The following is a 57,671-nucleotide window of genomic DNA, read 5'->3' as shown; positions in this document are numbered from 1 at the left end:
CGTACTTCCCGGCGCTCGCGCTGGGCCCGCTCGCCGAAGGGCTGGCGTCATGACGGCCCCCGTAACGAAGCAAGAGGACCCGATGTCCACAGCCGCCCCCACCCGGGCGCCGCACCAGGACGCGCCGACCGGTCGCAAGGACCAGGGCCGTGTCGCTGCGGGCCTGTTCGACCCCGAGCAGCTCGTCAAGGCGCTCCCGGAAGCGTTCCGCAAGCTCGATCCGCGGGTGATGGTCAAGTCGCCCGTGATGTTCGTGGTGTGGATCGGCTCCCTGCTCACCACCGTCTTCTCCGTCAAGGACCCGGGCGACTGGTTCGGCTGGACCATCAGCGCCTGGCTGTGGCTGACCGTGCTCTTCGCCAACCTGGCGGAGGCGGTCGCCGAGGGGCGTGGCAAGGCCCAGGCGGACACCCTGCGCAAGGCCAAGACCGACACGGTGGCCCGGCGAATCGCCGGGGAACGCGAGGAGCGCGTCCCGGGCACCGGGCTGAGGATCGGCGACCTCGTGGTGTGCGAGGCCGGCGACGTCGTCCCCGGTGACGGTGATGTCGTCGAGGGCGTGGCGAGCGTCGACGAGTCCGCGATCACCGGTGAGTCGGCGCCCGTCATCCGTGAGTCGGGCGGTGACCGGAGTGCCGTCACGGGCGGTACGAAGGTCCTCTCCGACCGGATCGTCATCAGGATCACGACGAAGCCGGGCGAGACCTTCATCGACCGCATGATCAACCTTGTCGAGGGCGCGGCCCGGCAGAAGACGCCGAACGAGATCGCGCTGAACATCCTGCTCGCCTCACTGACGATCGTGTTCCTGCTGGCGGTGGCGACGCTGCCGCCGTTCGCCGACTACGCGGGCACCCATCTCACGATGGTGGTGCTGGTGGCATTGCTGGTGTGCCTCATCCCCACCACGATCGGCGCACTGCTGTCGGCGATCGGCATCGCGGGGATGGACCGGCTGGTGCAGCGCAACGTACTGGCCATGTCGGGACGGGCCGTCGAGGCCGCCGGTGACGTGTCCACCCTGTTGCTGGACAAGACGGGCACGATCACGCTCGGCAACCGTCAGGCCGCCAAGTTCGTGCCGGTCAGCGGGGTCACCGAGGCCGAGATGGCGGACGCCGCGCAGTTGTCGTCGCTGGCCGACGAGACGCCCGAGGGCCGCTCCGTCGTCGTTCTCGCGAAGGAGAAGTACGGGCTGCGCGAGCGGCACGAGGGCGAACTGGCCGGCGCCGAGTGGATCGCCTTCACCGCCCGGACCCGGATGTCGGGCGTGGACGTCGGCGGACGCCGGATCCGCAAGGGCGCGGCCGGTTCCGTCACCGCCTGGGTGCGGGAACAGGGCGGCACGCCCGCCGGGGACGCCGACGCCGTGTCCGACCGGATCTCCGTGTCCGGAGGCACTCCGCTGCTGGTGGCGGTCGAGGACGCCGACGGGGCACGCGTGCTGGGAGTGATCCACCTGAAGGACGTCGTCAAGGACGGCATGCGCGAGCGGTTCGACGAGCTCCGCCGCATGGGCATCAGAACCGTCATGATCACGGGTGACAATCCGCTGACGGCCAGGGCGATCGCGGACGAGGCCGGGGTCGACGACTTCCTCGCGGAGGCGACACCCGAGGACAAGATGGCGCTCATCAAGCGCGAGCAGGCCGACGGCAAGCTCGTCGCGATGACGGGCGACGGCACCAACGACGCACCGGCCCTCGCCCAGGCGGACGTCGGTGTCGCGATGAACACGGGTACGTCGGCCGCGAAGGAGGCCGGCAACATGGTCGACCTCGACTCCGACCCGACGAAGCTGATCGAGATAGTCGAGATCGGCAAGCAACTCCTCATCACCAGGGGCGCGTTGACGACGTTCTCCATCGCCAACGACGTCGCGAAGTACTTCGCGATCATCCCGGCGCTGTTCGCGGCCGTCTACCCGGGCCTGGACAGGCTCAACGTCATGGGACTGTCCTCACCGGACTCCGCGATCCTGTCCGCGGTCGTCTTCAACGCCCTGATCATCATCGCGCTGGTCCCGCTCTCCCTCAGGGGCGTGCGGTACCGACCGGTCAGCGCGGACCGGATGCTCCGCCGCAACCTCACGGTCTACGGCGTCGGCGGCCTGATCGCCCCCTTCGTCGGCATCAAGCTCATCGACCTGCTCATCTCCCTCGTCCCCGGGCTGTAAGTCCCCGAAAGCGTGCTGATCCCCATGAACAACGCGGTTACGAACACCGCCCGGTTGCTCGCGGCCGGTCTGCGAGCGCTGCTCGTGCTGACCCTGGTGACGGGCGTGGCCTACCCGCTGGTCGTCACCGGTATCGCCCAGGCGCTGTTCAACAACCGGGCGAACGGCTCCGAGACCGAGTCGGACGGCAGGGTCGTCGGCTCCTCGCTCATCGGCCAGGCGTACGACCTGCCGCTGAGGAAGGGCCAGGAGACCCCGGAGCCCGACCTGAGGTGGTTCCAGGGCCGCCCGCAGAACGGCCTCGGCAGCAACAGCGTCAACGCCCGGTACCGACTGATCCTGTCCGGCGCCACCAACCGGTCCGCCGACGACGAGGACCTGATCGACTGGGTGACGGCCGCCCTGGCCGCCGTCGTCAAGGACAACTCGGTCAGCGGCTACACCGTCAAGCCCTCGGACGTGCCCGCCGACGCGGTCACGTCCTCCGGCTCGGGGCTGGACCCGGACATCTCCCCGCAGTACGCGGACATCCAGGTCCACCGTGTCGCCGGGAGGAACGGGCTGTCCGTGTCCCGGGTGGAGAAGCTGGTGGAGGACCACACCGACGGCCGCACCCTGGGCTTCATCGGCGAGCCCCGGGTCAACGTCCTGGCACTCAACGTCGCGCTCGAAGACCTTCTGGCGAAGCGCTGATGACGCGCCGCGGTCAGGAGAGCCAGTCGGTGCAGTGGGGCGGGGCGATGCGGGCGTCGCTCGGGGCGGTGCGGAAATCAGCTCGGTGGTGTCGGTTCTGTGCCGCTCCAGCGGAGGGTGACGTCGAGGTGGGCGCTGACGCCGGCGCTCGACAGGACCGCGCCGAGTTTGGCGTCCAGGACGACGCCGAAGGTGACCTCCACCTCGTCGGGCCGTTGGGCGACGCTGCGGAACTGGCCGATCACCTCGGAGGCGGCGGAGGTGATCGGCGCCAGTGCCTCGCGCAGGCTTGCTCCCGCGCTCTCCAGACGCGTCCCCAGCCCCACGGCTCCGGTGCCGGTGCGGGCGGGTGGGGCCACGAGAACGACGGTGCCGTCGTCGAGGGTGAACTGGACGGCGTCCGGCATGAAGACTCCTGGAGGGATCCGGGGTGGTTCGGGCGGTGGTGCAGGCGTGGTTCAGAGGTGGCTCAGGGGGTGCTGCAGAGCGGGGGTGCGGACTCGGGGCGTGGGTGTCCGAGTTCGTCCTGGACCTCGTCGAGTGCCTTCAGCAGCGGACCCTCCGCTTCGCCGTTCGCGTACTCCAGGACCGCCCGGTAGAAGGCGGCGGACACGTCGGGATCCATCGCGTCGGCGGCGCTGAAGCAGAGCGTGTATGCGGGGGAGCGGAGCATCTCGGCTATGCCGTCCTGGACGGCGTTGGCGTACTTCGTCACCTCGCGGTCGGCGGAGAGCGCGAAGCCGGGTTCGTTCACCCAGGCCTGCTGTGCCCGCGCACCCGCCAGATACGCGATGAACGTGTCAGCACTCTCGTTCCCGGTGAACTTTCCGACGAAGTCCGCCGAGACCTGCAGGGTCCTGCCGGCGGGCGGTACGTACATGTACCCGTCCCTCTCCTTCACCTGGGCCGCGTCGAAAGGCATCGCGGACAGGGCGCCGTGGCTCAGGGAACACTCCTTGGTGGTCATCTTCCTTGCGGCGTCGCGGAAGTTGGACGTGGCCGCGTGCTTGCGTGCGGCACCCACGAGATCCCCCCACGAGGTCCACGCGTCGTGGGCGGGTCCGTCGTCCCACTTCGCGTCCCCCGAGGCCCAGCGGGTGTACTTGTCGACGCCCACCTCGGCGAGCAGGATGTCCGCTATCCAGTCGGCGCCGGGCCAGCCGGAGGTCGGACCGGACTCCAGCCCCAGGCACCAGTCGGAGGAACCCGGCCGGAGATCGGACCCGTTCGCGGGACGGTCGGTGAGCCTGGCGTCGTACCAGACGAGGCTCTTGACGTCGGCCTTGACGGGGACGGCGTAGACGGCCCCCCTGTGCTCGCCGAGCCCGCGAAACGGCTGCACGTACGTGCCCGTGTCGACGTCCAGTTTCCGCAGCGCCCCCTCCTCCCGGTACTTGGCGATCGCTCCCACGCTGGGCAGCACCGCCAGATCGGGCTTCGCGTCCGCGGCCACCGCGGCGTCGAGCTGCTGGGTCAGGGCGCGGGTGACCTGTGGTTCGACGTCGATGCCGGGGTGCAGGCTCTCGAAGGCCTCGACGACCGCGTAGAACGCCTCGAACTCGGTGCCGGACCAGGGAACCATGATGGTCACCGTGTCCTTCTCCGGTCCGGCGCACGCGACCGGCGCCAGGAGCAGCCCGAGGACCAGGGCGCAGCGTACGAGGGGTGCCGCGAATCTTCTCATGAGCGAGGGAACCTGTATTCGGCGAGACGGGGACGATAGGCCAGGTACGCGAGCGCGCCGGCGGCGGCGAGCACGGGCAGCGCGATCGCCATGGTGAGCGCGGGGGTCACGCACATGAGGACGCTGATCGAGGCCGTGGCCAGCAGGGCCAGGACGAGGGCCGGACTGGGATACCGCCGGAAGCGTTGGACGACGATGCGGCCGGTCGCACCGACCAGCAGCAGCATGACCGCCGGCGGTCCCATGAACAGGGGCCACAGAAGCGCGCGGTCGCACCAGCCCGACGTGCGCTGGCCCTTCGCGGCCTCGTTCTCCAACTCCTCGAGATCCTTGAGCGATTGCTTGAGGCCGCAGGTGAAGGGGGCCTGGGCGTCGGCGCCGCACTTCGGGTCGTCCAGTGCGTCGCCGACCTTCTTCACGGCCGGGGCTCCGTCGAGAACCGCCGTGTTGGCCATCCGCACACTCGTGGCCAACTGGCCCTGGACGAACTGGATGTGGCTAAGCCCCTCCTCCCCGGCTCCGTTGCCCTCCGTCGCCGAGGTGAGGTGGGAGCTCACGCGGGCGGTGGCGTTGGCGAAGTCGGCACCGGTGCCGGTCAGGCTGATCGCCCCGGGTTCGTCGATCTCGGAGACGTCGTCGAGCGCGGCCTTCGCCTTCACGGCCTGGCCCTGTGCCTGCCGGATGTGGTCGATGGCCTCCAGCGTGCGTTCGGAGGCGGCGAGCTGGTCCCCGGCCCGGTTGGCCACCACCAGATACAGCAACGTGGTCACCGCCACCATGGCCAGCACGCCCGCCCTGAGCCGGCGCAGCACCACGATCGGATGGGAGACACCCCGTGCCCCGATCACAGCGCGTCCATCGGCTCATCGGCCACGCCCGCGTCCCCGAACCGGTGCCCGCACTCCTCGCAGAACTTGGCCGTGGGCGATGTCGACGTCGTGGCGCACCGTGGGCACACGCGCGGCAGTCCGGCGTCCCGGGGCGGAAGGTCGTGCTGGTCGACCGGTCGTCTCGCGGTCTTGGTCGAGTCGACGCCGATTCCGAGTATCTGCCCCCGGGAGACGTCCGGCCGCACCCGCAGCCGGCCGTCGGGGCCGCCGGACGCCACCGCGCGCAGCAGCCTCAGGCGCGTGGTGTCCCCGAGGGATTGCGCGAGGCCTATCGCGAGGCGCAGTTCGCGGTCCGCGCGGTCGAGGTCCCCGCGCAGATGGGCGTCGGCGCAGGCGCGCATGGCCATGCCGAGTTCGCGTTCGTTCTCGACGCGGGTGAGGTCGGGGGAGCGGGCGATGCCGAATCCGGGTGTCGAGCGGCGGCGTACGACCATGGCCGCGGTCTCGGAGCAGGGCCGGCGGGTTCCGTCGGGGAACTCGGCGTGCAGCGTGACGCGGGCGGCGCGCAGGGTCTCGTCGACGGTCAGGCTGTCGGGGTCGACGCGCAGGGAGATCTGGTACTGGCGGCTCTCCGGAGGCCAGGATCCGAGGGGGATGTGCGTCTCCCCGTCCCGCAGTTGACGTGCCGTCAGTTCCGCTTCGACGGGACGCGTCTGCCGTACGAAGGTGAGCTCGAAACGGCTGTTGAGGCGCAGGCCCAGATAGACCCGGGGTACGACGATCCGCTGCGCCTCACGCATCAGGCGGGTGAAGTCCTCGGTGAGGTCGGAGATGGTGACGACGGCCTCGGCGGCGCCGTGCAGGGCCTCGGTGACGCGGAGGACCTCGGTGTAGTGCCAGTCGTCGCCCAGGCCCCTCGCGTCGCAGATGAAGTGGTCGGTGCACGTCGTGAGGATCTCGCCGAGTTGTTCGGGTGTCTCGTGCTCGTCCTTGCCGTCCGTGTAGAGCACCGCGTGGCGCACCGTGGCGGGGGACTCCACCGAGGCGAAGAGGTGGCGGGCGCGCGCCAGCCACTGGCCGATCGCCGTGCCGCCCTCCGGGAGTTGGCCGAGCACCCGCAGCTTGGCGTCCGCGCGGGTGAAGGCGTCGACGCGGGCCAGGCCGCCCGTCGTCGGAAAGATCACCTCGGCCTTGTGGTTGCCCGCGACGATCCCCAGGAGGGTGCCGTCCCGCAGGGTGTCGATGGCCGCGCACATCGCGCGTTTCGCCTCGTCCAGCTTGTGGCCGGTCATGGACAGCGAGCGGTCCATGATGAGGATCTCGGCGTTCGGAGTCTGCGCGGCCGGGCCCGCGGCGGAGTCCGCCGTGACGGTGATCAGGGCGTCCGCGCGTACCTCGTCGTAGGGCAGATCCGAGGGCGCGTCCACTTCCAGGGCAAAGCTGAGCCCTAACGGATACCTGTCCCCCACCGGCACCATCCGATCGTGTCGCCGCGTGTTCCCCTACGGAGCGTGTACGCGTTCTCGACGGAACGTGTCAGGAGCTTAGCCTGCCGGGCGTCGCTCCGAAACGGGAATGACCCGTTCTGCCACGCTTGCCCGGCCGGCTCCATCTCAGCGCCGGACGCAGCCGGTTGGCCAGGTCCACCAGTGCGACGTACTCGCGCTCGGTCGGCGCGTGCGGACCGAGCGCGCGGATCGCGTCGGACAGCTTCAGCCGGTCATGGGTGCGCAGGAACTCCGCGTACTGGATCTCGGCGCGCAGCGCGGCCGCCCCCGCCTCGTCCACGTCGAGGCCGGGCAGGGCCGCCCTGGCTCGGGCCACGTCGTCCTCGGTCGGCGCAGGGTGGCCCGGCTGGGAGAGGACCATGACGCGCAGGCGGACGGCCGCCACGCGCGCCTCGCGCTCGTAGCGGAACTCCTCGGCCAGTTGTTCGGCGACGTCCACCGCCTTCGCGCGCTCACCGGCCAGCAGCAGGACACGGGCCAGGCCGAAGCCGGCCGCACCGAGCGCGGGCGTGGTGTCGAAGACCATGCCGTAGTGCGACCGCGCCACCGCGCGGTCCCCCCGGAGCTCCGCGCACAGGCCGAGGGCGAGGGGCGGTATCAGCTCACCGGGAAGCGCCCTGCGCACCTGACCGAGCACCACGGCGGCCCGCTTCGGGCCCCCGCCGGCCAGCGCGATCAGGCCGCAGTACCAGTCGGTCAGCCAGTGCCAGTCGGGCAGGCCCGCCGCCGCGAGCTGTCCCGCCGCCGACGCGGCGTCCTTTCTGCGCAGGGCGAGCCGGCTCTCGGCCAGCGCCCCGCCGGCCGAGCCCGTGACGGCCGGGTCGTCGGGATCGGACAGGGGGGCCGGGAGGGCGGCCGCGATGTCGCCGGGGTACGGCGAGGAGAACGGCGCGGGCATCCTCAGCAGCCCCTGCTCGTCCGGCTGCGCCTCGACCCAGTGGGCCAGGGGCCGGGCCGCGCCCAGCCCGCCGTGCAGCGACTCGGGCATCGAGCCGAACAGGGCCGAGGGGCGCGCCACCTGACGACACGTCGGCGGGGCCGCCACGACCTGCCGGATGACACCGCTGAGCTGCTCCGCGAACTGCCGTGCCGACACGAACCGCCACCACGGCCGCTCGGGGTCCGTGGCGCGGTCCAGCAGCAGACGGAGCGAGTCGACGCCCGGGGCCGAGCGGTCCGTCCAGCGGGCGCGGCAGACCTCGCGCAGGGTCATGCCCAGTCCGTAGAGGTCGAAGCCCGGCGTGGGGCGCACATGCTCCGGATCGCTCTCCGGCGGCGCGTACGCCCTCGTGTACGCCACGACCGGCCCGGTGTCCTTCGTGTGGCTGCGCACCGCGCCGAAGTCGATGAGCCGCACCCGGTCGAGCGCGCCCGCCGGGCTCTCCTCCCGGAAGCGGATGATGTTCAGCGGCTTGACGTCACAGTGCAACAGGCCCCGGGCATGCAGGTAGTCGAGCGCCTGGAGGACGCGGACCCCGTGCGCGAGGAGGGTCTCCAGGCGGTCGCCGGCACGGGCCGTGAGCGGTTCGCCCGGCACGTATTCGAGGACGAGGTGCGGCCCTTCGGGCTCGTAGCCCAGGATGCGGACGATGCTGTCGTGCCGGAGCCCGACCAGAACGTCCCGTTCGTGCCGGGCGGTCTTGGCGACCGACTTGTGCAGGGCCTTGAGGACGACGTCGGTCGCGAGATTACGGTCGTGGGCGAGGTAGGCGGCGCCGTACGCCCCGGAGCCGACGACCCGGGTGACGTCGTAGCGCCCGGCGATCGTGAGGCCGTTGGGCTGGCCGAAGTCGTAACGCGTGCGGCACAGCGGGCAGAAGCCGGCGATCCGGCCCGGCTCGCCGTCGTGGCCGCGGCCGACCGGCTCCCTGCAGACGGGGTTGGGACAGTGGCGGTGCTCCTCGGCGACCGGGCCCGACGAGATCAGCGGTACGTCCGGGGCCTGGTCGGAGTCGACCAGAGCGAGGCCGTACCAGGGGTCCGGGCGTACGTGCGCCACGCCGACGCTCGCGCCGCCCCGCGCGAGCGGCTCCGGTTCCGGGTCGCGCTCCGTCGACGCGGTGTCGTCCTGCGGCAGCGGCAACCGGTCGCACACCTCGCAGAAGCCCTGGTCGTCGATCGGGCCGCGACCGCAGTCGGAGCGGTTGCACATCTGGCGGCTCATTCCCGCGTGTCACCTTTCCTCTAACCGTCGGTTGACCTCGTCCACGTAGCGCCTGACCAGCGTGCGGGCGACCCCGAGGTCGATCGGCTCGGACTTCAGCGCGCGGAAGGCCGGGGCATGCCGGTCGGCGAGCCGTCGGTCCTCGACGCCGAAGTAGCGCGCGGCCCGCAGGCGGTGCAGTTCCAGGTGGGCGGTGAGGTCCTCGTGAGCCGCGATCATCCGGCGCAGGTCGTGATCGAACCGGGCCAGGGCGGCGCGGGCGTCGTCGGCCCGGTCGTGGATCGCGGCGAGTTCGGGACTGGGTTCCGTCGCCCGGGCCACGGCCAGCCGGACCCGCAACCGGGGCGCGGCGCGGGGCGGCAGCCGGGGCGCCGCGAAGAGCCGTATGCCCCACTCCTGTTCCAGCGAGGACGCGGTGTCCTCCTCCGCCGCGAGCTGTCCGACGACCGTGTGGACCTCGGCGGCGGTCACGGACCAGGTGGCGTCCCCGCGCAGCGGTTCGGGATCGAGGCAGACGTCGTGGGAGAGGTCGGCCGGTGGCACACCCTCGAAGCCGAGGACGAGGCGGATCCCGCGCGAGCGGGCGCGGGCGGCCAACTCCCCCAACAGCTCCCGGACGAGGGCCTCCGGGTCCCGGGCCCGGTCGACGCCGCCCACCACCAGGCAGGCGGGCGGCATGCGGCGCAGCAGTTGTCGCCGCACCTCGCGGGCGTCCCCGCCGGGGAGCCCGAACCGGCCCGTGAGGTAGCCGCCGACGTCGGCGACCGACCTGCCGCGCGCGTCGTAGGCCGCGTCGATGGTGCCGAGCCGGAGGACGGTGTCCCCGGGCGCACCGGTGAGCTCGGCGTCGGTGACGGTGGCCCGGGCCGCCGGATCGGCCGTCCGCACCAGCCGGACGAGCCAGGAGTCGCCCACGGCGGTCGTGCCGCCGGTGCCGACGACGACGGTGCCGGACCAGTCGCTGTCGAGCAGCCGGGTGAGCTCCTGCGTCAGCGCGAGCCGCAGCGGGTCGCCCAGCACGTCCCCCGGCAGCTCACCGTACGAGGGCCCCAGTTCGTCATTGCGGTCACCGCCGGTGAACTCCTCGATCCGGGGCAGGTACGTCAGGATCGTCTCGGTCGGCAGCATCCAGGCCGCCTTCGCGTCGCCGTTGACGTAGTCGGCCACCACGATGCCGATGACGCGGCCGTCGAACTGGCCGCCCACCGCCATCGCCCCGGCGCCCGAGTACCCCCGCTCGATCCACGGGTCGCCCTCGCGCATCCGCTTCAGCAGGCCCCACTCGCCCTGCCGGTGGCCGGATCCCGCCAGCTCCGCGTCCGCCCCCATGCCGAAGGGTTCGTCGTGGGGAAAGCCGTACACCTGGACCATGCCGCCGGAGATGGGCGCCTTCCACAGCGTGGTCCGGGTGCCGCAGTCGGCCGGCTCGTCGAGTTCGAGCAGCGCCACGTCACCGCGCTGCGTGCCGTGGTCGTGCACCCATGTGCCCGCGGCCACGTGCGCGGTGCGCGTCCACTCCGGGCGGCATGCCACACTGCTGATCCGCACCCGGGACGTGGTGCCCCCGGGCGCCGCTCCCGCGTACCGGACCACATGTGCGCAGGTGAGCACATGCCGGTCGTCGAGCAGCACTCCGGCGCCACAGGGCGTGCCTTCCTCGTCGTCCACCCTCACGCGCCACGGGCGGTCACTGTGGTGATGCAGCGCCATATGCCCAAGGTATGGCAACGAGCGTCACAATGCCCCGGGTTGGCGAGACGGGGTTCGCCGCGGCCGTCACCTCTGTACGCTCAGTTCGGCCAGTGCCGCCGTCCCACCGCGCACGCTCACCCGCACGTACCGGACCGCGTTCCCGTCCGCCCGGTGCCAGGCCCGGCCGTCCGCCGAGACCTCGACGGTGGACGACGTCGGCCGTTTCCGCCAGGTCGGCCGGACCGTGCGGATGTCCACCCCGTGTCCCAGGTCGACGGTGAGGGCGGCGCGCTCGGCGGCGGGGGACCAGACGGTGGCCGGGCTGCCGTCCACGGCCGCCTCCGGGTACAGCCCCGGCTCGGCCGAGGTCGCCGTCGCCGGTCGGCAGCGGGCCAGGTCGGGAGTGGGGGCGAGGTCGGGGCGGCGGGTCTTGAGGGTGACCGTGCCGGACAGCGTGTAGCGGCCCTCGGGGGTCTCCAGGGGCATCGGATCACCCGACCGCAGCCGGACCGTGGTGGTCTCCGGCCCGATCTCGACGTCGTACGCCCGTCCGCGCCACCGCAGTCCCGACAGGCGTACACCGTCCTTCAGTTGCGGCGGGAGCGTCGGGTCGAGGTGCAGGGCGTCGGCCCGCAGCCGCAGACCCGTCAGGCCGTGGGTGAAGACCTGCAGGAAACCGCCCTTGCCGGTGAGGAAGTCCTGCGCCGGGGAGCCCGCGAGCGGGTCGGCGGCGCCCGCCTTCTCACCGCGCGACTCCGAGAACAGCGCGAACGGGCCCCGCGCGAAGGGCTGGTAGGCCCGCCGCAGGAAGGTGTACGCGCCGCAGCCCGGCTCACCGATCGCGGCCGCGACGATCGCGTGCACCGAGTCGGTCATGGCCGGACCGTCCGGATCGGTGCGCGCGGTGTAGTGGTCGAGCGTGGCGGCCGCGGCGCCGTCCGGCATCGGCCACTCCAGCGGGTGGACGAGCAGCACGGTGTCGGCCTGCTTGATCGGGGAGCCGTCATAACCGTCGTACTGGAGGAACACCTTGCGCCGGGCGTCGTACGGGATGCGCAGCCGTTCCGCGATGCGCCGCCAGTCGGCGGGGGCGGGGTCGCCCAGCACACGGGCGGCGTCGGTCGCGGCGCGCAGCGCGGTCGCGGCGACGGCGTTGGTGTAGGCGCCGTCGGTGACACCGTTGCTGTACTCGTCGGGACCGGCGACTTCCCTGATGGAGTAGGAGCCGTCGGCGTTCGGGGTGACGCGCGAAGCCCAGTACCGGGCGAGCCCTTCGAGCAGTGGCCACCCCCGCTTCCGCAGCCAGGTCCGATCGCCGGCCGACAGGTAGTACTGCCAGGCGGCCAGCGCGATGTCGCCCTGAAGGTGGTTCTGGGTGACGCAGTGCGGCGGCTGCCAGCTCTGGCACTCGCTCCACAGCCGGCCGTGGCTCGCGCTCGTCCACGGGTAGAACAGCCCCTTCACACCGGTCCTCGCGGCGTTCTCGGCGGCGGCCGCGCGCGTGCGGTACCGGTACTCCAGCACCGGGCGGGCCAGTTCGGGGCGGGTGGCCAGCAGCGACGGGAGCATCCACGTCTCCGCGTCCCAGAACACCATGCCCGCGTAGTTGTCGCTGGTCAGCCCCGTCGGCGCGATGCTGTCCCGGGCGCCCGCACGCAGGGACGACAGCAGACCGTACTGCGCCGAGCGCACCCAGAGCTGCAGGTCGGGATGGCCGGGAACCTCGATGTCGGCGTCCCACAGAGCACGCCAGGCGTCCTGGTGCGAGCGGAGCAACGCCGCCCAGCCGCGCCCGGCGGCCCGGTGAGCGGCGGCTCGGGCGGCGGCGCGGGGCTCGCGGGAGGTGAGGGCGGTGTCGACGCCGACGTACTTCGTGACGGTGTAGGTGCGCCCGGCACGGACGGGGAGGGTGGCGTCCTGACGGGCACTCAACTTGCCCATCGGGCCGCCGTGTTGCCGGGTACGCCCGCCCGGCGCGTCGAACGTGGACGCGACCGCGCCGGCGACCCCGGTGCCGTCGGTGCGGAACGCCACGCCGATCGTGCGCGCATCGACGGGCCCCGCCTCGGTCTGCGTGACACGGCGGGCGCCCCGGCCGTCGATGCGGTCGGCGAGGGTCAGCCGGCCGTCCCAGTGCGGGGTGACGCGCAGCCGTACGGCTCCGGTGTGCGGGTCGTCCCGCGAGGTGAGGACGTCGTAGGTGAGATCCGTCCGGCGGCCGTCGGAGCCGGTCCAGGTGAGGCTGGTACGGAGGCTGCCGCAGCGCAGCGAGAGCGTCTGCCGGTACCGGTCGACGCGGCTGCCTACGCCGTAGGTCTCGCCGCCGGCCGCCACGTCGAGCCCCGTCCAGTTGGGGAGCGCGGCGAGTGCCTCGCGGCCGGAGGTGTTCTCGGGACCGCGGGCGTAGAGCCCGGAGACGAAGGCGCCGTCGTAGCGCGGGGTGTACAGCGGCCAGCCGGTCTTCCCCCCGGTCGCCGCGTATCCGGTGCCGGTGGCCGGGACCCGGGTGCCGAGGTAGCCGTTGCCGACATACGGGTGGAAGGGGTCCTTCGCGTCGATCCGGGTGGCGGTCGGAGCCCAGCCCGGTGCCGTGCACGCGTCACCGGGGGAGCGGGGCGCGGAGTGGGCCGGGGGCAGGGGCAGGAGCAGGGCGGCGGCCAGGAGGGGGGCGATGAGGTGGGGGTTCTTCACGGGTCGACGATGCAGGGGGGAAGGGGGCGCGGGAGGGAGATACGCGGGGGATTACCACGTACGGGGCGCGTACGGGCCGCCCGTCCAGGGTCGGTCGGCGCCGGCCGGGGCGCGGCACACAGCCCCGCCCGGGGCGGGAGACGTCGGTCGAGCCACTGCGGCGCGGCCCTCGGGCAGCACGCCCTCGACGTTCCTTCCAGCCGCCGTTGCCGCGGTCAGTGACCCGTCACCGGTTCGGCCGTGCGGCGCTGATGTCGCCGAGAGCCGACTCCGCGTCCCGCTCGATGGCCAGGTCTCCGATCGAGACGATGCCCACCGGGTGCTGCCCTTCGTCGACCACCGGCACCCGGCGGACGGAATGCTCGCGCATGACTTGCACCGCGACGCGCAGATCGTCGTCGGGCCCCACCGTGACGAGATCGTCGCTGCACGCCTCGGCCACGGTCGTGTCGTTCGGGTCGCCGCCGCCGGCCACCGCGCGCACCACCAGGTCGCGGTCGCTGACCAGGCCGCGCAACCGCTCGCCGTCGGTGACCAGAACGGCGCCGACGTTCTCGTCCCGCATCATCCTGGCCACGGCCGTCACCGAGGTCTGCGGTTCGACGGTCACCAGGTTGCTCGTCATGATGTCGCTCACATGCTGGGTCATGGAGAAGCCCCCTTCTCGGTGTGGGCGGTGTTCGCACCACCGCTCGGGGCCGAGTACCCGTGGGGGACGGTCTCGATGTGGGTGCCGGGAAGGAATGTCGAAGACACCTGGGAGCGCGTTGCCGGCGAGATCGCCGAAGCGCTGAGTTCGGCGCACGAGGAGTGCCGTGCCGACGCGGTCGTCCTGGTCGGCTCCCCCCGCCTCCCCGCGAACGGCCGGCCGCGCAGGCAAGGCTTCCCCGGGCCGTCCGCCGGGTCACGGTGCACAGCCCGAGCACGGCGGCCGCGCCGCCGGCTCCTCCCGCGCCCGGGATCCTCTCGGCCACCGGAGTGAAGTGGGGGACCGGCGTGAGGTCGCCGGTGCGCGCGTGGCAGGTATCCGTGCGGGGTGGCGAGCCGGTCGACCGACCCCCGGCCGCAGTACGACATCGAATGGAGAACCCATGGGACACGGCGGAAACGTCATCCAGGAACTGACCGTGGATCACCGGGAGGTGGACGACCTCTTCTCGCAGATCGAGGCGTTGCCCGGGAACGACCAGCGGCGACGCACCCTGGCGGACCGGCTCACCATGGAGCTGATCCGGCACTCGGTTGCCGAGGAGGAGCACCTGTACCCGGCGGTGCGCCGGTACGTCGACGGGGGAGACGACCTCGCCGACAAGGAGATCGCCGACCACGCCGAGGTCGAGCGCATGCTCAAGGAGCTCGAAGGCTGCCAACCCGGCGACGAGCGCTTCGACACGCTGATCCTGCGGCTGAAGAACTCCGTCAAGGCGCACGTCAGCGACGAGGAGAACCGGCTCTTCCCGATGCTGGCCGAAGTCTGCTCGGCCGATGCCCTGGAAGCGCTCGGTGAGAAGGTCCGCTCGGCCAAGCAGCACGCTCCCACCCGGCCGCACCCGTCCGCGCCGGACACCCCGCCCGCGAACAAACTCCTCGCGCCCGGTACCGGCATGGTCGACCGCCTGCGCGACATGCTCACCGGGCGCGGAAAGCAGGACTGACACGACCTGTGGCGGGCGGCGCGTCCGACTCCGCCACCGGCGTCCGGAGCTGGGGCCCTCCTGGTCCGTGGCCTGCGGGCTCATGACGGCATGGACGTGGAGGGCGTCGCGGTCGCCGCCGGGCTGCCTCACCTCGGCGACGACGGTGCGTACGGCCTCCCCGCCACGCACGCCGACGGGGGTGTGTACGGCGTCCCACGCATGCCGACGAGGGTGTGTACGGCGTCCCTCCCCCCACGCACGGGCCCGTCGGACGGGCGGTACCGCGCATGCCGTGGAACGGGCACCCGTTCGGGGGCGGCCACCGAGCGGCCCTGCGCCGGAGTCGGTGGCTGATGGTGTGGTGATGTCCGGCCGGTGCGGCCGGGGACGGGCTCGCCCGCCTGAGGCGGCTCGGCCCCCGGCCTGCGGCGCGGGGGGTCACACGGCCGTCAGCGCCCGCTCGCTCGGCACCCGCACGTCCCGTACGGCGAAGCCGCTGCGCACCCGCGCCGGGATGCGCCGCAGGGAGATCCTCAGGTCCTGGTCGGGGACGGTGCAGTCGAGGCCGGCCAGGCGGAGCGCGAGGGCTTCGAGCAATCCGATCGTGAGGCCCTCGCCGGGGCAGCGGTGCCCGGTGCGCGGCTCGCCACCGCCCTGCGGGATCAGTTCGTCGCGCTCGACCGGGTGCTCGAGGAATCGCTGCGGCCGGAAGACGTACGGGTCGCCCCACAGCTTCTCGTCGTGGTTCTGGCCGAAGACGTCGAGCAGCACCATTCCGCCGGCCGGCACCGAGACGCCCCGCCAGGACAGGTCGCGGACGGCGAGGCCGCCGAGGAACGGCGCGAACGGGTAGAACCGGCGCACCTCGTGCACGAACGCGGCGGTGTAGGCGGTGCCGCCGTCGCGCAACCGCTCACGCTGGTGGGGTTGCAGATGCAGCGCGTGCGCCGCGTAGGCGACGAACCAGCAGACGGCGACGGTGGGGCGGATGACGTTCAGCAGTTCGACGGCGGCCGTGTGCGGGTGCAGCAGCTCGCCGGTGGCCTCGCGGTGCCGGCACACAGCGGCGAGCACCGACGCGTCGGGGGCGGGGATCCTGCCCGAGCGCACGTCCTCCACCAGCCGGGCGAAGCGCTCCTCCTGACGGCTGCGGGCGCGTCGGGCCCGCCAGTGCCGTGGCCCGGCGGTGGCGAAGCCGTCGACCATGGCGACCAGGTCACGGGCGAGACGTTCCGTTTCGGCGTCGCCCTCGTCGAGCGGGACGCCCGCCCAACGGCACACGCCGCGGGTGAGCACCTCGCTCGCCGCGTCGAACAGCACGACCTGATCGGCCCTGCTCCACTCCAGTACCGCTTCGTCCCACGCCGGGACGACGTGCTCGACCAGACCGGCGATCCGGTCGGCCTGCAGCAACGGCAGGAAGAACTCCTTGCGGGCGCGGTGGGCGCCGCCGTCCAGCGTGTGCACGGCGTCGTGGCCGAACAACGTGCTCAGTACAGGTCCCGGGAGGGCGCCGCCGCGGCGCACGTTGTCCTCGTCGTAGAAGAACGGCACCGCGTCCGGCCCGCGCACAGCGAGCGCGGGCTTGCCCATCACACGGGTGCGCACCACGCCGTCCGGGCGTTCGCGCAGCAGGCCGGGCAGCCAGGCGTATCCCTGGGCGAGAGCCGGCAGGGAACGGTCGATCACGGGCGAGCTCTGTACGTCCATGGCCGCCGAGTGCCCACGCGCGCGACCGGGACACCTACGGGTGGTGTCCCCGGGGCCACACCGCGTGAACCCGGGTGCTCGGAAGCCGACCGGCTCCGGGCCGCCAGGCCAGGACGACGGCCCCTGCCTGCGATGCCCGCGCACCGGCGAGGAGACCTCCGTCCCCGACATGCTGGACGAGACCCGCTGGGGCGCGCCTACCCCGCCTACCCCGACCACGCCGTGGCCTGTGGGATCCGCTCCTCCTTCTCGCTGCCGATCGCCCCCCTACAGCCACACCGCCGGCGCCTCAACCTCTACGCGGGCCGCGGTCGGACAGACCGACCTCGCCGCCCTGCGGTCCCTGGCCGCACAGGCCACCGATATGGCATCGCCCTGGCCCAGCGCATCGGCGACGGCCAGGATTCGCCGACCGGCTGCGGGCCGCCATGCGATCCCCTGTTCCTCCCGCGGAGCGCACGCCGTCACGAGGGCGAGGGGACGCGACCGGCGGCAGGCTTCGGCGGTGTTACCCGGCAGCGTCAGGGGGTACCGATGACGCGCGGTGCGTCAGGCGCCGTCGGTTGTCGTCGGGAGGCAGGCATGGACGCTTCGGTGGACCGGATCGCACGGCCATGGGGCAGCCGTACTCCGTACGGCCGGGATGAGCCGTGGCCGCAACGGGTGGACACCTACCTGGACGAGGGTGTCGACCGGGCCATGGTGCAGCGGTGGGTGCAGACCGCCTCGATCCTGCACTCCGACGGCGACGCGATGGACATCGCGGTCATGGACGAGCGCATCGTGGGGGTACGCGGCCGGGCGCAGGACCGCGTCAACCGCGGCCGACTGGGACCCAAGGACCTCTTCGGCTGGCAGGCGAACGCCTCCCCGGACCGGCTGACCAGACCGCTGGTCCGCCAGGACGGGCGGCTGGTCGAGTGCGACTGGGCCACCGCCATGGAGCACCTCGTCGCCCGCTCGCGGGAACTGCTGGAGCAGCGCGGGCCGGGATCGATCGGCTTCTACACGTCCGGGCAGCTGTTCCTGGAGGAGTACTACACCCTCGCGGTGCTGGCCAGGGCCGGGATCGGCACCAACCACCTGGACGGCAACACACGGCTGTGCACCTCCACCGCCGCCGAGGCCCTCAAGGAGTCCTTCGGCTGCGACGGGCAGCCCGGCAGTTATGACGACATCGACCACGCCGAAGTGATCGCGCTGTTCGGCCACAACCTCGCCGAGACCCAGCCCGTGCAGTGGATGCGCGTCCTCGACCGGCTGGACGGCGCCGACCCGCCCCGCCTGGTCTGCGTCGATCCCCGCCCCACGCAGGTGGCCCGCAAGGCGGCCGTGCACCTGGCTCCGCGGCTCGGGACCAACCTGGCCCTGCTCAACGCGCTGCTCCACGAGATCATCCGCACCGACCGCGTCGACCACGACTACATCGCCGCGCACACGGTCGGCTTCGAGGAACTGGCCGCGCGGGTGAAGGAGTGCACCCCCGAGCGGGCGGCCGGCGTCTGCGACGTGCCGGCCGCGCGGATCGGTGAGGCCGCGGAACTCCTCGGCACCGCCGACCGGCTGCTGTCCACGGTCCTGCAGGGCGTCTACCAGTCCCACCAGGCCACCGCCGCAGCCGTCCAGGTCAACAACCTGCACCTGATCCGCGGCATGCTGGGGCGACCCGGCGCCGGCGTGCTGCAGATGAACGGGCAGCCCACCGCCCAGAACACCCGTGAGTGCGGCGCCGACGGGGACCTGCCCGGCTTCCGCAACTGGCAGAACGACAGCCATGTCGCCGACCTGGCGAAGGTGTGGAACGTCGAGCCGACGACCATCCCGCACTACGCCCCGCCCACGCACGCGATGCAGATGTTCCGCTACGCCGAACAGGGCTCCCTCCGCATGCTGTGGATCAGCGGCACCAACCCCGCGGTCTCGTTGCCGGAGCTGTCCCGCATCCGCTCGATTCTTTCCCAGGAGCGTCTGTTCGTGGTCGTCCAGGATCTGTTCCTGACCGAGACCGCGCAGCTGGCCGACGTGGTGCTGCCCGCCGCGACCTGGGGCGAGAAGACCGGCTCGTTCACCAACGCCGACCGCACCGTCCACCTGTCGGAGAAGGCCGTCGAACCGCCCGGCGAGGCCCGGCCGGACCTGGACATCTTCCTCGACTACGCCGCCCGCATGGACTTCCGCGACAAGGACGGCGGCCCGCTCGTTCCCTGGCGGGACGCGGAGTCCGCCTTCGAGGCGTGGAAACGCTGCAGCGCCGGCCGGCCGTGCGACTACACCGGCATCACCTACGACAAACTGCGCGGCCGCAGCGGGATCCAGTGGCCGTGCAACGAACAGGCCCCGGACGGCACGCAACGCCTCTACACCGACGGGATCAGCTGGGCCCACCCCGACACCTGCGAGACCTACGGCAAGGACCTGGTGACCGGCGCGACCGACGACGTCGTCGAATACCGCTCCCTCAACCCCGACGGCAAGGCCATGATCAAGGCGGCCGCCTACCTGCCGCCGCACGAAGCACCCGACGAGGAACACCCCTTCCAGCTGACCACGGGCCGCACGATCTACCACTTCCACACGCGGACGAAGACCGCGCGGGCGCCCCAGCTGAACGCGGCCGCTCCCGACGTGTGGGTGGAGGCGTCCGTCACGGACGCCGCCGCGCTCGGCCTCGACGAGGGCGACCTGGTCGAGGTCACCACCCCACGCGGCGCCATCCGGGGCCGGCTGCGCGTGACCGACATCCGCCCCGGGCTGCTGTTCGTGCCCTTCCACTACGGCTACTGGGACACCAAGGCCGGGCACGCCCCGGACGGCGACACACCCGGACGCGCCGCGAACGAGACGACCGTCACCGACTGGGACCCCGCCTCCAAACAGCCGCTGTTCAAGACCGCCGCGGCCGCGCTCCGCCTCGTGGAACGCGCGGACGGCCACAGCGCGCCCGCACCCACCACCACGGCGTCCGCTCCCTCCCGCGCCGACGCCGCACCGGCCACCACAGGCGGAACGTCCGCCCTCGCCACGCACACGAGCGACGCCGACCCCGAGGAGGACGCCCGGTGAACGGCATCACCCTCACCCTCCAGGCCCTCCACCACGGTGAGAAGCAGCTGGCCGAGCAGCTGACGACCGTGGCCCGACGCCACCGCGCCGAGCACGAGGTCCACCACGTGGCCACCGACCTCGCCGGATGGTCCCGTGAACACGTCCAGCGCCTGGCCGACGCCGCCCACGCCCACGGTTTCGACCTGAGCGACCCGTGCGGAGAACCCTTCGCAGGTGTGCCGGCCACCCTCCGGGAGAAGGCCGCCGAAGCGACGGGCCACCGCCCCGAGCCCGGTCTGCTGCTCCTGGGGGATCTCCGGGAGCTGCACCTGAGCGCCGCGGAGAACTCCCTGTACTGGGAGATGCTCGCGCAGGCCGCGCAGGCCACCCGGGACGAGGAGCTCCTCGCCGTGGCCTCGGCGTGCCATCCGCAGACGCTGCGGCAGATGCGCTGGACCAACACCATGATCAAGATTCTCTCGCCCCAGGTCCTGACGAGCCCGTGACGAGCAGGCGCCGGCCCCCCCGGGCCCGGACCGGGGCCGATGCGATCACCTGCGGGAACGTCCGGCATGCGACGTCCGGCATGCCCGGACGCCGAATTCGCCCGCGAACGGGCGGTCGACAGGAGAGGCGACCGGGCCGTGGCGGGTACCCGTCCGGCGGGGGACCGGACGTGAGCGTCCGGCCAGGACCGAGCCGAGGAGGTACGGAATGGGACTGCGCAATCACGTGGTGGTGGTGACCGGGGCGTCCAGCGGGATAGGACGGGCCACCGCCGACGCGTTCGCCCGCAAGGGCTGCGCCGTGGTGCTGGCCGCGCGCCGTGAGGAGGCGCTGGAGGCGACGGCCCGGGAGTGCGGGCGGCATCGCGGGGCGCGCACGCTGGTCGTGCCGACCGACATGACGGACGCGGGGGCGGTCGAGGACCTGGCGCGGCGTGCCGTGGCGGAGTTCGGCCGGATCGACGTCTGGGTCAACAACGCGGCCGTCAACGCGTTCGGCCGCTTCGAGGACGTGCCGTTGGAGGATTTCCGCAGGGTCCTGGACGTCAACGTGATGGGCTACGTGCACGGGGCCCGAGCAGCCCTGCGGGCGATGCGGGAGCGGGGGTCCGGCACCCTGATCAACGTGTCGTCGATCGTGGGCGCCGTGTCCCAGCCGTACAGCCATCCGTACAGCATGTCGAAGCACGCCGTCCAAGGGCTCGGGGAGAGCCTGCGGCAACAGCTGCGGGTGGAGGGGATGAAGGGCATTCATGTGTGCACCGTCATGCCCGCGACCATCGACACCCCGCACTTCGAACAGGCGGCGAACTTCACCGGGCACAAGGTGGTCGCCATGCCTCCCGTCTACACCCCCGAGCGGGTCGCCCGGGCCATCGTGGACCTGGTCGGCCACCCGCGCCGCGAGCGGGTCGTCGGCCCCGCGGGCCGCGCCCTGGTGCGACAGTCCCGCATGGCCCCCGCGATCGCGGAACGGACCATGGCCCGGCAGACGGCCAGGAGCCATCTGGATCACGACGAGGAGGCTCCGGCCACCCATGGAGCGCTGCACGTGCCGGCTCCGGGGGAGGGCGCGGTGCACGGTGGCTGGCACGGTCGGCGGCGCACGGCGATGCGCAGGACGGCCGTGGCCGCCACGCTGGCGGGGGCGGCCGTGACCGTCGGGCGCCGGATGAGCCGGTGAGCCGGGGGTCGCCGGGGACGTGACCGGCAGGACGACTGCGGTTCGAGGAAGCCCTGCTCCACCAGCAGGCGGATCCGGGCCACTGCACGGGGGCGGACGGCTGGTGTGCCGGGCACGCGTGATCCCGTTGAGGTGAGGGGATCGGGGCTCGTGCCGGGACGGGCGCGGCGCGGGCCGGATCCCGCGTCAGACCGTCGTCCGCTCGCCGAAGTCCAGCAGCACCTTGCACGAGCGGGCGGGGTCGGCCGCGAGCTCGAACGCCTCCCCCGTGTGGGCCACCGGCAGGACGGAGGTGACCACCGGCTCGACCGGCAGGCGGCCGTCGGCCAGTGCCCCGAGGACCTCGGTGAGCTCGTCGTCGAAGCGGAACGAGCCGACGAGCCGCAGTTCCCTGGTGATCAGCGCGTTCGCGGCCACCGGCGTGTCCCCGGGCGGCAGCAGGCCCAGACCCACCACGAGCCCGCCCCGGTCGACCCCGTACAGGCAGGTACGCAGTCCCGCCGGGTTGCCGGAGGACTCGATCGCGATGTCCGCGGCGAGTTCGTCCAGCCCGTCGGCGCCGGTCCCGACCCGTACGGTCGACGTGGCGCCGACCCGCTTCGCGACGGCCAGCGGCGCCTCGTGCACGTCGGTCACGGTGATCTCGGCCGCGCCCGCGGCCCGCAGCGCGGCGACCACCAGGCAGCCGATGGGGCCCGCGCCGGTGACCAGTACCCGCTTCCCCCGCACATCGCCGGCCTGCCGTACGGCGTGCCAGGCGACCGCGGCGGGCTCGGCCACCGCGGCCAGCCGCAGGTCCACGCCCTCGGGCAGCGCGAGCACCCGCTCGGCGGGCACCACGAGCACGTCGGCGAATCCACCCTGCACATGGGGATCGCGGGCGGCGCTGCCGAGGTAGCCGGTGTCCAGGCAGGTGTTGCGCCGCCCGGCGACGCACCTCCGGCACCGGCCGCACGACGCCAGCGGGTGCACGGCGACCGGTGTCCCCGGCGGCGGTGCCAGGGCGCCGGGTCCCGCCTCACGCACCCGGCCCACGATCTCGTGGCCCAGCACCAGCGGCTCGCGAAGCCGGAACTCGCCGACCGCTCCGTGGCGCCAGTAGTGCAGGTCGGAGCCGCAGATGCCGCCGTACCGGATGTCGACCGCGACCTCGCCGGGGCCGGGCACCGGCACCGGGCGCTCCTCCAGGCGCAGGTCGCCCGCCCCGTGCGCCACCACAACCCGCATGGTCCCTGAGTTCATGTCCTCGTCCCGCTCTCCGTCGAACGCTTCGACTGCTTCGGTTGGTTGCGTGTGGTGGGCGGCTCAGACCACCGCGGTCAGTCCGCCGTCGACGGCGATCACCTGCCCGTTCACGAAATCCGACGCCGGTGCCGCGAGCCACACCAGCGTGCCGACCAGGTCCTCGACCGAGGCCCAGCGGCCGGCCGGGGTGCGGCCCCGGATCCACGAGTCGAAGGCGGGGTCGTCAACCAGGGGCCGGGTCAGCTCGGTGACCACGTAACCGGGGGCGAGCGCGTTGACGGTCAGTCCGGATCCGGCCCACTCGGCGCACATGCCGCGGGTCAGCATCGCGAGGCCGCCCTTGGAGGCCGCGTAGGCGGCTATGCCGGGCCGGGCCAGCCAGGTCTGGACGGAACAGATGTTGACGATCTTCCCGTGGCCGCGCTCGACCATCCCGGCCGCCACCGTGCGGCCGACGAGGAAGGCGCTCGTGAGGTTGGTGCGCAGCACTCGCTCGAAGTTCTCCGCCGAGACCTTCAGCAGGGGCTCGCGGTGCTGCACACCGGTGTTGTTGACGAGGATGTCCAGCGGTCCGATGCCGTCCTCGATCTCCCGGACAGCCCGGCGTACGGCCGTCTCGTCGGTGACGTCGAAGGCCGCCGTGTGCACCTTGGCCCCGGTCCTCCCGGCCAGTTCCCGGCGGGCGCGCTCCAGTGCCCCGGGGTCGCGGCCGTTCAGGACGAGTTCGGCTCCCGCCTCGGCCAGTCCGGTGGCGAGGGCGGCTCCGATTCCTTTGCTGGAGCCGGTCACCAGGGCCAGGCGGCCGGCGAGGTCGAACAGGGCGGGAGCCGTCACGGCCGCACCTCCAGGGGAGCGTAGTAGTGCATCAGAGCGGCGTTGTCGGCGTCACCGTGACCGGCCGCGGTGAGCCAGCGGTGCAGTTCGGCGACGGCTGTGGTGACCGGCAGCGGCACGCCGGCGGAGCGCGCGTGGTCACGGGCGGCGTCGAGGTCCTTGACCATGTTGCTGATCCGCCCGGTGGGGGAGAGGTCCGCCTCGGCGAACTTCACGAAGAACTCCCGCAGCAGAGCGGAATCGGCCCTGCCGCCGGTGAGCGCGGTGAGCACCTGCCCGGGCGGCAGACCGGCCGACCGCACCAGCGCGGCGGCCTCCGCGAGTGCGGCGAATCCGCAGCCGACCAGCACCTGGTTGACGGACTTCACCAGCTGACCGGAACCGGCCGGGCCGAGGTGGGTGAGGTGGGAGGCCAAGGCGCCGAGGACGGGCAAGGCGCGTGCGACGTGCTCCTCCTCGCCGCCGAGCATCAGGGTCAACTCGCCGCGCTCGGCGCCCGGTGCGCCTCCCGACAGCGGGGCGTCGACCCAGCCGGCGCCGAGTTTCCCGGCGCGCTCGGCGAACTCGCGGGTGCGTCCGGGGGCGATGCTCGACATGTCGATCACCAGCACGCCGTCCGAGGCCGCGCCCAGCACTCCGTGCGGTCCGAAGACCACCTGCTCCACGATCTCCGCGGTGTTGAGGGAAAGGATCACCGTGCCCGACGTGGTGAGCAGTGCGGGTGACTCGGCCGTGGCGGCCCCGGCCCGGGCGAGCTCGGCGACGGCCTCGGGCCGGATGTCGTGCACGCGCACCGCGCGTCCGCACCCGAGCAGTCGGCGGGCGATGGCGGAACCCATGACTCCGAGCCCGGCCACGCCGACCTCCGTATCTCCTGACACCTGACCTCCTGAACCAAATGCTGTACTTGGAACAATATATTGGCCAACACTGCAGGGAAAGGCAATGCACCTTGGCCTTTTCATGCGATCCACTGGTTTCATGTACAGCATCTTGGAAGCTGTTCGATATGCTGTTACCGTCCGCCTCGACGTCTGCAGAGCTGAAACGGAGACCGTCATGACAAAGGTCGGCGAGGTGGTCCTCGGCATCGACCTGGGCACGACCGCCACCAAGGTGGTCGCGGTGGACGCCGCGTACCGCCCTGTGGCGACCGTCGAACGCCCGGCCCCCCTGCGCACCGGCCGGTCCGGCGAGGCCGTCCATGACCCCGCGGACGTGCTGGCCGGCGTCGCCGACGCGGTGCGCGAGAGCGCCGAGCGATGCGCGCGACGGGGATTGACCGTGCGGGGGCTGTCCTTCAGCGCGGCTCTCCACACCCTCCTCGCCCTCGACTCCTCCGGACACCCGCTGACCCCCGCCCTGAGCTGGGCCGACACCCGTGCGGCCGACATCGCCCGGCAGTTGCGGGCCGAGCGCGGGGAAGCCCTCCACCGGGCCACCGGCACACCCGTGCACCCCATGGCCCCGATGGCCAAGCTCGCCTGGTTCGCCGCGCACGAACCGGAGCTGTTCCGGCGCGCGGCCGCCTGGTGCGGCATGAAGGACTACGTCCTGTCCCGGTTCACCGGCCGACTGGCCACCGACCTCTCGTGTGCCTCCGCGACCGGACTGCTGGACATCGTCAGCGGCGACTGGCACACGCCGGCGCTGGAGGTCGCGGGAGTGCCCGGTGAACGGCTCCCCGAACTCGTGGCGCCGACCGCCGCGTTCCCGCTGCTGCCCGGCCCGGCTGCGGCGCTCGGCCTGCCTGCCGGGCTGCCCGTGATCGCAGGCGCGGGAGACGGACCGCTCGCCAACCTCGCGGTCGGCGCCACCGCCCCCGCCACGGCCGCGCTGTCCCTGGGCACCAGCGGGGCGCTCCGCGTCGTACGCGACCGGCCGGGCGTGGACGACCGATGCCGCGTCTTCTGCTACCACCTCGCCGACGGGCTGTGGGTGCTCGGCGGAGCGGTCAGCAACGCCGGAGTCGTCGCCCAATGGGCCGCGGAGTCCTTCGGGGGCGTCGACGTGGCCGACCTGCTGAAGGAAGCGGCCGAGGTCGAGCCGGGCTCCGAGGGCCTGACCGCGCTGCCCCACCTCCTCGGCGAACGCGCCCCCTGGTGGGACCCCGACGCCCGGGGCGCCCTGATCGGTCTGCGGCGCGGCCACGGCAGAGCTCATCTGACCCGCGCCATGATCGAGGGCGTGGGACAGCAACTGGCACTGGTGCGGGACTCGGTGGTCGCGGCCGGGGCACCGATCACCTCGGTGCGTGCCACGGGCGGAGCACTGCGGTCGTCGCTGTGGGCGGAGATCGTCGCGGCGGCACTCGACATGCCGTTGGAGATCACGGACGACACGGCCGGCTCCGGATTCGGCGCCGGACTCCTCGGCTGGCGCGCGCTCGGCGCCGTATCCCACCTCACCGCCCTGCCCGCGGACGTCTGGGCCCGCCCGCACCGCACCGTCGCGCCGGACCCGGTCGCCGTCCGTGAAATGGCCGGGGCCCGGCCCCGCGTGGAGCGGTGCTACGAGATGCTGCGGGAGCTCTCCGCGTAGACCCGAGGCCCATGGCGCCGACGACCGGCAGCGGTCACGGTCAGGTACCGTCAGCGCCCTCACCTGCCTCACCTGCCCCACTCGGCGAAGGCGATCGAGGCGTACGCGCCGAGCGGGACGGACCGGCACACGCCACAGGAACAGGATGGCGACCGGCGCGGGGCTCGGGCAGATCCGGGCCGACGACCGGCGCGGCCGCTGCCGCCCCGCGCGAGGACGAACCCCGCCCCGTCGAGTGCGCGCCGCCCCTCCTCGTCGTCCCACCGCAGATCAGGGATCAGCCACAGCGCGGCGGGCAGCGCCGCCACGCCCAGCGGCACGTTCACAGCAAGATCCAGCGCCAGGAGGCGTATCCGGTGAACAGGCCGCCGAGCGCGGGCGCGAGCAGGCCCGGCCGGGTGAGCCGGGCCGTCGCCCGCAACGGGTCCCGTCCGTGGGCGGTGCGCGGCACGGCCGGCCGCCCGACGGGCACCGTCACGGCCCCGCCGATGCCCCGCACCACCCGCGTCTCCCCCTGATCCGAGGCTGGTCATCGGCGATGGTGGTCCGACGGTGTCCGGATCCCGGGTCAGACCGAGCCGGCGGAAACGGTCGGCACCGCGTGCACGGCGTGTCCCCCGAACTGCTGCCGCATGGCGGCGAGCGCCTTCAGCTGGGCGGAGTCCGGCTGGCGCGAGGCGAAGCGGGCGAAGAGCGCGGCGGTCATGGCGGGGGCGGACACCGCCAGCCGTACGGCCTCCTCGACCGTCCAGCGGCCCTCGCCGGAGTCGTCCACCCGGCCCGAGAGACCGGTCAGGCCGGAGTCCTGCTCCAGGGCACGCACGAGGAGGTCGAGCAGCCAGGACCTGACGACGGTGCCGTGCCGCCAGGAGGCGAACACCTTCGGCACGTCGGGAACGTACTCGCTGGCCTCCAGCAGTTCGTAGCCCTCGGCGAGGGCCTGCATCATCCCGTACTCGATGCCGTTGTGGACCATCTTCGCGTAGTGACCGGCGCCCACCGGGCCGGCGTGGCAGATGCCGTCCTGCTCCGGTGCCAGCGACTCCAGCAGCGGCCACACCCTTCGGACGTGCTCGTCGGCGCCGCCGCACATGACGGCATAACCGTTCTCCCGGCCCCAGACTCCGCCGCTGACACCGCAGTCGACGTATCCGACGCCGTGCTCGGCCAGCAGCCGGGCGTGCTCGGTGTCGTCGCTGAAGCGGGAGTTGCCGCCCTCGACGATCACATCGCCGGGGGAGAGCAGCCGGGCCAACTCGTGGAGCGCCTGGCGGGTCGGCTCGCCGGCGGGCAGCATCAGCCAGACCACGCGCGGGGCGGCGAGCTTGCCGACCAGTTGCTCGAGGGAGTCCGCGTCGCGGTCCGGGGAGGTGCGGCTGTAGCCGACCACCTCGTGGCCGCGGTCGCGCCAGCGGGCCGCCATGTTGCCGCCCATGCGTCCGAGGCCGACGATTCCTGTCTGCATTGCTCAGTCCTTCGTGGTGGTGTGATGCGGACGGTCGGGGCGCGAGGTCCCGTTGCCTTCCCGCAGGAGCCGGAGGACGACGCTGTTGTCCAGGTCGCCGAACCCTCGGTCGTCGACTGCCGCGTAAAGGCGGGCGACGGTGGCGGACAGGGGCAGCTCGACGTGCGCGTCGGTGGCGCTGTCCAGGACGAAGCCGAGGTCCTTGTGGAGGTAGCGGGCGGGGCCGGAGGGCGTGAAGTCGCCGGCGGCGAGGTGGTGGCGCTTCTGCGCCAGCACCTCAGAGGAGGCGAGGCCGCCCGCCAGCACCTCGAGCAGGGCCGCCGGGTCGAGTCCCCCGCCCTCGCCGAGCACGACGGCCTCGGCGAGGGCGACGAGGGTCCCGGCGACGACGAGCTGGTTGCACGCCTTGGCGAGCGACCCGGCGCCGGTGACGCCCATACGGCGGACGGTCGAGCCCATGGCGGTCAGGTACGGGCGGACGCGTTCGACGGCGTCCTCCGCCCCGCCCGCCATGATGGACAGGGTGGCGTCGCGGGCGCCGGTCACCCCACCGCTCACGGGAGCGTCGACGACGGTGACGCCGAGTGGGCGCAGTTCCTCGGCCACGGCGCGGACGGCGACGGGGGAGACGGTGCCCATCACGACGAGGGTGTCCATCGCCTGCCCCGGCCGCACCGGGGTGGCCGGGTCCCTGCCCGCGAGCAGTCCGTCCGGGCCCTCCAGCACGGCACGGACCTGGGGCAGATCCGGGAGCATGGTGACGACCGTTCGGGCGCCGGCCGCCACCTCGGCGGGACGGTCGGCTGCCCGGCAGCCGGCGGCGACGGCCGCGTCGAGTGGCGCGCGGCCTCGGTTCCAGGCCAGGACGTCGAAGCCGGCCTTCGCGAGCCGGGCCGCCATCGGCAGGCCCATCGCGCCGAGCCCGATGAAGCCGACCGTCCCGGGCCGGGGAGGAGGGGAGATCACGGGTGGACCCCCGTCGGCACGGGCTCGTCCGTTCCCGCCGTTCCTGCCGCGAGCGCGCCCAGCCGCTCGGAGAGGTACGCGTGACCGAGCACGTCCCGGTTGACGACGAAGCGCGGCAGCCGGCCGGTCGCCACGTCCAGGACGGCCCGGACCGCGCTCCCGCCGTTCCCGGCGGACATCTCGTCGGTCCAGGCGAGGCTGTGCGGACTGAGGACGACGTTGTCCATGCCGAGCAGCGGGTTCTCGGCGCCGGGCGGCTCGGTCTCGAACACGTCCAGTCCGGCGCCGCGGATGCGGCCCGCGCGCAACGCGTCGACGAGCGCAGCCTCGTCGACGATCGGGCCGCGGGCGACGTTGAGCAGTACGGCCGAGGCCTTCATCAGGGACAGTCGCCGAGCGTCGACGAGGTGGTGGGTCTCCTCGGTCAGCACGCACATCACGATCACCGCGTCGGCCTCGGCCATCACGGTGTCGGCGTCGGCGAGACGGACGCCGAGTTCCCGGGCGGTTTCCGGCGGGCAGTAGGGGTCGTAGGCGATGACCTCGGTGTCGAACGGCCGCAGCAGCCCGACCAGGTCGCGGGCGGTGTTGCCCAGACCGAGCAGGCCGATCCGGCGGCCGGTGAGCCCGAGCCCCATCCACTGCTCCCGCTCGGACCAGCGTCCCTGACGCACCAGCCGGTCCTTGGCCGTGACGTTGTGGAACACGGCCAGCAGCATGGTGAGGGCGGCGGTGGAGACGGGGCGCCGGGCGCCGTCCGGGGTGATGGTGACCAGGGCGCCGTGGCGCGAGCAGGCGTCGAGGTCGACGGCGTCGTAGCCGACGCCGAAGCGGGCGAAGAGAAGCGGGGGCCGGGTGAGGCCCGTGAACGTGCGGGCGGTGACGGCGGGGGCGGCGAACAGGACGGCGTCCAGGCCGTCGATGTCCGGGGCGAGGAGCTCGTCGGTGTCACGCGGTAGGTAGTGCCAGTCGATTCCCGCGGTGTCCAGCTCACCGAGCCGGATGTCACCCCATACGTTGCGTCCGTCCGTGTCGAGGAAGTCGCGGCTGACACCTACGGTGAACCGGCCGTCGGCCGGCCGGGAGGCGGCCATCACAGCACCGCGACCGGGTTGACGGGCGAGCCCGTGCCGCCGGGGACGTTCAGCGGTGCCACGACGAGGAGGAACTCGTAGCGGCTCTCGGCGGCGCACGCGGTGGACAGCGCCTCCAGGTCGAGGTTGTCCAGGAGTGGTACGCCCATGGCGGTGAGGGCGAGGGCGTGCACGGGGGAGTGCAGTCCCTCGACGGGGGAGGGGCGGACGTCGCTGTCGCCGTCGCCGCCGAGCAGGCAGATCCCGCGCTCGGCCAGCAGGGGCACGGCGTCCACGTGGAAGCCCGCACTGGCGTTGTCGGGGTTCCAGGCGCCGAGTTCCGCACGGCGCCGGAAGTGCCCGGAGCGCAACAGCACGGCGTCGCCCTCACCGATCGTCACGCCGAGCGTCTTCTCCGCGGCGATGACGTCCTCGGCGTGCACGGCGGTGCCCGGCTCGAGCCAGTCGGTGCCCAGGGCGGCGGGCAGGTCGATCAGAACGCCCTTGGTGACGAGAGGGCCCAGGGCGGAGACGGCGCCGAAGCGGGCGCCGGCGGCGTCGACGACGTCACGGGCGGTGTGACCGTCGTAGAGCTGCCCGCGGTAGGCGATGTGGGAGAGCGCGTCGAGGTGGCTGACGCCCTTGCCGTGGTAGTCGACGGCGATGAAGTCCTTGTGGCAGGACGGCTCCGGGGCCTCGACGTCGCCGAGGTCGGACATGTAGTGCAGGGCGGGCTTGCGGTTGTCCGGGCCGGGCACCGTGTTCCAGGGCAGGGCCATGGGGACGGTGGTGCCGCTGCGGACCAGTGCGGTGGCCCGCTGGACGTGGGCCGGGGTGACCCGGTTCCATGCGCCCCGGTCGGCGGGCGCCCAGCGGCCCCACGTTCGTACGGCGTCGAAGAGGGAATCGAACTCCTCGCGCGACAGGTGGGGTCCGTTTTCGGGAGGGGGAGGTTGGGAATCGGTCGGGCTGCTGGTCATGAGCTGCTCAGCGCTCCAAGGCTCGGAGGGTGTCGTCGGCCGACCCGGAAGGCACGCTACGGTCGGGAGACTCGGCGAATCTCGATGGCAAAGCGCGCGGCGACGGCATTGTCGTTCGGTGGCAGACGAGGGAGAATAACAACATGCTGAACGACGAACAGAATGATGGGTGGGAACGACGGTGAGCGCAAGCGACCCGGGAAGCCTCGTCCCGGCGGTGACCCGAGCGGTGGCGATTCTCGACGTGCTCGGCGAGGCGGAGGGCCGACCGCTGTCGGTCAGTGAGATCGCGCGTGCCCTGGGACTGCCGAAGTCCTCGACGGGGAATCTCTGCGCCTCCCTGGAGGCGGCGGGCATGATCACGCGCAACGGCACCGGCTTCGGCCTGGGGCGCAAGCTGGTCGAACTCGGCGGCCGCTATCTGTCCACGGTCGACCAGCTGCGCGACTTCTACGAGTTGTGCCGGCGCAGTGCGCACATCTCGCGGGAGACCGCCCGGGTGGCCGTTCTGGACGGTCTGGACGTGCTCTACCTGGCCAGGTACGACGGCACTCAGCCGCTGAGGCTCACCGCCAACATCGGCGACCGCTTCCCCGCGAACTGCACGGCGACCGGGAAGGCCATCCTGTCGACCCTGGATCCGGCGGTGGCGGAGGACCGGCTGCGCGGCCGTACCCTCCCCGCGCTCAGCGAGCGGTCGATCACCTCGGTGCCCGCACTGCTGGAAGACCTGGCGGTGTCCCGGGAGCGTGGTTACGCGGTCGACGACGAGGAGGCCACGGCGGGTGTCCTCTGCCTGTCCGTGCCGGTCACCGGGTTCCGCGTCGACTCGGCGCCCTTCGCCATCAGTGTCACGGTGCTCAAGGCGCGACTCGACGACGAGTTCAGGGAGGCGCTGCTGAAGGATCTGCGCGCCATCGCGGCAGGGATGGAGAACCCCATGCTCCCGCGGGGCATGTCCGCGGGTGACGGATGAGGTGGGACGGGGCGCCCGCCGAAGCGGGGGCCCGCAGGGTGATCGCGATGTGACGGCGGCCGTACGGAACCTCTCCGTACGGCCGCCTTAACTTTGGGGCAATAAATGTCATCGGAAGTATTGACCAGGATGCTGTAACGAGTTCAGGATGCTGGTCGAGCCGATGGAGTGGTCCTCGGCCTGCAGATCCCCCGGAGAAGTCCGTGAACGACGCTCCCGACGACACAGCCTCCAGTCCTCCGTCGCCCGACGGGCCCGCGGCCTCCCGCCCGCTGGTGACCATCCGCGGACTGCGCAAGCGGTTCGGCGGCACCCTCGCCCTCGCCGATGTGGACCTCGATCTGCGCGGAGGCAGTGTCCTCGCCCTATTGGGACACAATGGTGCGGGAAAATCCACACTTATCAAGATCCTCGCCGGTGTCTACCGCGCCGACGAAGGCCAGGTCACGGTCGCCGGTCACCCACTCGGCTCCCATGCGGCGTCCACCGGGATGTCCTTCATCCACCAGGACCTCGGCCTGGTGGAGTGGATGACGGTGGCCGAGAACGTCGCCCTGGGCACCGGCTACCCCCGCCGCGGCGGGCTCGTCTCCTGGCGGCAGGTGCGCCGGCGCTGCATCGAGGCCCTGGACATCGTGGCCGGTCACCTGGACCCGGACGCGGCCGTCGCCGACCTCACGCGCGCCGAACGCTCCCTCGTCGCCATAGCCCGCGCACTGGCCACCCGCGCCCGCGTCATCGTCCTCGACGAACCGACGGCCAGCCTCCCCGCCGCGGACTGTGCCCGGCTCTTCGACGTCCTGCACACCCTGCGCGACCGAGGCCACGCCATCGTCTACGTCAGCCACCGCCTCGACGAGGTCTACCAGGTGGCCGACCGCTTCGCCGTCCTGCGCGACGGCCACCTCATCAGCCAGGGCCTCCTCGCCGACCACGGCCCCGACCGGATCGTGCACGACATCGTCGGCCACGAGCCCGAGAGCCACCGCCCGGCCGCCCCCCGCGGCACGGGCGCCCCCGCCCCCACCGTGCTGCGCCTGACGGGTGTCACCACCGAGGGCGCCGGTCCCGTCGACCTGGAACTGCGCGCCGGAGAGGTCCTCGGCATGGTCGGCCTCACCGGGGCCGGCCACATGGACCTGGGCCGCGCTCTCGCCGGCTCCCGGCCGCTCACCGGTGGTGAGGTGCTGCTCGACGGCGGGCCCTACCGCCCCGGATCCGTCTCCGCCGCCGTGGACGCGGGCATCGGTTTCGTCACCAGCAACCGCCAGGAGGAGGGCTGCGCCCTCGAACTCACCGTGCGGGAGAACTTCCTGGCCAACCCGCGCGCCGACGCCCGCTCCCCCTGGCGCTGGATCAGCCCCGGCCGTGAACGCGCCGAGGCCAGGTCCCTCGTCGAGCGGTTCGGCGTACGCCCCGCCGACTCCGAGGCGCCGATCGCCACCCTCTCCGGCGGCAACCAGCAGAAGATCATGATCGGTCGCTGGCTGCGGCTGAGCCGTCGCGTGGTGATCCTCGAGGAGCCCACCGCCGGAGTCGACGTCGGCGCCAAGGCCGAGATCTACCGACTCCTCGACGACGCTCTCGCCCAAGGACTGGCCGTCCTGCTCATCTCCACGGACTTCGAGGAGGTCGCCGACGTGTGCCACCGCGCCCTGGTCTTCGTCCGGGGCGGCGTGACCGCGGAACTGTCCGGCGAACGCCTCACCGTCACCGAACTCACCCATGCCGCGTCGGCCATGCCGGCGCTGACCGGAACGGGCAACCACTGATGGCCACCGAGACAGAATCCTCCCGCCGCGATCAGGGGTCGCCGACCGGCGGCGGCAAGGCGCCCAGGAGCGCGCGCACCACCGGCGCCCCGCCCGAAGGGCAGTCCCGCGGCAGCCGTCTGCGCGGCCACATGATCGGCACCTACGGCCTGCTCACCCTCACCGTCCTGCTCTTCCTCGTCTTCTCCCTCGCGCTGCCGGACACCTTCCCGACCCTGGACAACATCTCGTCGATCCTGTCCAACCAGTCGATCCCGGCGATGCTCGCCCTCGGCGCGATGATCCCGATCGTCACCGGCAAGTTCGACCTGTCCGTCGGCTACGGCCTCGGCTTCGCCCATGTGCTGACGATGCAGCTCATCGTCCACAACGGCTGGCCCTGGCCGATGGCCTGCCTCGTCGTCATCGTCGGCGGCGGCGTCATCGGGGTGTTCAACGGACTGCTGGTCGAGTTCGCCAAGATCGACTCGTTCATCGCCACCCTCGGCACCGGCAGCGTGCTGTACGCCTTGACCGGCTGGATCACCGACGGCGCGCGCATCGTCCCCGGCCCGCGAGGGCTCCCCCCGGCCTTCACCGACCTGTACAACTCGAAACTGCTCGGTCTGCCCGTGCCCGCGTTCTACGTCCTCGGCCTCGCCATCGTGCTGTGGCTGCTGCTGGAACGACTGCCGCTGGGCCGCTACCTGTACGTCATCGGCTCCAACGCCCGAGCCGCCGACCTGGTCGGCATTCCCACCCGCCGCTACGGCGTCTACGCCTTCGCCGGATCCGGGATCGTCGTCGGCTTCGCGGGCGTCCTGCTCGCCGCCCAGCAGCAGATCGGCAATCCCAGCGTCGGTATGGACTACCTGCTGCCCGCCTTCGTCGGCGCGCTGCTCGGCTCCACCGCCATCAAGCCCGGCCGCGCGAACGCCGCCGGCACCGTCGTCGCCGTCGCCATCCTCGCCATCGGCCTCGCCGGCATCCAGCAGCTCGGAGCCGAGTTCTGGGCCACCTCCCTGTTCAACGGAGGCACGCTCCTCCTCGCCGTCGGCCTGGCCGGCTACTCCGCCCGCCGCAGGCTGCGCGCCGGGGCCGGCGCCACCCGCAAGTCGCTCGCCGAGCCGTCGGCGTCAGCCGCGCCGGCCGCCTCCGTGCAGACCTCCGTCTCCGCCGCCGAATCGGCGCCCCCGCCGCCGTCGACGACAACGGACCAGGTCCAGAGCCGCCCGCCGCAGCCGAGGTAGCCCACTCGTCCGGACGCCTGTCGCCCGAACACCACCCGCCCGCCGCGTTCCGCCCTCCCCGTTCATCAGCAAGGAGCCCGTCCGTGTCGTACCACCACACCCGCAAGGCCACCCTGAGAGCCGTGGCCGCACTGGCCCTGGTCACCGCGTTCGCCGCAGGTTGCAGCCGGGGTTCCGAGGCCGGCGCCGCCGGCGCCGTCGCCGACACGAAGCCCGGCTGCCCGGCCGTCCTCGCCCGGGCCAAGACGGCGGTCAAGGCCGCCGAGGACGTCAACGCCTCCTGGGACGGCCCGACCACCGGTCCCAAGGCGGCCACCGGCAAGACGATCGTCTACGTCGCCCAGAGCATGACCAACCCGGGTGTCGCCGGCGCCGCCGACGGAGTCAGTGAGGCTGCCCAGGCCATCGGCTGGACGGTACGGATCATCGACGGCCAGGGGACTCCGGCCGGCATCCAGGCCGCGCTCGGCCAGGCTGTCGCCGTCAAGCCCGACGGCATCGTGCTGTCCGGCTTCGACCCCAAGTCGACCGCCCAGCAGGTCGCCCAGGCCAACGCCGCCGGTATCCCGCTCATCGGCTGGCACGCCGTGGACGCCCCCGGTCCCAGCAAGGAACCGAAACTCTTCAGCAACATCACCACCAAGGTCGAGGATGTCGCCAAGATCAGTGCCGACTGGGTCATCGGCCAGTCCGACGGCCGGGCCGGCGTAGTGGTCTTCACCGACGCCTCCATCCCCTTCGCCAAGGGCAAGTCCGACCTGATCGAGAAGGAACTCGCCACCTGCTCCGACGTCAAGGTCCTGACGACGTCCAACATCCCCATCACCGACGCCAGCAGCCGCACTCCCCAGGAAGTGTCAGCGCTGCTGTCCCGGTTCGGCACCAAGTGGACCAGTTCGGTGGCCATCAACGACCTCTACTTCGCCGACGCCGCCCCGGCGCTTCGGGCAGCGGGCAAGCAGGGCAACGGAGCACCCTTCAACATCGGCGCGGGCGACGGCGATCCGTCCGCCTTCCAGCGCATCAGCAGCAAGCAGTTCCAGGCGGCGACGGTTCCCGAGCCGCTCTCCGAGCAGGGCTGGCAGATGATCGACGAGTTCAACCGCGCCTTCGCTGGCCAACCCACCAGCGGCTACGTCCCTCCGGTCCACATCACCACGGCCGACAACAGCATCGGCAAGTCGTCCTGGGACCCCAGCGGATACCGAGAGGCGTACCGGAAGATCTGGGGGAAGTAGGCCGAGCCACGAGCCGGCCGCAGGCCGCCTCTCCCGCTCGCCCTGGAGGGACGGCACCGCCGCCCTTCCAGGGCGAGCCGACCCAGGAGCGCAACGAGGAGGATTTCGACGCCTCCGCGGACGCACAGGTCCTCTACCGCGAGTTCGGTCTCACCGCCGCCGTGGCCGCCGCGTGGGAATCCCCCACGCGTGAGACAAACAGGAGACGCGTCTTCCATGACCGATGACCCACTCGAAAGCCTCGCCGACGAAGGCGTCGCCATCTGGCTGGACGACCTGTCCCGCAGCAGGATCACGTCCGGCAACCTGACCGGACTCGTGGAAAAGCGGAACGTGGTCGGCGTCACCACCAACCCCACGATCTTCCAGCAGGCGATCGGTGACGGAAGGGACTACGCCGACCAGCTCCACGACCTGGCGTTGCGCGGGGTGACGGTTTCCGAGGCCGTCCGAATGATCACCGCGGCGGACGTCCGCGACGCCGCCGACATCCTGCGACCGGTGTTCGAGACCACCGGCGGCCGGGACGGCTGGGTCTCCATCGAGGTCGACCCCCGGCTCGCACACGGCACGGACGCGACGATCGCCGAGGCCAGGCATCTCGCCTGGCTGGTGGACCGTCCGAACACGCTGATCAAGATCCCGGCGACCAGGGCGGGTCTCCCGGCGATCACCGAAGTCATCGGCCGGGGCGTCAGCGTCAACGTCACGCTGATCTTCTCGCTGGAGCGCTACGGCGCCGTCATGGACGCCTACCTCGCCGGACTGGAGAAGGCCGCCCGGCGCGGCCTGGACCTCTCGAAGATCCACTCAGTGGCCTCGTTCTTCGTCTCCCGCGTGGACACCGAGATCGACAAGCGGTTGGACGCACTGGACTCGCCGCAGGCGAGGGCGCTGCGTGGCAGGGCCGGTGTCGCCAACGCCCGCCTCGCCTACCGGGCGTACGAGGAGGTGTTCGGCTCCGTCGACGGGTCGACGCCGCCCTCCGACCGCTGGCGGACGTTGGAGCGGCTGCACGCCGGCAAGCAGCGTCCGCTGTGGGCCTCGACGGGTGTGAAGGACCCGGCCTACCCCGACACCCTCTACGTCACCGAGCTCGTCGCACCCGGCATCGTCAACACCATGCCCGAGGCCACCCTCGAAGCCACCGCCGACCACGGTGAGATCCACGGCAACTCCATCGCGGGCACCTACGAGCAGGCCCGCGCCGACCTCGACGCCGTGGAGCAGCTCGGCATCTCCTACCTCGGGGTCGTACAGCTCCTGGAGACCGAGGGCATCCAGAAGTTCCAGCAGTCCTGGGACAGCCTTTTGAGCGCGGTCCGCGGCGCCCGACCGCACCGCAACGGCGCCGGCACCTGACCCGCTGCGGGTGACACCGGCTCCGATGCCGTCGGCCAACCCTCTGTCCAACGCCCCTTCTGTCCAACGCCCCCTGTGTCCAACGCTCCCTGTGTCCGGCGCCCCTTCTGTCCGGGAACATCGGCGAGGTGCGCCGACGAGGGCGCCTGACGGGCATCTTGCCTGTTCAGGCGCCCTTTCAGGGTCCCTAGAAGAAGCCCAGCTTCTTCGGGGAGTAACTCACCAGCAGGTTCTTCGTCTGCTGGTAGTGCTCCAGCATCATCTTGTGCGTCTCACGGCCGATACCCGACTGCTTGTAGCCGCCGAAGGCGGCGTGCGCCGGGTACGCGTGGTAGCAGTTCGTCCAGACGCGACCCGCCTGGATCGCCCGGCCCGCGCGGTACGCGGTGTTGATGTCCCGTGTCCACACCCCGGCCCCGAGGCCGTACGACGTGTCGTTGGCGATTTTGACGGCGTCGTCGAAGTCGTCGAACGAGGCCACCGACACGACCGGACCGAAGATCTCCTCCTGGAAGATCCGCATGCGGTTGTCGCCCTCGAAGATCGTCGGCTGGACGTAGTAGCCGCCCTTCAACTCGCCTTCATACTCGGCACGTTCACCACCGGTGAGGATCTTGGCACCCTCCTTCCGGCCGATGTCGATGTAGGAGAGGATCTTCGCGAGCTGGTCACCGGACGCCTGTGCGCCGATCATCGTGTCCGTGTCGAGGGGATGGCCGGGCTTGATGAGTTCGGTGCGGGCTACGGCCGCCTGAAGGAATTCGCCGTAGTTGCCGCGCTGGATCAGGCCGCGTGACGGGCAGGTGCAGACCTCGCCCTGGTTCAGCGCGAACATGGTGAAGCCCTCGAGGGCCTTGTCGCGCAGCTCGTCGTCCTTCTCCCACACGTCGTCGAAGAAGATGTTCGGGGACTTGCCTCCGAGTTCCAGCGTGACCGGCTTCAGGTGTTCCGCCGCGTACTGCATGATCAGCCGGCCCGTGGACGTCTCGCCCGTGAAGGCGACCTTCGCCACCCTCGGACTGGACGCGAGCGGCTTGCCCGCCTCCGGCCCGAAGCCGTTGACGATGTTCACCACGCCCGGCGGGAGCAGGTCCGCGACCAGGCTCATCCAGTAGTGCAGGGAGACCGGGGTCTGCTCGGCGGGCTTGATCACCACCGCGTTGCCCGTGGCGAGGGCCGGCGCGAGCTTCCACGTGGCCATCAGGATGGGGAAGTTCCACGGGATGATCTGCGCGACGACGCCGAGCGGCTCGTGGAAGTGGTACGCCACCGTGTCGTCGTCGACCTCGCTGAGCGAACCCTCCTGGGCCCGGACCGCGCCGGCGAAGTAGCGGAAGTGGTCGATGGCCAGCGGGATGTCCGCCGCCAGCGTCTCGCGGACCGGCTTGCCGTTCTCCCAGCTCTCCGCGACCGCCAGGGGCTCCAGATGCGCCTCCATGCGGTCGGCGATCTTCAGCAGGATGTCGGAACGCTCGGTCGCCGAGGTGCGGCCCCAGCCCGGCGCGGCCGCGTGCGCCGCGTCGAGCGCCCGCTCCACGTCCTCCTCCGTGCCGCGCGCCACCTCGGTGAATGTCTCCCCGTTCACCGGAGACGGGTTGTCGAAGTACCGCCCCCGGGCCGGGGGCACATATTCGCCGCCGATGAAGTGGTCGTAACGGGCCTGGTAGGAGACGATCGCGCCCTCGGTGCCGGGCGCCGCGTAACGGGTCATCCTGCTCTGCCTCCCTCAGCAGCGCTGCCCGCCGTTGGGCAGCTCTTCGCCGCAGGCTAGGGAAGCGGACGTTGCAACTACGTTGCGGCGCCGCCCGGGACGCCTCGATCCGCCGGCCACACGGATCCACACCACACACCGACGGATCGCTTCCCCCGGGCCACGGGTGAGCCGCCCGGGTACCGCTGCCGCTGCCTCACTCCGGTACGGGTGCCACGCCCGGGCGCGCGGGACGCGACGGCGGACTCACGGGCCCGCCACCCCTCTCCACGGCTCCGGCACCTGACCGATGGGCCGGGCGCCCCGCCTGCGACCGCAGGGCCCGCCCATGGCCGCGGTGCGGGACCGGCGCCCTGGCCTACGGGTCCTGCGCTCCGCCCGCGATTGCGGGGGCCGGTCCATGGCACCTGCGGTGCGGGACTGGCGCCGTGGCCTACGGGTCCGGCGATCCGCCCGCTTGCGGGGTCCGGTCTATGGCACCTGCGGTGCGGGACTGGCGCCGTGGTCTACGGGTCCGGCGATCCGCCCGCGATTGCGGGGTCCGGTCCATGGCACCTGCGGTGCGGGACCGGCGCCCTGCTCCTGCCCGCGATCGCGGGTGCCCGGCCAACGGCCCTGCGCCGGGCCTGTGGTGCTGCTTCGGCGCCCAGCCCTACAGGCCCGGCGCTCCGCCCCACGATTGCGGAGCCCGGCCTACGGCACCCGCCGTGCGGGACGGGCGCCCCGCCCCAAGGGACGACGCTCCGGCCTGCGGCACGTGCGTCACGGCCTGCGGATCCGGCCCTCGGCCGAACGTGCAGGCGGCCGGCCTACCGCCGCGGCGGCCCGGTCGGTGCCGTCAGTTCCGACCGGAGTGCCGCGAGGCGTGCCCGTATCGCGGCAGTCGGGCGGGCCGCCGCCAGCGCTCGCCATACCTCGAGGTCGTCCTCGCCCCACGGCGCGTGCGCCCAGTCGGCCAACAGATCGGGATCGCCGCAGGCGATCAGCGCGGCGCGCAGACCGTCGGTGAGACGGCGTCTGAGCCGCACCACCGCAGGCGCCCGGGACGACGGCAGCGGCGGCCCGGTGTACGCGGCCACGGCCGCCGTGACCGCCCCGGCCGCCAGCCTCCGTTCGACGACGGCGACGTCCGACTCGAACGGAGCCGTGAGCCGATAGGGACGCGAGGCCAGCAGCCCGGGGCCGAGCGCCCCGCGCAGCCGGGCGAGTTCGGCCCGCGGCGTCACCGCAGGCACCGACTCGTCCTCGTACAGGGCGCACAGCAGCTCGTCGCCGGTCAGGCCCTCGGGATGGCGGGACAGCAGCACGAGGATCTCGCTGTGCCGACGGCTCAGCCTGAGATCACGGCCCCCGCTGACCAGCCGGGCCTCGTCCCGGCCCAGCACGGTCAACCGTGGGGTGTCGGCCGCGGGCCGCTCAGGGGCGAGCAGCGCCAGGTGTGCCTCCGCGGCCCGCGCGACCGCCTGTACGAAGCCCAGACTGTGCGGATGCGCCAGTCCGTTCCCGCCCGTGATGTCCACGGCGCCCAGCACCCTCCCGGTCCGCGGATCGTGCACCGGGGCGGCGGCGCACGTCCAGGGCTGCACCCGCCGGATGAAGTGCTCGGCCGCGAACACCTGCACCGGCCGGTCCAGGGCGACCGCCGTGCCCGGCGCGTTCGTCCCGACCGCGCTCTCCGCCCATCGGGCGCCCGGCACGAAGTTCATCCGCCCCGCCTGCCGCCGTGTCGCCGCGTGGCCCTCGACCCACAGCAGCCTGCCGTGCGCGTCGCACACCGCCAGGAGGTGTTCTCCGTCAGCGGCGAACGTGCCCATCAGCTCGCGGAACAGCGGCATCACCCGCGCCAACGGGTGCTCGGACCGGTAGGCGCCGAGCTCACCGTCGGTCAGTTCGACGCTCGCCGTGCCGTCGGGACCGACGCCGGCCCGTGCGGAACGCCGCCACGAGTCGGCCACGACGGCACGGACCGGACGCGGCACGGTGCCCGCCTCGGTGAACGCCTCATGCGCCCGCCGCAGGATCCGTTCCCGCTCGGCCGGGTCGGCACCGGGCTCCAGGGCCACCCAGGGATCGGTCAACTCGTCCTCCCGGAAGGCGATACGACTGAAGCGCGACGGTACGGCCGGCGTGCGGCCGGTGGAGTGCGAGGGTACGGCCGGGGGGCGGCCGTCGTACGACTGGGGACATCGTCACTCCGGGGGCGAGGGCCGACAACCGTTTGGACGACGCTCACCGGGAAATGGGCGCCCGGTTCCAGTCCGGTTCGGGTCGGGCGCGGTTGACGAGCCTCAGGTAGCGGCCCCAGTCCCAGTTCGGACCGGGATCGGTGTGATCGGTGCCCGGCACCTCGTGGTGGCCGATGATGTGCGCCCGGTTCTTCGGAATGCCGTACCGGTCGCAGACCGATGCCGTCAGCCGAGCGGACCGCTCGTAGAGGGCCTCGGTGAAGTAGGCCGGTCTGTCCACCCACCCTTCGTGCTCGATACCGACGCTGCGTGTGTTGTAGTCCCAGTTTCCGGCGTGCCAGGCGATGTCGGACTCGCGTACGCACTGCGCCACATGGCCGTCCACGGAGCGCACGACGTAGTGGGCGGACACCTTCTTCCGCGGGTCCTGGAAGACGGCCAGGGCCTCGGCGTACAGCGTCTGCGTGACGTGGACGACGACGTGGTCGACGAGATGGGTGGTCGGGCGGTTCGACGGCGTGTAGTTGGACCCGGTCGCGGGCTGCCACTCGGCGAGCGGGTGATCGACGGTCCGGGGTTGGGCGCCGGCCCGCGTTGCGGGCAGCAGCGCGTACGGAACGGCGGCGAGGGCGGCGCCCTTCAGGATCCGTCGTCGGCCGGGGAGGATTTCTGCTCGTTCCACAGAGTGTTGCCTTTCGGAGTTCTCGGACGTCCGGGAAGCGGCACCTCATCGCACGGGGCGTCGGTCGCGACGCCGCCGCGACGCTCTCGCGCCGCCACGTGCCCGCCCCGGTGCGTCTGTTCCGGCCCTCGCGACTCGACGGCCGCGTCCCGCACTCATCAAATTACGGCGCGGACGGGTTGGGCAGGAGGGCACGCCGGGGTTCCGTGGACGAGCGCGGACTTGTGGACAACTCACTCACCCGAACGTGGAGTTCCGGTCTCGACGCCTCGTCAGAGTCCCCTCCGGCTCCTCAACAGCCCCTCGACGGCCCCTCAGCCCGAACCCGGAAGCACAGACGCCGGGAGGGCGGGGGACCGGTAGCGCCAGGGACCGACAGTGCGAGGAACCGACAGTGCGAGGAACCGGTAGCGCGTGGACCGGTAGCGCCAGGGACCGAGAGTGGAGGAACCGGTAGCGCGAGCGGGCACCGCCTCGGTCCCGGCCTCAGTCGCTCAGGCCCGTTCCGCGACCGCCGCGGGATCGTCCAGCACGGCCCGCACCACCGAGTGCGCGGCCCCCAGCAACGGTCCCTCGGGACCCAACTGCGAGACGGACACGGGGCGGGCGGGCCCCGCCGTACGCCGGGAGAGTTCGGTCTCCAGGGACGGCAGCAACCACGGCGCGAGCCCGGCCAGGGCGCCACCGAGTACGACGCTCTCCGGGTCCAGCAGATTGAGCGCCCCGGTGAGAGCGATACCGAGGGCCGTTCCCGCCTCGCGCAGCGCCCGCCGCACGTCCGGGTCACCGTCCGCGGCGCGTCCCGCGAGGAGGCCGACGCGGTCCTCGCCCGGTGCCAGCCCGGCCGCCCGCAACACCGCCTCCTCGCCGGCGTACTGCTCCAGACATCCGCGTCCGCCGCACACGCACTCCGGACCGTCGGGGTGGACCGGCACATGGCCCAGCTCACCCGCGAAACCGCGCGTGCCGCGCAGCAGGCTGCCGTCCACGACCAGCGCGGCGCCGATGCCGATCTCGGCCGACACGTGCAGGAAGTCCCCGGGGGTGTCCGCGCCGAGCCAGAGTTCGGCCAGTCCGCCGAAGTTGGCCTCGTTGTCCACGGTCAGCGGCAACTCGCCGGGCAGCAGCGCACCGAGATCGACGTGCTGCCATTCGAGGTTCGGCGCGCGGACGACCGTACGGGCGTCGCGGGCGACCAGGCCGGGAACGGCCACGGCGAGTCCGGCCGGCCACAGCCCCTCGCGCTCGGCTTCGGCGACCACCTGGCGGACGAGCCCGGTCAGCTCCTCGACCACCGGCTCGGGGGAGCGGCCCCGGTTCGTGCCGTGCCGCACGGCGCGCGCCCGCACCTCGCCGCGCAGGTCGACGGCGCAGGCCGCAAGGTGGTCGACGCCGATCTCGGCGCCTATGCCCGAAGGGCCACGCCCGCTGACCGCCAGTGCCGAACCGGGCCGACCCACCCGGCCGGGCCGCTCGGGGCCCAGCTCCTCGAGCAGTCCGGTGCGTATGAGTTCGTCGACGAGGGTCGAGACCGCTGCCCGGGTCAGGCCGATGCGTGAGGCGACCGCCGCCCGCGAGAGCGGTCCCTCGGCGCTGACGGCGTGCATCACCCGGGCCAGGTTGCGGCGGCGCATGCCCTGCTGGGTGTCGGGCAGCGCGCGTCCGGAGCCGGTCGGCCGGGCCTCGTGCAGCGGTGCGGTCATTCCTCCGTCGATTCGTCGATACGTCGATGTTCAGCGAGCGTCCGCGCTCCGTTCCAGCAGCGGGGCCGCGTCGGAGAGTACCCCGGCGATCCTGGCCAGCGTCGCCTCGTCCCGCTCGACGGCGTCGAGCACCGGACCCCGCGTGGTGTTCCAGCGGCGGGCGACGGCGGCCGGGTCCTCGCCGGTCAGCAGGCCCGCCGCCTGCGCCGCGGCCCCCAGCGCGACGAGTTCCTTGGCCTCGGGCACCTGGACCGGCCGCCCGGACAGCCGGCGCACGGTCTGCTGCCAGGCCGTGCCCCGGGCGCCACCACCGATCAGCAGCAGGGGCGCCGAGCGGTCCGCGTCCTCGTCGAGGACCAGGTCGAGCGCGCCGAGCAGCGAGTGCACGGCGCCGTCGTAGGCGGCCTGGAGCAGCTGGCCGGCGGTCGTGTCGTGGCGCAGTCCGTGCAGGAGGCCCGAGGCGTTCGGCAGATTCGGGGTGCGTTCGCCGTCCAGGTAGGGCAGGAGCGTGAGGTCCGCGGTGGGCTCCACGGCCTCGCGGTCCAGGCCCAGCAGGGCGGCGACGCGGTCGACGGCGAGCGTGCAGTTCAGGGTGCAGGCCAGGGGCAGCCAGTCGCCGTGGGCGTCGGCGAAGCCGGCCACGGTGCCGGTCGGGTCGGTGGGGCGGCGCTTGGCCACCGCGTACACCGTGCCCGAGGTACCGAGGCTCAGTACGGGCGTGCCGGGGCGCAGCCCGAGGCCCAGCGCCGCCGCGGCGTTGTCACCGGTGCCCGGCGCCACCAGCGTCCCCTTGGCGAAGGGCAGGTCGTGACTGTCGCGTACGGTGCCCGCCACCTCCCCGGGTCGCACCACGCGCGGCAGCAGCGAGGGGTCGAGCCCCACATGGGCGAGGATCTCCGCGTCGTACGACTCGGTCGCGGAGGCCCACCAGCCGGTGCCCGAGGCGTCACCGCGGTCGGTGGTGCCCTCGCCCGTGAGGCGCTCGGTGAGGTAGTCGTGGGGGAGACGCACGGCCTTCGCGGCACGCAGGGCCTGCGGCTCGTGTTCGGCCAGCCAGGCCCACTTCGTGACCGTGAAGGAGGCGGCGGGGACGGACCCGACGCGCTCCGCCCAGAACTTCGCGCCGCCCAGTTCCTCGGTGAGCCGACGGGCCTGTGGGGCCGAGCGCACGTCGTTCCACAGCAGCGCCGGGCGCACCGGCTCACCGTGCCCGTCCAGCGTGACGAGCCCGTGCTGCTGCCCGCCGACCGACACCGCGGCGGCCTCCCGCGCCGCGTCGCCGCACTGGTGCAAGGCCTCGCGCAGGGCGTCCCACCACTGGCGCGGATCGCTCTCGCGGCCGGCTCCGGCGGACACCGTGTGCGGCGCCTGGCCGCTCGCGACGACCTCGCCGGTGGCCGCGTCGACGACCAGCGCCTTGGTGGACTGGGTGGACGTGTCCACGCCGACGACGAGCGGACCCTCGGCTGCTGACATCGGGCTCTCCCTCAAGTTTTTCCGCGGCTCTGCGGGATCTGTCTTCCCAGAGATGCTTCCGCATACTAATTTGTAAACTGCCATGACGAAATAGTCGGCGAGACAGACTTCAAGCAAGGAGCCGCGGCATGAGCTACCAGCCCACCCCCGATGACAGGTTCACCTTCGGCCTGTGGACCGTCGGCTGGCAGGGAAGGGACCCGTTCGGTGACGCCACCCGGCGTGCCCTGGACCCGGTCGAGTCGGTGCAGCGCCTGGCCGAGCTGGGCGCCTATGGCGTGACCTTCCACGACGACGACCTGATTCCCTTCGGGTCCTCCGACAGCGAGCGCGAGGAGCACATCAAGCGCTTCCGCCAGGCCCTCGACACCTCCGGCATGACCGTGCCGATGGCCACCACCAACCTCTTCACGCACCCCGTCTTCAAGGACGGCGCGTTCACGGCGAACGACCGGGACGTGCGCCGCTACGCCCTGCGCAAGACGATCCGCAACATCGACCTGGCCGCCGAACTGGGCGCGAAGACCTACGTCGCCTGGGGCGGCCGCGAGGGCGCGGAGTCCGGTGCCGCCAAGGACGTACGGGTGGCCCTCGACCGCATGAAGGAGGCCTTCGACCTCCTCGGCGAGTACGTGATCTCCCAGGGCTACGACCTGAAGTTCGCCATCGAGCCCAAGCCGAACGAGCCGCGCGGCGACATCCTGCTCCCCACCGTCGGTCACGCCCTGGCCTTCATCGAGCGCCTGGAGCGCCCGGAGATGTACGGCGTCAATCCCGAGGTCGGCCACGAGCAGATGGCCGGGCTCAACTTCCCGCACGGCATCGCCCAGGCGCTGTGGGCGGGCAAGCTCTTCCACATCGACCTCAACGGCCAGTCCGGCATCAAGTACGACCAGGACCTGCGCTTCGGTGCCGGTGACCTGCGCTCCGCGTTCTGGCTCGTCGACCTGCTGGAGAGCGCCGGTTACGCGGGCCCGAAGCACTTCGACTTCAAGCCGCCGCGCACCGAGGACCTCGACGGCGTATGGGCCTCGGCCGCCGGCTGCATGCGCAACTACCTGATCCTCAAGGAGCGTGCGGCCGCCTTCCGCGGTGACCCGGAGGTCCAGGAGGCCCTGCGCGCCTCCCGCCTCGACGAGCTCGCCCAGGCCACCGCCGCCGACGGCCTGGCGAGCCTGCTCGCCGACCGCACCGCCTTCGAGGAGTTCGACCCCGAGGTGGCCGCCGCCCGCGGCATGGCCTTCGAGCACTTGGACCAGCTCGCCATGGACCACCTCCTGGGCGCCCGGGGCTGAACCCGCGCGCACGCGTGTGTGCACAGGTGAGGGTGCACACGCGCGTGTCGCCGAACGGCCCGTCCTCGGGCGGTCCCCGCACGGAATGCGCCGGAACCATGCCGTCCATGGCATGGGTCGGTATCAACTTCCTTGCGGGACTCGCCTTGTGAGCGGTTCACCGCGACGCTGGGCGGTATGGCCATGCCGCCCGTACCGCCCCAGCCGCCCGGACCGCCCGGTGACACGCCGCCTCCGGGCGGTTTCGGACCGTCCCACTCCGGCTTCGGAACTCACGACGGGACCGGAGGGGGCGGCTGGTCGCCTCCTCCGCCGTCACAACCGCCCCGCGGCTCGGGGAGGCGCAGGAACCCCCTCTTCGTCGTCCTCGCGCTGCTCGTCGCCGCCGGAGCCGTGCTCGCCGTCGTGCTGATGGCCTCGGGAGGCGACGACTCTCCGGTCGACGAGCCGACCGCCGGCAGCAGCTCCACTCCCGCCCCGTCCTTCAGCCTTCCGGTCGAGCTGCCCAGTGGCCTGCCGAGCGAACTGCCGTCGCAGTTCCCCACCGAGCTGCCCAGCGATCTCGAGTCACTGCTGCCGTCGTTGGAGGAGCTGCTTCCCTAGTCACGAAGCGAGCCGCCGCGCGGGGCAACGGCTTTCACATGCCGCGTGGCAGCCGCACGTACGTGAGCGTCGTCTCGATGCCGCTGTCGACCAGCCGGCCCTGCGCGTCGAACGCGCCGGCGCCGTCCGTCATCCCGAAGTCGTTGTCGTTGACGAGGGCCAGTGTGGCGTGGTCCACGAGCGCGACGCCCTCGATCTTCCCCGGCACTCCTGCGACCGTGCCGAAGTCGACGACCAGCCGCTTCGGCAGCACCGGGACTCCCGAGGCGGCGGGGTCGTCCAGCTGCTCCAGCGAGGGCGATGTCGCGTCGTCGTCCCAGCGGCTGTCCAGGATGTCCGCCGCGCGGCTCAGTCGTACCAGGTGCAGCCGTGCGGCCCTGTCCGTGCGTTCTTCCACGAGCAGTCGGTCGCCGCCCACGGCGACCACCGAGGAGATCTTGAGCTCGGAGGTGTCGTCCTCGCCCGGGTCGACCACGCCGACCGGATCGAACCGGTACGCGTACTCGGCGGTGACCGCTCTCTTCTTCGGTGAGAAGCGCAGCAGCCGGGCGGTCCTCGAACTCTCTCCCGCAGCCGTGTCCGGAAGGGACAGCGGGCTCTGCACCGCCAGGACGAGGTCACCGCCCGGGAGTTGGGCCAGTCCCTCGAAACCCCGGTTGACCTTCCGGTGCAGAAGGACCGCCGGCAACGCCTCCACCACCGGGTAGTCCGTGCCCGTGAGGTTGAGCCCCTGAGGCACGTAACGCGTCAGCACCCTCCCGCGCGCGGAGACGTGCACCAGGGAGGGACCGTACTCGTCGGCGAGCCAGAAACTCCCGTCCGCCGCCCGCACGATGCCCTCGGTGTCCAGCCCGTCGGGGTTGTAGGACAGAGGCCTCTGTGCGTCGTAGGAGTACGGCTCCTCGTCACGCCCCGCCTGGTTGGGCAGCCCCGTCACGGGCTTCCCCGACGATGTGGTCACCGGGATCGCCCGCAGGACCTTCACCGTGTCACCGGACACCCGGATACGCACGATCGCCGGGTCGAATCCCGGCACGGGGAACGTACGGCGCTTGGCGCCGCCCACCTTGATCTGTCCGTTGGGTCCGCGGTCGGTGACCGTCCAGAACTCGCCCTTGCGGCTCGCCGGGAAGATGTCGCTGCCGATGCCGCCCAGGTCCACGCCCCGGTCGTCGTCCACCGTGCCGGGCAGCAGTCTGTCGCTGAACGCCCCGAGCGGGATGTCGCCGAGCGCCGCTGTCCGCGTGACGCGCGCATCGTGGGCAGGCGCGCCCGCGGCGGCCGGTCCGGCGGTGCCGAGCGCGGCCAGCACGGCGAGCGGTACACCCGCCGCGACGGAACGGTGGACGCGGCGCCGACCGGTGGCGTGCGGGGACATCAGGCCTCCTGAGGGGAAGTCACGGCAAGTTCGGTGACAGCGGCAAGAGTTGGGGCACGCACCGAACATCCCACGACCCCCCGGTGAACACGAGGCGTCGGCCGCCCGTCGGACCGACACCCCACGCCACGCCCGACAGAGCCCGACCCTAGGAATGCGCTTTCTCGTCGTCGGTCCCGGCTATGGCCAGAGCCGTCGCCGGATCGTGGGACGCGTCCCCGGCCGGCAGCCAGCGGCCGCCCTCCTCGCGGTACGGCCACCAGCCGCCGTCCCGCCCCAGCCGCAGTTGGCAGGCCGTGCCGACGACCGTCCACCGGTTTCCCCGTGCCCGCAGCTCCGGCCGGTCGTCCTCCTCCCAGGCGGAGTCCAGTGCGGCACGCGCGCGTGCGAGCGTTTCGCCCTCCACGGTCCACTCCTCCTCGAGGACGGACAGAGCGCCCGCCCCTGCGTACCGCCAGGCCCGCACGGCAGCCGCCAGTTCCTCCCGGTCGCGTCCCGTTCCGCGGGCGAGTCGGCCCGCCACGCCCTCGGCAGCTGGATCGGCCGTCCCGGCCGCCTCGAGAACCCCGTCCGCCAGCCGTACGGCGTCCTGGTCCACGGTCAACCGGGCCGGCGGGGTACGCCGCCCCGCTCCCTCGTGGAGCGCCTCCGCGAGCAGCAGGTGCGCCGCGGCGGCCGTCCGGGCGGCCAGGATCTCCAGTGCCGCCGGATCGACTCCGGCCGGCGGCGGGGCATCCGTGTCCAATGAGGGCGCAACGCCCGGCCCCTCAGGCAACCCGGGCATCGCGGGCAGCGGAGGCAGGATGTTCCCGGCCGCGTACGCCTCCGCCGCGTCCACGCCCGCGCTCCCCGGCGGCGCTGCGGCCGGAGCGGCGGTGCCGCGCGACTGGACGTCGTCCAGCAGACGCTGTTCGGCGCGTCCCCGAAGCAGCAGGAGGACGAACGGATCCTGGTCGAGCAGCCTCGCCACCTGATAGCAGACCGCGGCCGTATGACCGCAGTGGTCCCAGGCGCCGCAGTCGCACTCCGCCTCCAGTTCGCCGAGCCCCGGTAGCAGGTCGATGCCGGCGGACCCGGCGTCCTCGACCAGGTCGGGCGGCATCTCGCGGTCGAGCAGCGCGGCGACGTGCCCGGCCCGCTCGACCGCGAGATCCAGGAGACGCTCCCACTGTGCGTCCGAAAGCCTGTCGAGCAGCACGTCGGCCCGGTGCTGAGTGCGATCACGGTCCCGGACGACCGCCGTGACCCGCCCCGGTCGCACCGACACCGCGCCCACGGCGCCCGCGCGCGCGAGCCGTCGGCCCGCCCTCACCTGCTCCCCGTCCAGCGCGCCGTCCTCGAGCGCGGCCAGCCACGCCCGCCCCCACCACGTCTGCGCGAAACCCCTCCCGGGCGCGGGGGGCAAGGCGGCGAAGGTTCGTTCCCCGTCGCTGTCGTGCCGGTTCATCGCGTACCCCCTCGAAGCTCCACCAGGTCGGCCAGCTCGGCGTCCGTGAGTTCCGTGAGCGCCGCCTCGCCGGCCCCGAGAACGGCGTCGGCGAGGTCCTGCTTGCGGCGCAGCATGTCGGCGATGCGGTCCTCGATGGTGCCCTCGGCGATCAGCCGGTGCACCTGCACGGGCCGGGTCTGGCCGATGCGGTACGCCCGGTCGGTGGCCTGCGCCTCGACGGCCGGATTCCACCAGCGGTCGTAGTGCACGACGTGCTCCGCGCGCGTGAGGTTGAGGCCCGTGCCGGCCGCCCTCAGCGACAGCAGGAACACGGGAACCGCACCGTCCTGGAAACGCCGGACCATGGCCTCGCGCTCGGCGACGGGGACGCCACCGTGCAGGAACTGGGTGGGTACACCGCGTGCCGCCAAGTGCTGTTCGAGGAGGCGCGCCAGGCGCACGTACTGCGTGAAGACCAGCACGCTCGCTCCCTCGGAGAGGAGAGTGTCGAGCAGCTCGTCCAGGAGTTCCAGTTTCCCGGAGCGTCCGGCGGTCCTCGGCCGGTCCTCCTTCAGGTACTGCGCAGGGTGGTTGCAGATCTGCTTGAGGCCGGTCAGGAGCTTGACGATCAGCCCGCGTCGGGCCATGCCGTCGGCTTCCGCGATCGCCGCGAGTGTCTCGCGCACCACGGCCTCGTAGAGGCCGGTCTGCTCCCTCGTGAGCGCCACGGGCCGATCGGTCTCGGTCTTCGGCGGCAGCTCGGGGGCGATCCCCGGGTCCGACTTGCGGCGGCGCAGCAGGAAAGGCCCCACGAGCCGGCCGAGCCGCTCCGCCGCGGCCGGGTCCCCGCCGCTCTCGACGGCTCGCGCGTACCGCGTACGGAAGGTCCCGAGCCGGCCCAGCAGACCGGGCGTCGTCCAGTCCAGGATCGCCCACAGTTCCGACAGGTTGTTCTCCACCGGGGTGCCCGTGAGGGCCACACGCGCGCGTGCGCCGATGGTGCGCAGGGCCCGCGCGGTCGCCGAGTACGGGTTCTTCACGTGCTGCGCCTCGTCCGCCACGACCAGGCCCCACGGCACCTCGCCGAGCCGGCCCGCGTCCGACCGCAGCGTGCCGTAGGTGGTGAGGACGAACTCCCCGTCGGCCAGGCCCTCCAGGCCACGCCGCAGCCCATGGAAGCGGCGCACGGACGTGCCCGGCGCGAACCTTTCGATCTCCCGCTGCCAGTTGCCCATCAGGGACGTCGGACAGACCACGAGCGTCGGACCGGCCGCCGAGGCGTCGGTCTGGCGGTGCAGGTGCAGGGCGATCAGCGTGACGGTCTTGCCGAGCCCCATGTCGTCGGCCAGACAGCACCCCAGTCCGAGGGCCGTCGTCCGGGCCAGCCAGTCCAGGCCGCGCCGCTGGTAGTCACGCAGCGTGGCGTCGAGGGCCGCGGGCTGCTCCACTGGCTCTTGCGCCTCTGAGCGCGTCAGCCGCTCCCGCAGGGCCGCCAGCCACCCGGTGGCGCGCACGTCGACCGTGCGGCCGTCCACTTCCGTCGAGCCCGTGAGAGCGGCGCTCAGCGCGTCCACGGGCGTCATCCTGCGGTCCTGCTGAGCGCGCGCCCGGCGCAGTTCCCGCGGGTCGATCAGGACCCACTGGTCGCGCAGCCGCACCAGGGGCCGATTGGCCTCCGCCAGCCGGTCCAGCTCCTCGCGCGTCAGCCGCTGGTCGCCCAGCCCGAACCACCAGGTGAACGTCAGGAGCGAGTCCGCGGACAGGAAGGACGGCGTGTCCGCGCCGAGCCGGTCGGGCCCCGTCCCTTCCTGGGGCGGTCCCACGACCGCGCGGGCGGTCAGGGTACGGGCCAGCTCCCTCGGCCAGTGCACCTCGATGCCCGCGCCCGCCAGCGCTCGCGAACCCTCGCCCAGGAGCTCGGTGACCTCCTCGTCGAGGAGCTCGACGGTGTCCGGGACGGTGGCCGACAGCAGCGGTGCCAGCGCGGGCCAGGCGCGCGCCGCACGGCGCAGGGCGAGCAGGGCGTCCATCCGCGCGCGGGGGCCGAACCTCGCGCGCGTGGTTCCCGAGTCCGCCCAGATCTCGGCGGCGTCCGCGACGAGCGCGGGATCTCTCAGGCTGTGCACCTGCGGCACGGCCCGGAACCTGGGCGCCGCCCGTCCGGCCGACGGGACGAAGGCCCCGACGGCACCGGCCCCGTGCCCGTCCGCCCCGTGCCCGTCCGCCCCGTGCCCGTCCGCGCCGTGCCCGTCCGCGCCGGGCACGGCGGCCCCGGATTCGTCCGCCCCGGGCCCGTCGACCTCTGGCAGGTCCGTCTCGGGCATATCGATCCCGGGCATGTCGGTCCCCGGCATGTCGAGCCCCGAGACCTCGATCCGCAGCGAGATCCGTACGCCGGCGTCGTGGCCCGCGGCGATGTCGGCCGCCCACGCGCGCAGCTCCGGCAGGTGCTGCGGCTGTTGCGCCGCGTAGGCCGGTCCTCCGGTCACCATCGGCGCGGCGGGGGTGCGGGGCAGCGCGTCCGCCACGGCGTCCAGGAAGGCGCGCAGCAGTCGCTCGGGATCGGGAAGGCGCAGAGGCGGGCTTTCGTCCACCGGCACGGCGTGTGCCTCGGGCGGCATGGAGGCGGCCAGCCGGCGCACCTGCTCGACGTCCTCCGGCTTCAGCGGACCGACCCGCCAGGCGTCGTGGTCCTCGAGGGACAGGCCGGGCAGCAGGAGGCCTCGCGCCACGCACCGCAGGGCCAGCAGCGCGGCCGCACCCCAGAAGGCAGCGGCCCGATGTGCGTCCGGCGCGGCACGCGCGCGTGTGAGGAGGGGCAGGGCGTCACCCACCGGCAGGAGTACGGCGGGCACGCGCGCGAGTGCGACACCGGTGCCGACGGGCCGCACGACGGGCAGGTCCTGCACGTGCCGCGAAGCGAGGGCGGGCAGTACCTGGTCGTCGGATCGCCAGAAGGCGACGCTTCCGGTACGGGCCGGGGTACCGGGCAGGAACACGGCAGGGCAACGAGCCAGCTCAGAGATCTCGGACGGCGTTTCCACGGGGATCGTCTGCACGGCGATGAGGCTACTCCTCAAACTTGACTACTGAAGGCGGGGTCGCCGAGGGTACAACACTTCGGAGCGGAAGGCGCACCCTCTCGGACACCGCCTCTGTGCCGCCGACCCGACCGGGTGTCGTCAGGGGCGTCTCGGGGATGCAGTTCAGGGACGTCTCAGGGTCGGGTCCGGAACCGCGAGCGGCGTGGAGCCGTTCTCATGGCAGAGAGCGGCAGTGGCCGCGAAGGAGGCGACGCACATGTCGAAGAACGCGAAGATCGCCGCAGGGGGTGTGGCGGTCGGGCTGCTGTTGCTGATCTGGCTGCCCTGGTGGGCGGCCCTGCTGATCGTGCTGGGGGTTCCGGCGGCGGCCTACCTCACGCTGGATCCCGCTCAGCGGCGCAGGCTGCGCCGTGTCACCCGCAAGGAACTCGGCCGGTGAGTGACGGGGACCGCTCCGCGGTCCCCGTCGTCCGCCACATCCGGGCCGCCGGGGCCCAAGGGCGTCCGGCGGCCCCAGAAGGACCGATGCGGCCTCAGAGAGGTCGTACGGCCATCTTGTCGAGCGCCTCCAGGAGCCCGGGCAGTTCGGGTCCGCGGCCGACCGGCAGCACCTCGCCGGGCTCGTCGTCGAGCAGGACGAACGCGATGTCGTCGGTCCTGGCCACCAGCGACCACCCGGGACCGTCGGCGCGCAGGGTGCGCGCGTCACCGGGAGCGAACGACGAACGCACGCGGCCGAGCGGAGGCGGCGCGTCCACATAGGCGCGCACCTCGGCCAGGACGCGTCGGATACCGCTGTGGCCCTTAGGGGCGCCCGCCCCGGTTCCGCCGGCCGGGTCGGTGGCGCCGGACCCACCCGTCTCGCCGTCCCGGGCCCCCGGACCGGCGTCCGAGTCCGCTGCGGCGCCCTCCTGCGGGCGGGGGAAGTCCGCGTCGTCGATCTGCTCGCGCCACAGGGCCCACTGCAGCGCGATCTCGTCGGCCCCCAGCCGTCGCTGGGCCGGACCCCACCTGGTCGTGTCCGGAGGCGACAGCGCGGGGCTGTCCGCGACCTCGGGGCCGGGATCGTGCGGCGCGGGTACACCGGGGGCCGCGACGGCGACCGCCAGCGGCCACCCCGGCAGCGCGGCGACGACCGTCCGCTCGCCGGGCGACAGGTCGTACTCCATGCCGCAGTCCCACGACGCGATGGCCACGGCCACCAGCGACACGTCGTCGATGACGACAGTCCACCGCGCGCCCTCGCCGTCCTGGCCCAGCACCAGTCCGTACCCGTCGGCGAGCGGCGGGAGGCCGAGCGCCGCACAGGCCTCCGGGTAGTCGTCGCCCAGCGCGCTCGGGAACTTCGCCGGCGTCAGCAGCACCGCCGTGAGCACATAGAGCGCATCGTCCGCGGCGGCGACGGCGTCCTCGTCCGTCCCGGCCATCCCAGCCTCCCCATAGGTTTGTCCAACGGCGCGCACCCTAGTGCGGCGGGAAGGCGCTTGTCACGACTCCCCGACATACCCGGAGCTGCGGTTTTCCGGCCGGACGGGGCGAATCGACCACTCCCGGCCGTTGGATGCGTCACGCCGACGGCAGTCCGAGGAGCTCACGAGCCACGGTCCGTGGCGACTCGTCGCGCTCCCGCGCGAGCGCGATGACCGCGCGACAGGCCAGTTCGTTGACCCCGAAGGAGAGCGCTTCCGGCGACACCCAGCCCGCCGCCTCGTCGATGCTTTCCTGATCGTCCTCCGCGCACGCCGAGACGTACGCGGCGGCCGCCTCGAACAGATTGTGCGGGCGCTTCGTGCCGCCGCGCGACGGCTTCTGGGAACCCCCCTCGTCACCTGGACCCGACCGTGCGCGCCGAGCAGCGCGGAATCTCCCGTAGGCGTTGCGGACCCTGCCGAACATGCCGACCACCTTCCCCTGCGTGCTTGCCGCGACCGAGCGCCCATCTCCTGCTGTTCAACCTAGAGTTGCAGCTCCGGCGACAGAAGGGGGACGGTGCGGTGGAGCGCTTCGAACGGCTGAGGCAGATTCGGCGGATGGACCCGTACGAGGACGCGTTCGAGATCTACCGACTCACCGCCGCGTACGAGTTCCCCTGGGACTTCACCCGCGCTCTGGAACTGGCCCTGTACCGCACGTACGCGGTGCCCGGCATCGGGCGCCTGCTCGCGGAGACCGCGGAACTCACGGACCGCACGCAGAAGCGCTACGACGACACCGCGCTCCTGCTCGACGCCGTCGTCGAGCACGGCTTCGACAGCGAGCAGGGACGGACAGCGGTCCGGCGCATCAACCAGATGCACCGCGCCTACGACATCGGCAACGACGACATGCGGTACGTGCTCTGCACCTTCGTCGTGATGCCGAAGAGGTGGATCGACGCCTACGGATGGCGCAGGCTGTCACGCCACGAGATCGTCGCCTGCACGGTGTACTACCGCACCCTGGGGCAGCGCATGGGCATCAGGGGCATTCCCGAGACCTACGAGGAGTTCGAGGCCTGCCTCGACGCCTACGAAGCGGCCCACTTCTCCTGGGACGAGGAAGCACGGCGGGTCTCGGACGCCACGCTCGCCATGATGGCCTCCTGGTACCCGGGGCCGCTGGCACCCGTCCTGCGAACCGCCACACTCGCCCTGCTCGACGAGCCGCTCCTGAAGGCGTTCCGCTACGCCCCTCCGGGCCCCGCGACCCGCGCGGTGGTGCGAGCGGCGGTACGCGCGCGTGGGCGTCTGGTGCGGCTGATGCCGCCGCGCCGCGCACCCCACCACGCGCGACAGAACCGGGAGATCAAGGGTTACCCGAACGGCTACCGCCTGGGCGAGCTGGGCACCTGCCCGGTCCCTGGCGTCCGAGGCTGCCCCGTCCGGCACACGGGCGGGTCAGCCGTCGAGTGAGGCGAGCGTGTCGCGCAGCCAGGTGAGCTCGGCCCGGGACGTGGCTCGCGCGATGGTCAGGACACCGCGCCGGAACGGGTCCTCCAGTTCCTCTGCGGGCAGCGGCCGGTCACCGTCGTAGAAGAAGCTCGCCGGTTCCTCCAGGAAGGCCAGACGGCGGCGCAGCACGGCCGCCTGGGCGGCGGTGTCGTCCAGGTGCCGGAGAAAGGCGAGCACCGTGAACCATCGGTTCTCGTCGGTGACGTCCTGCGGGGCGGGTTCGGCGAGCCGCCGACGCAGTTCGTCTCCGCCCTCGTGGGTGAGGCTCAGGACATGTCGCGGAGCGGCCACGGCGCCGGGTTCGGTGGCGCGCACCAGGAGGCCCGATCGCTCCAGCCGCTTGATCGTCGGGTACAGCGTGCTCTCGGCCACCGGCCGTACGTGCCCCGTCAGCGCCGTGATGCGTTTGCGCAGTTCGTAGCCGTGGAGCGGGGCGTCGTACAGAAAACCGAGGATGGCGAGTTCCAGCATGCCCGCATTGTGCCGCAGAACGGTGGTACATCGGCGGAGTTCTACCTCGGCACTTTCATACATCGGAAGCTAAATATTACGTTGACGCAATACATCGTAGGCGAGGTATGTTCGAGCTTCCGAGTCGACGGCGTGATGACCCGAGGGGGAACGATGCGGCAGACCGACTTCGATGGTGTCGGCAGTCAGGTCCGGTGGACCGAGTCGCCGGGAGCGGAACCCGCGCGGGTGTACGTGCACGGCCTGGGCGCGGCTTCGGCCGTCTACCACGCCCATGTGGCGGCCCGTCCGGAACTCGCCGGCCGGCGCAGCCTCTTCGTCGACCTGCCCGGACATGGCGTCAGTGACCGTCCCGTGGAATTCGGTTACACCCTCGACGAGCACGCCGACGCCCTGGCGGCCGCGCTCGACGCGGCGGGGGTGACCGGCGCCGAGTTGGTCGCCCACAGCATGGGCGGCTCCGTGGCCGTCGTCCTCGCCCACCGCCGCCCCGATCTGGTCGCACGGCTCGTGCTCACGGAGGCCAACCTGGACGCCTTCCCGCCGCCCACCGCCGGGAGCAGCGGTATCGCCTCGTACACGGAGGAGGAGTTCGTCGACGGCGGGTACGCGCGCGTGCTGGGTGGGATCGGGCCGGTGTGGGCCGCGACCATGCGGCTGGCCGACCCGCGAGCGCTGCACCGCAGTGCCGTCGGACTCAGACGTGGATCCGACCCCGTCATGCGCGAGATCCTGGTCGGCCTCGACGCGGTCGACCGCGTCTACCTGCAGGGTGAGCTCACCGGTGAACTCGACGGAGCGGACGCCCTGGAGGCGGCGGGCGTACGTGTCGTGACGGTCCCGGGCGCCGGCCACAACGTCATGTTCGACAACCCCGACGCCTTCGTGCGGGCGGTCGCCGGAGAGGCGTGAGCCCTCAGGCCTCGCGGACTGCCAGGGCCAGGAAGCGGGCGTCCTCGTCGGCGTACGACGTCAGGCGCCATCCTGAACGGGCCGGCATCGGGCGGAGGTTGGGTTCCGCGCGCAGGTCCTCCGGTGTGATCCGCCGTCCCTGGCGGGCCGCGAGCGCCGCCCGGCCGATCGGGTGGAACAGCGCCAGCGTGCCGCCGGGGCGCACCACCCGTGCCAGTTCCCGCAGGTTCTCCTCCGGCCGGGGCAGGTGGGCGATGAGGCCCGCCCCGAGCACGGCGTCCAGCGACGCGGAGCGAAAGGGAAGCGCGGTCACGTCGGCGAGCATCAGCCGCCCGGCACGGTCGCGTCCGGCCCGCACGGCGGCCGCCAGCATGGCCGGGGTCAGATCTGCCCCGACGACCACTCCGGACGGCCCCACGGCCGCCCGCAGCGGCGTCAGGGCCCGTCCGGTGCCGCAGCCCGCGTCCAGCACACGGTCCCCTTCGCGCAGGCCGAGGTCGCCGACCGCGGCGGCGTAGGCGGGGCCGTCGTCCGGGAAACGGCTGTCCCAGTCCGCGGCCCGCGCGCCGAAGAACTCCTGAACGTGTGTGTGGTCGTCGCTCATGCTCCGCATGATCCCTCACCGACACGGATGATGCCTCGGTGCACATG

The 57,671-nt window shown here is 72.5% G+C and carries 48 protein-coding genes (1 of these 48 only partly in view); 18 read left to right on the top strand and 30 right to left on the bottom strand.

Annotated features, from left to right (window positions below):
- The 3 genes in view from kdpA to ACIPFH_RS41480 are tightly spaced (at most 29 nt apart) and all read left to right on the top strand, a layout consistent with a single transcriptional unit that may run on beyond the window.
- On the top strand, positions 1-53 hold the end of the coding sequence (kdpA, locus tag ACIPFH_RS41490) for a potassium-transporting ATPase subunit KdpA (protein WP_401835020.1). The gene continues 1,648 nt to the left of window position 1, outside the view; the window shows 53 of its 1,701 coding nt (coding positions 1,649-1,701); the start codon falls outside the window, past its left edge; its stop codon occupies positions 51-53.
- Positions 54-82: 29 nt separating this feature from the next.
- Positions 83-2,176 (top strand): potassium-transporting ATPase subunit KdpB, encoded by a 2,094-nt coding sequence (gene kdpB / locus ACIPFH_RS41485; protein ID WP_401835017.1) that lies wholly within the window; start codon positions 83-85, stop codon positions 2,174-2,176.
- A gap of 24 nt (positions 2,177-2,200) precedes the next feature.
- Positions 2,201-2,869 (top strand): potassium-transporting ATPase subunit C, encoded by a 669-nt coding sequence (locus ACIPFH_RS41480; RefSeq protein ID WP_401835015.1) that lies wholly within the window; start codon positions 2,201-2,203, stop codon positions 2,867-2,869.
- 77 nt (positions 2,870-2,946) lie between these two features.
- On the opposite strand, the gene ACIPFH_RS41475 is transcribed toward ACIPFH_RS41480, so the two are convergent.
- The 8 genes from ACIPFH_RS41475 to ACIPFH_RS41440 form a co-directional block, all read right to left on the bottom strand.
- The gene (locus tag ACIPFH_RS41475; RefSeq protein WP_356254453.1) at positions 2,947-3,276 is read right to left on the bottom strand and encodes a CU044_2847 family protein; all 330 of its coding nucleotides are present in this window, start codon (positions 3,274-3,276) and stop codon (positions 2,947-2,949) included.
- Between the two features lie 62 nt (positions 3,277-3,338).
- Positions 3,339-4,553, bottom strand: a complete 1,215-nt coding sequence (locus ACIPFH_RS41470; protein WP_401835014.1) for an ABC transporter substrate-binding protein — start codon at positions 4,551-4,553, stop codon at positions 3,339-3,341.
- A complete protein-coding gene (locus ACIPFH_RS41465) occupies positions 4,550-5,401 on the bottom strand; it encodes a hypothetical protein (RefSeq protein WP_401835013.1) in 852 nt (283 codons plus the stop codon). Before ACIPFH_RS41465 ends, ACIPFH_RS41470 begins: the two co-directional genes overlap by 4 nt.
- On the bottom strand, positions 5,398-6,810 hold the full coding sequence (locus ACIPFH_RS41460; protein WP_401835011.1) for a VWA domain-containing protein: 1,413 nt from the start codon (positions 6,808-6,810) through the stop codon (positions 5,398-5,400). The genes ACIPFH_RS41465 and ACIPFH_RS41460 overlap by 4 nt, the downstream gene beginning before the upstream one ends.
- A 109-nt stretch (positions 6,811-6,919) precedes the next feature.
- The gene (locus tag ACIPFH_RS41455; RefSeq protein ID WP_401835008.1) at positions 6,920-9,055 is read right to left on the bottom strand and encodes a tetratricopeptide repeat protein; all 2,136 of its coding nucleotides are present in this window, start codon (positions 9,053-9,055) and stop codon (positions 6,920-6,922) included.
- Between the two features lie 9 nt (positions 9,056-9,064).
- Positions 9,065-10,765: a trypsin-like peptidase domain-containing protein gene (locus tag ACIPFH_RS41450; protein WP_401835005.1), complete on the bottom strand. Its 1,701-nt coding sequence runs from the start codon at positions 10,763-10,765 to the stop codon at positions 9,065-9,067.
- 66 nt (positions 10,766-10,831) lie between these two features.
- Entirely contained in the window at positions 10,832-13,438 is a 2,607-nt protein-coding gene (locus tag ACIPFH_RS41445) for a glycosyl hydrolase family 65 protein (protein ID WP_401835004.1), read from the bottom strand.
- A 226-nt stretch (positions 13,439-13,664) separates the two neighbouring features.
- Entirely contained in the window at positions 13,665-14,087 is a 423-nt protein-coding gene (locus ACIPFH_RS41440) for a CBS domain-containing protein (RefSeq protein ID WP_401835001.1), read from the bottom strand.
- Between the two features lie 442 nt (positions 14,088-14,529).
- On the opposite strand from ACIPFH_RS41440, the gene ACIPFH_RS41435 reads away from it, so the two are divergent.
- Positions 14,530-15,093: a hemerythrin domain-containing protein gene (locus tag ACIPFH_RS41435; RefSeq protein WP_401834999.1), complete on the top strand. Its 564-nt coding sequence runs from the start codon at positions 14,530-14,532 to the stop codon at positions 15,091-15,093.
- Between the two features lie 420 nt (positions 15,094-15,513).
- Here ACIPFH_RS41435 and ACIPFH_RS41430 read toward each other — a convergent pair whose 3' ends face one another.
- Positions 15,514-16,785 (bottom strand): cytochrome P450, encoded by a 1,272-nt coding sequence (locus ACIPFH_RS41430; protein ID WP_401834997.1) that lies wholly within the window; start codon positions 16,783-16,785, stop codon positions 15,514-15,516.
- Between the two features lie 582 nt (positions 16,786-17,367).
- Between ACIPFH_RS41430 and ACIPFH_RS41425 the strand changes: the two genes are divergently transcribed.
- From ACIPFH_RS41425 to ACIPFH_RS41415, 3 genes are all read left to right on the top strand, one after another.
- The gene (locus tag ACIPFH_RS41425; RefSeq protein WP_401834996.1) at positions 17,368-19,848 is read left to right on the top strand and encodes a molybdopterin oxidoreductase family protein; all 2,481 of its coding nucleotides are present in this window, start codon (positions 17,368-17,370) and stop codon (positions 19,846-19,848) included.
- Positions 19,845-20,336, top strand: a complete 492-nt coding sequence (locus ACIPFH_RS41420) for a hypothetical protein (RefSeq protein ID WP_401834994.1) — start codon at positions 19,845-19,847, stop codon at positions 20,334-20,336. The genes ACIPFH_RS41425 and ACIPFH_RS41420 overlap by 4 nt, the downstream gene beginning before the upstream one ends.
- A 208-nt stretch (positions 20,337-20,544) precedes the next feature.
- On the top strand, positions 20,545-21,519 hold the full coding sequence (locus tag ACIPFH_RS41415) for an SDR family oxidoreductase (RefSeq protein ID WP_401834991.1): 975 nt from the start codon (positions 20,545-20,547) through the stop codon (positions 21,517-21,519).
- A 186-nt stretch (positions 21,520-21,705) separates the two neighbouring features.
- Here the strand turns inward: ACIPFH_RS41415 and ACIPFH_RS41410 are convergent, their stop codons facing one another.
- The 3 genes from ACIPFH_RS41410 to ACIPFH_RS41400 all read right to left on the bottom strand — a co-directional run bounded on the left by ACIPFH_RS41410 (position 21,706) and on the right by ACIPFH_RS41400 (position 24,479).
- Entirely contained in the window at positions 21,706-22,761 is a 1,056-nt protein-coding gene (locus ACIPFH_RS41410; RefSeq protein ID WP_401834988.1) for an L-idonate 5-dehydrogenase, read from the bottom strand.
- A gap of 63 nt (positions 22,762-22,824) precedes the next feature.
- On the bottom strand, positions 22,825-23,598 hold the full coding sequence (locus ACIPFH_RS41405) for an SDR family oxidoreductase (RefSeq protein ID WP_401834987.1): 774 nt from the start codon (positions 23,596-23,598) through the stop codon (positions 22,825-22,827).
- Positions 23,595-24,479, bottom strand: coding sequence for an NAD(P)-dependent oxidoreductase (locus tag ACIPFH_RS41400; protein WP_401834985.1), 885 nt, complete (start codon positions 24,477-24,479; stop codon positions 23,595-23,597). The genes ACIPFH_RS41405 and ACIPFH_RS41400 overlap by 4 nt, the downstream gene beginning before the upstream one ends.
- A 178-nt stretch (positions 24,480-24,657) precedes the next feature.
- Here ACIPFH_RS41400 and ACIPFH_RS41395 point away from each other — a divergent pair, with 178 nt between their 5' ends.
- Positions 24,658-26,139, top strand: a complete 1,482-nt coding sequence (locus tag ACIPFH_RS41395; protein WP_401834983.1) for a gluconokinase — start codon at positions 24,658-24,660, stop codon at positions 26,137-26,139.
- Positions 26,140-26,207: 68 nt separating this feature from the next.
- Here ACIPFH_RS41395 and ACIPFH_RS41390 read toward each other — a convergent pair whose 3' ends face one another.
- The 6 genes from ACIPFH_RS41390 to ACIPFH_RS41365 form a co-directional block, all read right to left on the bottom strand.
- Positions 26,208-26,465, bottom strand: a complete 258-nt coding sequence (locus ACIPFH_RS41390; protein ID WP_401834981.1) for a hypothetical protein — start codon at positions 26,463-26,465, stop codon at positions 26,208-26,210.
- Positions 26,462-26,641, bottom strand: a complete 180-nt coding sequence (locus tag ACIPFH_RS41385; protein WP_401834978.1) for a hypothetical protein — start codon at positions 26,639-26,641, stop codon at positions 26,462-26,464. The genes ACIPFH_RS41390 and ACIPFH_RS41385 overlap by 4 nt, the downstream gene beginning before the upstream one ends.
- Positions 26,642-26,707: 66 nt before the next feature.
- Positions 26,708-27,604, bottom strand: coding sequence for a phosphogluconate dehydrogenase (NAD(+)-dependent, decarboxylating) (gnd, locus tag ACIPFH_RS41380; protein ID WP_401834976.1), 897 nt, complete (start codon positions 27,602-27,604; stop codon positions 26,708-26,710).
- 3 nt (positions 27,605-27,607) lie between these two features.
- Positions 27,608-28,570, bottom strand: a complete 963-nt coding sequence (locus tag ACIPFH_RS41375; protein ID WP_401834974.1) for an NAD(P)-dependent oxidoreductase — start codon at positions 28,568-28,570, stop codon at positions 27,608-27,610.
- On the bottom strand, positions 28,567-29,664 hold the full coding sequence (locus ACIPFH_RS41370; RefSeq protein ID WP_401834972.1) for an NAD(P)-dependent oxidoreductase: 1,098 nt from the start codon (positions 29,662-29,664) through the stop codon (positions 28,567-28,569). The genes ACIPFH_RS41375 and ACIPFH_RS41370 overlap by 4 nt, the downstream gene beginning before the upstream one ends.
- Positions 29,664-30,623 carry a cyclase family protein gene (locus tag ACIPFH_RS41365; RefSeq protein ID WP_401834969.1) on the bottom strand — a complete coding sequence of 320 codons (960 nt, stop codon included), beginning with the start codon at positions 30,621-30,623 and terminating at the stop codon, positions 29,664-29,666. The genes ACIPFH_RS41370 and ACIPFH_RS41365 overlap by 1 nt, the downstream gene beginning before the upstream one ends.
- A gap of 181 nt (positions 30,624-30,804) precedes the next feature.
- Here ACIPFH_RS41365 and ACIPFH_RS41360 point away from each other — a divergent pair, with 181 nt between their 5' ends.
- The 5 genes from ACIPFH_RS41360 (at position 30,805) to tal (ending at position 37,200) form a co-directional block, all read left to right on the top strand.
- Complete coding sequence (locus tag ACIPFH_RS41360) at positions 30,805-31,599, top strand: IclR family transcriptional regulator (protein ID WP_401834967.1); 795 nt, start codon at positions 30,805-30,807, stop codon at positions 31,597-31,599.
- Between the two features lie 203 nt (positions 31,600-31,802).
- A complete protein-coding gene (locus ACIPFH_RS41355) occupies positions 31,803-33,371 on the top strand; it encodes a sugar ABC transporter ATP-binding protein (RefSeq protein WP_401834965.1) in 1,569 nt (522 codons plus the stop codon).
- Positions 33,371-34,600, top strand: a complete 1,230-nt coding sequence (locus ACIPFH_RS41350; protein WP_401834962.1) for an ABC transporter permease — start codon at positions 33,371-33,373, stop codon at positions 34,598-34,600. Before ACIPFH_RS41355 ends, ACIPFH_RS41350 begins: the two co-directional genes overlap by 1 nt.
- Positions 34,601-34,722: 122 nt before the next feature.
- The gene (locus ACIPFH_RS41345; protein ID WP_401835046.1) at positions 34,723-35,838 is read left to right on the top strand and encodes a substrate-binding domain-containing protein; all 1,116 of its coding nucleotides are present in this window, start codon (positions 34,723-34,725) and stop codon (positions 35,836-35,838) included.
- Between the two features lie 216 nt (positions 35,839-36,054).
- Positions 36,055-37,200, top strand: coding sequence for a transaldolase (gene tal / locus ACIPFH_RS41340; RefSeq protein WP_401834960.1), 1,146 nt, complete (start codon positions 36,055-36,057; stop codon positions 37,198-37,200).
- A 187-nt stretch (positions 37,201-37,387) separates the two neighbouring features.
- Here the strand turns inward: tal and ACIPFH_RS41335 are convergent, their stop codons facing one another.
- From ACIPFH_RS41335 to xylB, 5 genes are all read right to left on the bottom strand, one after another.
- Positions 37,388-38,911: an aldehyde dehydrogenase family protein gene (locus ACIPFH_RS41335; protein WP_401834957.1), complete on the bottom strand. Its 1,524-nt coding sequence runs from the start codon at positions 38,909-38,911 to the stop codon at positions 37,388-37,390.
- A gap of 809 nt (positions 38,912-39,720) precedes the next feature.
- A complete protein-coding gene (locus ACIPFH_RS41330; RefSeq protein ID WP_401834955.1) occupies positions 39,721-40,989 on the bottom strand; it encodes a GAF domain-containing protein in 1,269 nt (422 codons plus the stop codon).
- Between the two features lie 151 nt (positions 40,990-41,140).
- Positions 41,141-41,779: an N-acetylmuramoyl-L-alanine amidase gene (locus ACIPFH_RS41325; protein ID WP_401834953.1), complete on the bottom strand. Its 639-nt coding sequence runs from the start codon at positions 41,777-41,779 to the stop codon at positions 41,141-41,143.
- Between the two features lie 494 nt (positions 41,780-42,273).
- Entirely contained in the window at positions 42,274-43,482 is a 1,209-nt protein-coding gene (locus ACIPFH_RS41320) for an ROK family protein (RefSeq protein WP_401834950.1), read from the bottom strand.
- A 30-nt stretch (positions 43,483-43,512) separates the two neighbouring features.
- Entirely contained in the window at positions 43,513-44,958 is a 1,446-nt protein-coding gene (gene xylB, locus ACIPFH_RS41315) for a xylulokinase (RefSeq protein ID WP_401834948.1), read from the bottom strand.
- A gap of 128 nt (positions 44,959-45,086) precedes the next feature.
- Between xylB and xylA the strand changes: the two genes are divergently transcribed.
- Both xylA and ACIPFH_RS41305 read left to right on the top strand, forming a co-directional pair.
- Positions 45,087-46,253: a xylose isomerase gene (gene xylA, locus ACIPFH_RS41310; RefSeq protein WP_401834946.1), complete on the top strand. Its 1,167-nt coding sequence runs from the start codon at positions 45,087-45,089 to the stop codon at positions 46,251-46,253.
- A gap of 177 nt (positions 46,254-46,430) precedes the next feature.
- Positions 46,431-46,856 carry a hypothetical protein gene (locus tag ACIPFH_RS41305; protein ID WP_401834943.1) on the top strand — a complete coding sequence of 142 codons (426 nt, stop codon included), beginning with the start codon at positions 46,431-46,433 and terminating at the stop codon, positions 46,854-46,856.
- A 34-nt stretch (positions 46,857-46,890) separates the two neighbouring features.
- Here the strand turns inward: ACIPFH_RS41305 and ACIPFH_RS41300 are convergent, their stop codons facing one another.
- The 3 genes from ACIPFH_RS41300 to ACIPFH_RS41290 form a co-directional block, all read right to left on the bottom strand.
- A complete protein-coding gene (locus ACIPFH_RS41300) occupies positions 46,891-48,234 on the bottom strand; it encodes an esterase-like activity of phytase family protein (protein ID WP_401834941.1) in 1,344 nt (447 codons plus the stop codon).
- A 148-nt stretch (positions 48,235-48,382) separates the two neighbouring features.
- Positions 48,383-49,681, bottom strand: coding sequence for an SWF or SNF family helicase (locus tag ACIPFH_RS41295; RefSeq protein WP_401834938.1), 1,299 nt, complete (start codon positions 49,679-49,681; stop codon positions 48,383-48,385).
- On the bottom strand, positions 49,678-52,722 hold the full coding sequence (locus tag ACIPFH_RS41290; RefSeq protein WP_401834936.1) for a DEAD/DEAH box helicase: 3,045 nt from the start codon (positions 52,720-52,722) through the stop codon (positions 49,678-49,680). Before ACIPFH_RS41290 ends, ACIPFH_RS41295 begins: the two co-directional genes overlap by 4 nt.
- 241 nt (positions 52,723-52,963) lie before the next feature.
- On the opposite strand from ACIPFH_RS41290, the gene ACIPFH_RS41285 reads away from it, so the two are divergent.
- Positions 52,964-53,146 (top strand): hypothetical protein, encoded by a 183-nt coding sequence (locus tag ACIPFH_RS41285; protein ID WP_266506007.1) that lies wholly within the window; start codon positions 52,964-52,966, stop codon positions 53,144-53,146.
- Positions 53,147-53,240: 94 nt separating this feature from the next.
- On the opposite strand, the gene ACIPFH_RS41280 is transcribed toward ACIPFH_RS41285, so the two are convergent.
- Positions 53,241-54,134 carry a hypothetical protein gene (locus ACIPFH_RS41280; protein WP_401834932.1) on the bottom strand — a complete coding sequence of 298 codons (894 nt, stop codon included), beginning with the start codon at positions 54,132-54,134 and terminating at the stop codon, positions 53,241-53,243.
- A 139-nt stretch (positions 54,135-54,273) separates the two neighbouring features.
- Complete coding sequence (locus ACIPFH_RS41275; RefSeq protein WP_401834931.1) at positions 54,274-54,603, bottom strand: hypothetical protein; 330 nt, start codon at positions 54,601-54,603, stop codon at positions 54,274-54,276.
- A 98-nt stretch (positions 54,604-54,701) separates the two neighbouring features.
- On the opposite strand from ACIPFH_RS41275, the gene ACIPFH_RS41270 reads away from it, so the two are divergent.
- On the top strand, positions 54,702-55,598 hold the full coding sequence (locus ACIPFH_RS41270; RefSeq protein WP_401834929.1) for an oxygenase MpaB family protein: 897 nt from the start codon (positions 54,702-54,704) through the stop codon (positions 55,596-55,598).
- On the opposite strand, the gene ACIPFH_RS41265 is transcribed toward ACIPFH_RS41270, so the two are convergent.
- Complete coding sequence (locus ACIPFH_RS41265; protein ID WP_401834927.1) at positions 55,584-56,108, bottom strand: PadR family transcriptional regulator; 525 nt, start codon at positions 56,106-56,108, stop codon at positions 55,584-55,586. The two genes, ACIPFH_RS41270 and ACIPFH_RS41265, sit on opposite strands and share 15 nt — an antisense overlap.
- A 153-nt stretch (positions 56,109-56,261) precedes the next feature.
- Between ACIPFH_RS41265 and ACIPFH_RS41260 the strand changes: the two genes are divergently transcribed.
- Positions 56,262-57,020 carry an alpha/beta fold hydrolase gene (locus ACIPFH_RS41260; protein ID WP_401834924.1) on the top strand — a complete coding sequence of 253 codons (759 nt, stop codon included), beginning with the start codon at positions 56,262-56,264 and terminating at the stop codon, positions 57,018-57,020.
- Positions 57,021-57,024: 4 nt separating this feature from the next.
- Here the strand turns inward: ACIPFH_RS41260 and ACIPFH_RS41255 are convergent, their stop codons facing one another.
- Entirely contained in the window at positions 57,025-57,624 is a 600-nt protein-coding gene (locus ACIPFH_RS41255; RefSeq protein ID WP_401834922.1) for a class I SAM-dependent methyltransferase, read from the bottom strand.
- Between the last annotated feature and the right edge of the window lie 47 nt (positions 57,625-57,671).

The sequence above is a fragment of the Streptomyces sp. NPDC088157 genome (assembly GCF_044741545.1).
Lineage (GTDB): Bacteria > Actinomycetota > Actinomycetes > Streptomycetales > Streptomycetaceae > Streptomyces.
Note: the sequence above shows the minus strand (reverse complement) of the source record. Positions and strands in the feature narration are given on the sequence as shown.

Coding starts and splice junctions, on each gene's coding strand:
- kdpB (WP_401835017.1), top strand. CDS start 83: ATGTCCACAGCCGCCCCCACCCGGGCGCCGCACCAGGACGCGCCGACC.
- ACIPFH_RS41480 (WP_401835015.1), top strand. CDS start 2,201: ATGAACAACGCGGTTACGAACACCGCCCGGTTGCTCGCGGCCGGTCTG.
- ACIPFH_RS41475 (WP_356254453.1), bottom strand. CDS start 3,276: ATGCCGGACGCCGTCCAGTTCACCCTCGACGACGGCACCGTCGTTCTC.
- ACIPFH_RS41470 (WP_401835014.1), bottom strand. CDS start 4,553: ATGAGAAGATTCGCGGCACCCCTCGTACGCTGCGCCCTGGTCCTCGGG.
- ACIPFH_RS41455 (WP_401835008.1), bottom strand. CDS start 9,055: ATGAGCCGCCAGATGTGCAACCGCTCCGACTGCGGTCGCGGCCCGATC.
- ACIPFH_RS41450 (WP_401835005.1), bottom strand. CDS start 10,765: ATGGCGCTGCATCACCACAGTGACCGCCCGTGGCGCGTGAGGGTGGAC.
- ACIPFH_RS41440 (WP_401835001.1), bottom strand. CDS start 14,087: ATGACCCAGCATGTGAGCGACATCATGACGAGCAACCTGGTGACCGTC.
- ACIPFH_RS41435 (WP_401834999.1), top strand. CDS start 14,530: ATGGGACACGGCGGAAACGTCATCCAGGAACTGACCGTGGATCACCGG.
- ACIPFH_RS41430 (WP_401834997.1), bottom strand. CDS start 16,785: ATGGACGTACAGAGCTCGCCCGTGATCGACCGTTCCCTGCCGGCTCTC.
- ACIPFH_RS41425 (WP_401834996.1), top strand. CDS start 17,368: ATGGACGCTTCGGTGGACCGGATCGCACGGCCATGGGGCAGCCGTACT.
- ACIPFH_RS41415 (WP_401834991.1), top strand. CDS start 20,545: ATGGGACTGCGCAATCACGTGGTGGTGGTGACCGGGGCGTCCAGCGGG.
- ACIPFH_RS41410 (WP_401834988.1), bottom strand. CDS start 22,761: ATGAACTCAGGGACCATGCGGGTTGTGGTGGCGCACGGGGCGGGCGAC.
- ACIPFH_RS41395 (WP_401834983.1), top strand. CDS start 24,658: ATGACAAAGGTCGGCGAGGTGGTCCTCGGCATCGACCTGGGCACGACC.
- gnd (WP_401834976.1), bottom strand. CDS start 27,604: ATGCAGACAGGAATCGTCGGCCTCGGACGCATGGGCGGCAACATGGCG.
- ACIPFH_RS41370 (WP_401834972.1), bottom strand. CDS start 29,664: ATGGCCGCCTCCCGGCCGGCCGACGGCCGGTTCACCGTAGGTGTCAGC.
- ACIPFH_RS41365 (WP_401834969.1), bottom strand. CDS start 30,623: ATGACCAGCAGCCCGACCGATTCCCAACCTCCCCCTCCCGAAAACGGA.
- ACIPFH_RS41350 (WP_401834962.1), top strand. CDS start 33,371: ATGGCCACCGAGACAGAATCCTCCCGCCGCGATCAGGGGTCGCCGACC.
- tal (WP_401834960.1), top strand. CDS start 36,055: ATGACCGATGACCCACTCGAAAGCCTCGCCGACGAAGGCGTCGCCATC.
- ACIPFH_RS41335 (WP_401834957.1), bottom strand. CDS start 38,911: ATGACCCGTTACGCGGCGCCCGGCACCGAGGGCGCGATCGTCTCCTAC.
- ACIPFH_RS41320 (WP_401834950.1), bottom strand. CDS start 43,482: ATGACCGCACCGCTGCACGAGGCCCGGCCGACCGGCTCCGGACGCGCG.
- xylB (WP_401834948.1), bottom strand. CDS start 44,958: ATGTCAGCAGCCGAGGGTCCGCTCGTCGTCGGCGTGGACACGTCCACC.
- xylA (WP_401834946.1), top strand. CDS start 45,087: ATGAGCTACCAGCCCACCCCCGATGACAGGTTCACCTTCGGCCTGTGG.
- ACIPFH_RS41305 (WP_401834943.1), top strand. CDS start 46,431: ATGGCCATGCCGCCCGTACCGCCCCAGCCGCCCGGACCGCCCGGTGAC.
- ACIPFH_RS41300 (WP_401834941.1), bottom strand. CDS start 48,234: ATGTCCCCGCACGCCACCGGTCGGCGCCGCGTCCACCGTTCCGTCGCG.
- ACIPFH_RS41295 (WP_401834938.1), bottom strand. CDS start 49,681: ATGAACCGGCACGACAGCGACGGGGAACGAACCTTCGCCGCCTTGCCC.
- ACIPFH_RS41285 (WP_266506007.1), top strand. CDS start 52,964: ATGTCGAAGAACGCGAAGATCGCCGCAGGGGGTGTGGCGGTCGGGCTG.
- ACIPFH_RS41280 (WP_401834932.1), bottom strand. CDS start 54,134: ATGGCCGGGACGGACGAGGACGCCGTCGCCGCCGCGGACGATGCGCTC.
- ACIPFH_RS41275 (WP_401834931.1), bottom strand. CDS start 54,603: ATGTTCGGCAGGGTCCGCAACGCCTACGGGAGATTCCGCGCTGCTCGG.
- ACIPFH_RS41265 (WP_401834927.1), bottom strand. CDS start 56,108: ATGCTGGAACTCGCCATCCTCGGTTTTCTGTACGACGCCCCGCTCCAC.
- ACIPFH_RS41260 (WP_401834924.1), top strand. CDS start 56,262: ATGCGGCAGACCGACTTCGATGGTGTCGGCAGTCAGGTCCGGTGGACC.
- ACIPFH_RS41255 (WP_401834922.1), bottom strand. CDS start 57,624: ATGAGCGACGACCACACACACGTTCAGGAGTTCTTCGGCGCGCGGGCC.